Consider the following 55164-nt stretch of genomic DNA (forward strand, 5'->3'; position numbering starts at 1 on the left):
AGAAATGAATATAACTTTGCACCACCTGAAGGCAAACAGCTAAGTTCCAGCCAAAATATGCCTGTCTGGATTGATATTCCACCGGCGACACGTGAAGAGTTGATTGCTGCTGCCGAAAAAGAACGCCAGAAACTACTGGTCCATGCTGACGCTGTTATGCTGGACTGGCGAACAGAACTGATGCTCGGTGAAATCAGCGACGCCAACAGGGCTAAACTGTCGGCGTGGTTGGCTTATAAAAATGAGGTTAAGTCGTGGGATATCAAAACCGATCCTGAGAATGTTAACTGGCCTGTTCCCCCGGTGGTGTAGGCCATTTAATATCGGGTGCGCTGGTTGTCTTTACCGCGTCCAGCGCATCCAGATAATCCAGCCACAGATTGTACTGCGCCAGTTCGTCACCTTTCAGCCGACCAATTGCCGCCTTACCGGGCCACTGCTTGCTGTTCATGAATTCGTTTGCGGCATCAATGCGTCGTTGTTTCTCACGCTCAGCGTCAGCAATAAGCTCGTCCTGAGTAGGTGCAGGAATGTCGATCCATACAGGGCGACCATTTTCTGTGCCAAGTTGCTTACCTGCTGGCGGATTTTGCTTCCAGTAAAGCTCGCTTTCTTCATCAGAGAGCAACACGGCATCAGCAGGCCATGTATCATCGTCGTAAGTACCGTCTTCTTTCCATTGAGCCGGAATGAATGCCGGTATGGATGCTGAAAAATATATGTTCATATTATCTTCCGAATGCCAGAACTGATGGGGTGGCTGCATTAGTCGGGTGAGTGTTAAACACTTTCACGGAACCTGAGCCAACAAGCGCATTAAACGTTGACTGAAGACCTGAATCCCCGGAATAAAACGCTACTGCAAATAATCCCCCATTGGGGAATGCAGTCGGCAGAGTAATATTCCCCGACGAATTAGCCGGAATTTGCACCGCAGAGCGTCCCCACTGAATAATCAGACCGCCAGGCTCATCAGGGATACGGATATAATCGCTGGTTGTAAATTCCCGCTTTGGCAGAAAAGCTGTCAACGCTGCGGATATTGCAGATGCCACTATCGTGTTATTTGGAACATTAGAATCACCAGTGCCAACCTCAGCACGCGATGCTGATTTAAGCTCAAGTGAAGCAATGACAAAATTCAGAATGCTCCCCGTTACAACCTCCGCTAATCCGCTGCCGGTGTTCCTGGTGGCTGAATCCCCCAAATTCAGGCTTTTCCTGAATGTTGCCGGGTCGCGGATATCTTTACCATCCATATTGATCTGCAATGCGCCAGCCGCCAGTCTTACCGTTTCCTCCAAATGAAGGTTTTAGAGAATGATCATTTATCGCTCAGATGGCATGCTTACGGCCTTTTGCAGGAAGGAAACTCATGCTTATTGGGTATGTGAGGGTGTCAACAAATGACCAGAACACTGCACTTCAGCGAAACGCGCTCGAGAGTGCAGGATGTGAGCTGATTTTTGAAGACAAGATCAGCGGTAAGGTGTCCGACAGACCAGGGTTAAAAAAGGTGCTCCGGACGCTATCTGAAGGCGATACGCTGGTGGTATGGAAACTGGATCGGCTCGGGCGAAGCATGCGACATCTTGTTGGGTTAGTGGAGGAACTGCGGGAGAAAGGTGTTAACTTCCGGAGCCTGACGGATAGCATCGATACGAGTACGCCTATGGGGCGCTTCTTCTTTCATGTAATGGGCGCGCTGGCCGAAATGGAAAGGGAGCTTATTGTCGAACGCACCCGGGCAGGTTTAGAAGCTGCACGCGCGGAAGGTCGCATTGGTGGGCGTAGACCAAAACTAACGGATGAGCAGTGGGCGCAGGCAGGGAGACTGATCGCGGCAGGTGAAACGCGCCAACGTGTGGCAATAATTTACGATGTAGGAGTTTCAACACTCTACCGAAAATTTCCTGCGAGATGTTGAAAAGGTGCCACCGCGTCGTCGTATGCAAGAACGGGCGGCGGCCGACTGGCTAACACTCGATAGTGTGAGTATGGAATGATTGCCAGTCGCGACGGATTGTACTTCTCCGGTATTACGAATCAATGTGTTTAATCTGAAGTAAGCCACATATCAGCCTCTTCGAATATCTCCTGCACCGCACTGTTTATCTGCTCTTTCTCATGCTTGCTGTCATCAGTGTTGATTGCCGACAATATCATCATCGGTTTAACCCGAACATCAGCATCGGGGAAGATCTGGTGACTCTCTCTGACTTATTTCCTTGTTTCGCAAACTATCTACTGTTGGTTAACCCTCGACTTGGATATTTTCTCTTCTATCCATTTTTCCACTTCCGTTGATGCCCACCTAACGTTACCACCAATGTTGATCGATTTAGGGAACTCTCCTGCATTCATCCATTTGTAAATGGTTGTTTTTTTGAAACCTACTGCACAACAAACTTGTTTTAGGTCCATAAGATATATGTTCAATTAATGCTTCCTGATTTGATTTTGCAATGGTGGTGAGTGTGGAAAAATTAACTTTAACCAGAAAGGAAGCTGCAGCGATACTCGGTATTTCAACGGCGACTGTAACGCAATGGGTTTTGGAGGGTAGACTCAAAGCCTACCGGGTCAGTGACCGACCAAAATCACCATACCTATTTACGAAAGAAGATTGTCAGGCTGCTTTGTTAGCTGTGGAGGTTGAACCCACTAAACTGAAGGCCAAAGAGCAAAAAAAAGAGAATGGAGTTACATTTAAACGCCACCAGAAAGAAGTAAATAAAAAACTGCGTAAGATGCTTAACATGCCTGAAAAAGAATAAAGAAAACCCGGCGCAGTGGCCGGGTTTGGTTATCATCTTCAGCAGTTCGGATAAGAGCGGAAGTGCTGACGAACATTTTCGAGTTCACCGAAACGTACGCGGCAGTAACTGCGCACATAAACTGGCTTGTCGTGTTCGTAGATGAAGTCATCGCGATTAACATCATGAGCCATAGTTGTTCTCCTGTTTTTGTATACAGCCTGTTTACCCGCACAGGTTGTAGTTTGTTGGGAGAACCGCTATCCTTGGGTTACTGTTGTGCAAGGTGTAGCGGTAGGTAATCCTCCATACGCTTCGGAAATATTTCCAGTATTTCCGCCCCAAAAGCCCCGTTTCCAGCGGGGCTTTATTCTTTTGTGCTGCCATCAATCATCGCGAAAGATTCCACAATCAGACTGATTCGCTTGGCTTCATCTTTGGTCAGGTCGCGAGGCAGGTTACCAATAGTAACGATAAGGTCACCGCGCAATGGAATCGGCAGTTCGAATGTTTTAACGCCAGCCTGTTCTTCAGCTACCAGTTTCTTCTTAGGTGCCACCTTTTTACGCTCCTTTTTCTGATTACTATCAACCCCTGATGTATCTATCTCACCATTCTGGTAGGAGATAAATTTATCAATGGCACTTTGCATGCGGCTTTTGTATGCCTGTAAAGTTGAGTCAGATGGCTTCGTTTCTGCTGCGGCAGCGTATGTTTCAGCAATGTGAGCAATACTATAATCGCGAATATCGGTATTGATGGCGTCTGGACCAAGTACGGTGAGGAGGCGAAGAGACGAATCGCGGAGGTTGCGAGCTGTAGCGTCGTTGACAATGTTCAGCTCAGGAAGCTTTTGCAACCAGTCTTGGAATTCAGAAATCTGAAAATTTTTGGAATGCATAAAACACCTCTTATGTACCTTATGAGGTGATAATAGACACAATCAAAAAGCTAATCAAGTGGAATTTGACTGATCTTTTTAACTTGATTGTGTTCGATTGGGTAACTTGATTACCTAATGGGTAATTTCAAGTGTTCACTTTCTTGATGTTAATCATGTAAAAGATACATACCAACTGCTTCAACCACTTCTTACCCAATACAGTTCAATTTTTTCAGAACATTTATGCAGTCATCACTATTCAAGTCATTCATCTGCATCTGCTTAACTTTCAGGTCTGTATTAGGGAAAATCTGGAGCAATCACTTCGTCAGTTCGGCCATGATGAAATCTGTGACACTAGCTATGGACAGTTCAGTTTTTGGGGGCTTTTTAATACAGGTTTATTGCGTAAATGCCCTGCAATACTGATGATGCCTGATGTTGGCTAAAATCAGTTATGGGGCATGGATGGGGCAAAAGTGGTCTGTGAAGTTCGTTAAAGTTCATTAACTATGATTTTCATCGATCTCGCTCATCCCTTGTTTTATGCGCTCCTGGACGATCTTTATCGATTTTAAAAACTATGAGTTCATATTATGAAAATGTAGCAAAAAGGGTGTTTGTGCCTGAAAAGATGAACATTCTGCGTAGCGCGATTTACGCAACAGGAATAGACTGAAGCCGAGACTCTATTAAAGATGCTAAAGGTTTTTTTATGACACAACAGCCACAAGCCAAATACCGTCACGACTATCGTGCGCCGGATTACCAGATTACTGATATTGACTTGACCTTTGACCTGGATGCTGAAAAAACCGTGGTCACCGCAGTGAGCCAGGCTGTCCGTCATGGCGCGTCCGATGTGCCCCTGCGCCTGAATGGCGAAGATCTGACCCTGGTGTCGATCCACGTGAACGACGAGCCGTGGACAGAGTATAAAGAAGAAGAGGGCGCTCTGGTCATTAGTCAGTTGCCGGAACGTTTTACGCTGCGTATCGTGAATGAAATTAGCCCAGCGGCCAATACCGCGCTGGAAGGGCTGTACAAGTCTGGCGAAGCGCTGTGCACCCAGTGTGAAGCGGAAGGGTTCCGCCATATTACCTGGTATCTGGACAGGCCTGATGTCCTGGCGCGTTTTACCACCAAAATTATCGCCGATAAAACCCAATATCCGTTCCTGCTCTCTAACGGCAACCGTGTGGCGCAGGGCGAACTGGAAAATGGTCGTCACTGGGTACAGTGGCAAGATCCGTTCCCGAAACCGTGCTATCTGTTTGCGTTGGTAGCCGGTGATTTCGACGTTCTGCGCGATACCTTTATCACCCGTTCCGGGCGTGAAGTGGCGCTGGAACTGTACGTCGATCGCGGCAACCTTGACCGCGCGCCGTGGGCGATGACCTCGCTGAAAAACTCCATGAAATGGGATGAAGAGCGCTTTGGCCTCGAGTATGACCTCGACATCTATATGATTGTCGCTGTGGATTTCTTCAACATGGGCGCGATGGAGAATAAAGGTCTGAACATCTTTAACTCCAAATATGTGCTGGCACGTACCGATACCGCCACCGACAAAGACTACCTCGATATTGAGCGCGTTATCGGTCATGAGTATTTTCACAACTGGACCGGCAACCGTGTGACCTGCCGTGACTGGTTCCAGTTGAGCCTGAAAGAAGGCTTAACCGTGTTCCGCGATCAAGAGTTCAGTTCCGATCTCGGCTCACGCGCGGTAAACCGCATCAGCAATGTGCGCACCATGCGTGGTCTGCAGTTTGCTGAAGATGCCAGCCCGATGGCGCATCCTATCCGTCCGGATATGGTCATTGAAATGAACAACTTCTATACCCTGACCGTGTACGAAAAGGGCGCTGAAGTCATTCGTATGATCCACACCCTGCTCGGTGAGGCTAACTTCCAGAAAGGGATGCAACTGTACTTTGAGCGTCATGACGGAAGTGCTGCAACTTGTGATGATTTCGTGCAGGCGATGGAAGATGCTTCTAACGTTGATCTCTCCCATTTCCGCCGCTGGTACAGTCAGTCCGGTACGCCGATTCTGACCGTGCGTGATGACTACAATCCGTCAACTGAGCAGTACACGCTGACGATCAGCCAGCGCACGCCGGCCACGCCGGATCAGGCCGAAAAACAGCCGCTGCATATTCCTTTCGCCCTCGAGTTGTATGACAACGAAGGGAAAGTGATCCCGCTACAAAAAGGCGGGCACCCGGTGAATTCTGTACTCAACGTCACCCAGGCAGAGCAGACGTTTGTCTTTGATAACGTCTACTTCCAGCCGGTTCCGGCGCTGCTGTGCGAATTCTCCGCGCCGGTAAAACTGGAATACAAATGGAGCGATCAGCAGCTGACCTTCCTGATGCGTCATGCTCGTAACGATTTCTCTCGTTGGGACGCGGCGCAAAGCCTGCTGGCGACCTATATTAAGCTTAACGTTGCCCGTCATCAGCAGGGACAACCGCTGTCGCTGCCGGTACACGTGGCTGATGCATTCCGCGCAATTTTACTGGATGAGAAAATCGATCCGGCGCTGGCGGCAGAGATCCTGACGCTGCCTACAGTAAATGAAATAGCCGAACTGTTCGATATCATAGATCCGGTGGCGATAACCGAAGTACGCGAAGCGTTAACCCGCACGCTGGCGGCCGAGCTGGCAGATGAATTCCTCGCCATCTATAACGCTAATCATCTTGATGAGTACCGCGTTGAGCATGCCGATATTGGCAAGCGTACGCTGCGTAACGCCTGCCTGCGTTTCCTGGCCTTTGGCGAAACCCATCTGGCTGACACGTTGGTAAGCAAGCAGTATCGTGAAGCGAACAATATGACCGATGCGCTGGCGGCGCTATCCGCGGCAGTGGCGGCGCAGCTGCCTTGTCGCGACGCGCTAATGCAGGAGTATGACGATAAGTGGCACCATGACGGTCTGGTGATGGACAAATGGTTTATCCTGCAATCCACCAGCCCGGCGAAAAACGTGCTGGAAACGGTACGCGGCCTGCTGAAGCATCGCTCTTTCAGTATGAGTAACCCGAACCGAATTCGTTCGCTGATCGGTGCCTTTGCGGGTAGCAACCCGGCGGCATTCCATGCGGAAGATGGTAGTGGATATCAGTTCCTGGTCGACATGTTGACTGAGCTTAATAGCCGTAACCCGCAGGTGGCGTCACGTCTGATTGAGCCGCTAATTCGCTTAAAACGTTACGATGCAAAACGTCAGGCGAAAATGCGTGCGGCGCTGGAACAGCTGAAAGGTCTGGAAAATCTTTCCGGCGACCTGTTCGAGAAGATTGACAAAGCGTTAGCCTGAAACGTTGACCTGTAGTTTAGTAGGCCGGATAAGGCGGTAACGCCGCCATCCGGCAAAAGGCCCGGTAAGCGCTACCGGGCCTGGTTTTCTGAGCGGTTATCCATGTCGAAGGATCGGTTGTTCCGTCTCGCCGCGTTTCATAACCCGGTTCAACACTTCCGCTTCCAGATCGGCTAACCGTACCGATCCCAAACGGCGGGGGCGCTGAATATCCACCGTAAGATCCAGTCCGATTTTTCCGTCCTCAATCAGCAACACGCGATCGGCCATTGCCACCGCTTCACTGACGTCATGAGTGACCAGCAGTACGGTAAAGCCGTGCTCTTGCCATAAAGAGACGATCAGATCCTGCATTTCAAGGCGGGTTAGGGCATCCAGAGCGCCGAGGGGTTCATCCAGCAGCAGCAAACCGGGGCGATGAATTAATGCCCGTGCCAGGGCGACACGCTGTTTTTGTCCACCGGACAGCGCAGCCGGCCATTCGTGAGCACGACTCTCCAGCCCAACGGCGGCCAGCGCATCTCGGGCCGCATCGCGCCACTGACCTTTCAGACCCAGGCCCACATTATCGATAACCGTCTTCCATGGCAGCAGACGCGCATCCTGGAACATCATACGTGTATCATCCTGAATTTCCGCCAGTGGGGTGGTTCCGGCAAGTAATGCGCCTGAGGTGGGCGATTCCAGCCCTGCCAGCAGACGCAGCAATGTACTTTTACCACCGCCGCTGCGGCCAACCACAGCAACAAACTGTCCGGCCGGAATATGCAAATCTAATTGATTGAGCACTGTATTGGCAGCGTATTGTTTTGTCACGGCGCTCAGCAACAGCGGTGTACCCTGATTCAGGCGAGCGGTATTCATACGGTAGCCTCCTTTACATGGTAAGCCGGATGCCAGCGTAGCCAGACTCGCTCCAGCAATTGGGCGCTGACGTCGGCAAGTTTGCCGAGCAGGGCGTAGAGAATAATGGCCACCACGACCACATCGGTTTGCAGAAATTCGCGGGCGTTCATCGCCAGGTAACCAATACCGGCATTGGCAGAAATGGTTTCCGCCACAATCAGCGTCAGCCACATCAGCCCGAGAGCAAAACGCACGCCGACCATAATCGAGGGCAGGGCGCCGGGGAGGATCACATGAACAAACAGTGAAAAGCCGGATAATCCATAGCTGCGCGCCATTTCTACCAGCCCACGATCGATACTACGGATCCCATGCCAGGTGTTGATGTAAATTGGGAACAGCGTGCCCAACGCCACGAGAAAGATCTTGGCGGGTTCATCAATGCCGAACCACAAAATCACCAGCGGGATCAGCGCCAGATGCGGTACGTTACGCAGCATCTGCACCGAGGTATCCAGCAGGCGTTCTCCCCAACGCGAAAGACCGCTGATAAGTCCCAGTGTCAGGCCAATCGATCCACCGATGGAGAATCCGATCAGCGCGCGCCAGGAACTGATGGCCAGATGCTGCCAAAGCTCGCCGCTGGCGGAAAGCGTCCAGAAAGCTTCGATAACACCTTCCGGAGAGGGCAGAATGCGAGTGGACAGCCAGCCCATTGAAGATGCGAACTGCCAGAGCGCCACCAAACCTACCGGCAAAAACCAGGGCGCGAGGCGTAATAACCACCTGTTTTTCGGCGTTGCCATTAGCCGCTCCTTAGCTTTGCGCGACTTTGCGCGGGATAAATTCGTTTGCCACCGCTTCGCCTTGTTGGTGCAGACGCTGTGGCTGCGGAATTTCTGGTATAGCAACATCCAGATGCGGGAACAGCAGCTCGCCAACCTTGTATGCCTCTTCCAGATGTGGGTATCCGGACAACACAAAGCTGTCGATTCCCAGCGCGGCATACTCATTGATACGCGCCGCGACAGTCGGACCATCTCCGACCAGCGCGGTACCCGCACCACCGCGTACCAGTCCAACGCCTGCCCACAGGTTCGGACTAATTTCCAGTTTGTCGCGTTTACCATTGTGCAGTGCAGCCATTCGCTGCTGACCAACCGAATCCGTTCTTGAGAAGGCGGCCTGGGCTTTGGCAATGGTGTCGTCATCAAGGTGGGCTATCAGACGATCCGCTGCCTGCCACGCCTCGTGGGTTGTCTCCCGTACGATCACATGCAGACGAATACCAAAGCGGATCTTGCGCCCGAGCGCCGCTGCTTTGGCCCGCACCTGTTCAATCTTCGCTTTCACCTGTTCCGGCGGCTCGCCCCAGGTCAGATAAAGATCAACCTGCTCGGCAGCAAGGTCTTGTGCGACATCAGACGAGCCGCCGAAATAAAGTGGTGGCCGGGGTTGTTGAACGGGAGGGAAAAGCAGCTTCGCGCCGCGGACATGAATATGTTTGCCGTTGAAATCCACCGTTTCACCTTGCAGCAAGCGCCGCCAGACCTGAGTAAATTCAGCAGAGGCTTCATATCGTTCTGTGTGATCGAGGAACACGCCGTCACCTGCCAGCTCCTGTGGATCGCTGCCGGTCACCAGGTTAAATAACGCCCGGCCATTTGAGAGTCTGTCGAGCGTCGCAGCCTGACGTGCGGCAACCGTTGGCGAGGTGACGCTTGGGCGCAGCGCGACCAGAAACTTTAATCTCTGGGTGACCGGGATCATCGAAGCGGCGACCAGCCAGGCATCTTCGCAAGAGCGACCGGTTGGGATCAGGACGCCGGTAAATCCAAGACGATCGGCCGTTTGCGCGATTTGTTGCAGATAACTGTGATCGACCGGGCGCGAACCTTCTTCCGTTCCAAGATAATGACCGTCACCGTGGGTGGGTAAAAACCAGAACATATTCAGACTCATAATTTTTCTCCTGCCTGCTGAGTGGGTTGCCAGATACGCTGGCGAATATCGATTTTTTTCGGCACCAAACGGTTGTCATAAAACAGATCGGCGGTTTGTTGTTGCAGGGCAGCAACAGAGGCGTTGACTGGCACAATGGTGGTTGGCGGACGGTGATCCAGATAAGACGCAATCACCGGTTCAGGCAGCCCCATGGTTTTGGCCAGCAGGGTAATGCTTTGCTGGCGCTGGTTGAGCGTTAACGCATCGGCCTGGCTAAAGGTATCCAGTACGCCAAGTACAAAAGCGCCGTTTTTCTCGGCATAAGGACGGGCGGCGAGATAAAACGAACCGGTTTGCTTGAGGTCTGAGCCGTCCTTCAGTACGCGTACATCACCTTGCAGTAACGCGGCGGAATAATAGGGATCCCAGATAGCCCACGCATCCACGTTTCCTTGCTGAAAGGCCGCTCGCGCATCGGCGGGAGTCAGATACGTTGGTTGAATATCGGTAAATTTCAGTCCGGCCTGTTGCAGCGCCCGGAGCAGTAAATTGTGGGCGCTGGAGCCTTTCTGGAAGGCGACTTTATGTCCTTTAAGCTGCGCGACGCTCTGGATCGGGCTATTTTTTGGCACCAGAATCACTTCGGCTTTCGGTTTGGGCGGCTCGACGCCCACGTAAACCAGATCGGCCCCGGCTGCCTGGGCGAAAATCGGCGGAATGTCACCGGTACTGCCGAGATCGATACTGCCGATATTGAGTGCTTCCAGCATTTGCGGTCCAGCCGGGAATTCGACCCACGAGATTTTAGTCTGCGGATAGCGTTTCTCGAGTAGCTGATGGCTTTTGGCCAGCACCATACTGACGCTTCCTTTCTGGTAACCAATACGCAGAGCATCGGGGGCCGATTCTGCGGCATGCCCCAGCGTTGACAGCGACAACAACCCGGTCAGTGCCAGCCATGACGTGTGACGCCTGAGAAAATCAAGCATGAGCGGCACCTCGCAGGGTGTTCAGTTGAGGAAGTTGGACATCGCGACGATGCAACGCCAGCCAGAAGGTATCGAGCGCACTGTCCAGACGCTGCTGAAGATTGGGCGTAAACTGAGGTTTATGCTGATAATCAATCACCTGTGAATCATCGGCAAACACACCGTGCAGGATCTCCTGGGCCTTTAATGCGCTCAGTACCGGTTTCAGCGCGTAATCGACGGCAAGTAAATGCGCCACGCTGCCGCCGGTCGCCAACGGCAAAACCACTTTCCCTTCCAGCGCCCGCTCGGGGAGTAGGTCGAGCAGGGTTTTCAGGGCGCCAGAGTAAGCGGCTTTATAGACTGGTGTTGCGACAATCAGCCCGTCTGCATCCTGCAATTGTTCGATAAATGTGTTCAGCGCCGGACTGTCGAAACGAGCATAGATTAGGTCTTCCGGGGCAAAATTGTGCAGGTTCCAGTGAAAGATTTCGACATCCTGACCGTGAAGTTTTTCTCGGGCATATTCCAGTAACGCACTGGATCGAGAGGGAAAGCGAGGGCTCCCCGCCAGAGTGATGACGCGCATAATTTCATTCTCCCCTTATAACTAATTGTTTGCTTTTGGTTAACATTGATAACAATTTGAGCAGTCTGGCAGAGAGATTTTGTTTATCGAAATGATTTATACGGGATAGAAAAGTTGGAAATTGAATAAAAAGGCAGAGGCGAGGAAAACGATTGCTATTTATTGCCGCAGGTCAATTCCCTTTTTGCTCGCGATCGCACATAATACGCCCCCGGTTTGCACACCGGGAATCCAGGAGAGTTCATGTACTACCCCTTCGTTCGTAAAGCCCTTTTTCAGCTCGATCCAGAGCGCGCTCATGAATTGACATTCCAGCAATTACGTCGCATTACCGGCACACCGCTTGAAGCGCTTGTACGCCAGAAAGTACCGGCAAAACCGGTTACCTGTATGGGGTTGACGTTTAAAAATCCGCTCGGGCTTGCTGCCGGACTGGATAAAGACGGGGAGTGCATTGATGCGCTCGGCGCGATGGGATTTGGTTCCATTGAGATTGGTACCGTGACGCCACGCCCTCAGCCGGGTAACGATAAACCGCGTCTATTCCGTCTGGTCGATGCAGAAGGTTTGATCAACCGCATGGGGTTTAATAACCACGGGGTTGATAACCTGGTTGAGAACGTTAAAAAATCGCATTTCGACGGTATTCTGGGGATTAATATTGGTAAGAACAAAGATACCCCAGTAGAGAACGGCAAAGATGACTATCTGATTTGTATGGAAAAAGTCTATGCTTATGCTGGTTATATCGCGATTAATATCTCTTCGCCGAATACGCCGGGATTACGTACGCTACAATACGGCGAGGCGCTGGACGATCTCCTGACGGCAATTAAAAATAAGCAAAACGATCTGCAGGCGATCCACCATAAATATGTTCCGGTGGCGGTAAAGATCGCGCCGGATCTTTCTGTGGAAGAACTGATCCAGGTCGCCGATAGTTTAGTTCGTCATAATATTGATGGCGTAATTGCGACTAACACCACCCTCGATCGTTCTCTTGTTCAGGGAATGAAAAATTGCGATCAAATGGGTGGTCTGAGCGGTCGACCGTTGCAATTAAAAAGTACAGAAATTATTCGCCAGTTGTCTCAGGAATTAAAAGGTCAGCTGCCGATTATTGGTGTTGGTGGTATCGACTCGGTGATTGCTGCACGTGAGAAAATAGCTGCTGGTGCAACCCTCGTACAGATTTATTCGGGCTTTATTTTTAAAGGTCCGCCGTTGATAAAAGAAATCGTCAGCAATATCTGAATGCTACCTTAATCACAAACCAGGGCTTTATTTCTAGCCCTGGTTGTTTTATATTCCTTTACTGTTGCTTATTTAAACATTCTGAGCTTTTATTATTAGGGCAATAAACGAAGCGGCAAAAGGATACTGTCGTAACGGTGATGATTAAGGAAAGGAGAGAAACTGATGCGAATTAAACCCGACGATAACTGGCGCTGGTATTATGATGAAGAGCACGATCGTATGATGCTCGATTTAGCCAATGGCATGTTATTCCGTTCGCGTTTTGCTCGTAAAATGCTCACTCCTGATGCATTTTCTCCGTCAGGTTTTTGTGTTGATGACGCCGCGCTTTATTTTTCCTTTGAAGAAAAATGTCGCTACCTGGATTTAGCCAAAGAACAAAAAGCGGAACTGGTGCTTAATGCGCTGGTGGCGATTCGTTATCTCAAACCGCAAATGCCAAAAAGCTGGCACTTTGTCGCACACGGTATTAACTGGTCGCCGGTCGTGGGTGACGCAGCCTGTGTTGATTTAAGCGATACCGATGAACAGGTAAACCTGTTAGTGGTTGAGCCGGGTGAAAACGCCGCGCTTTGCCTGCTTGCGCAACCTGGCGTGGTTATCGCCGGGCGTACGATGCAGCTTGGCGATGCGATTAAAATAATGAATGACAGACTGAAACCGCAGGCCGTTGTTGACAGTTTCAGCCTTGAGCAGGCGGTTTAGCTCTCCAGCCTGATTGCCGTTTTGGGAACACAGCTACAGCACAGAATCGTTCCGTCGTCCCCCATCGCTGATTTCTTCAACGGGCTAACTTCGCCTTCTACCAGTCGAATTCGACAGCATCCGCAAATGCCTGCCCGGCATGAATAGGGAACCCGGATACCCTGGTTTTCCAACTGCTCAAGCAATACCTGTTGATTATTTCCGCGAAAGGTCTGTCCCTGCCAGTCAATAAGCACCGTGGCATCAGGTTGTTGTTCGGGTGTAGTTTCGTCTGATTCAGCCGCGCCGTACGCTCTGGCGGGGCCGGTTGCCAAAATTTCTACCTCATCGCCGACGCGAATAACGCCACTGTTACGCGCGATAAGATTCTGACCGAAATCGACATCGCCGTTATCTACCGCAGTACGGAAGGTTTGCAATGTGGCAAGCGGTTCACCGGATGGGTGTTTCTGGCCTTTTTCCGGGCTAACTGTCGTGAAAATACAGCGGCTACAGGGTTTTGCTACATCAAAAATGACGTCGCCAATACGAATCACTTTCCAGGTATCTTCTTCCCAGGCACCAGCTCCCGAAACCACTATATTGGGGCGAAACTGTTCCATTTTGACGCTTGCCGGACAGCGCTGTTGCAGATCGCGCAGGGATGCTTCGTTGGCCAGCAGATAAGGATAACCATCAGCGAAGGATAAAGGAACATCAACATGGCGTTTTACACGGCGCGTCAGCTGCGGGCCGACCCAGCGTAACTGCACTTCACGGGAGAAAAAGCCGCTAAGCCACTGGTTGATAGCCGCTGGCGCAATACGCGCGGTAAAATGGTTTCCCCATACTTCTGTTGGCGCATCCTGGGGAGCGAAGTCGGCAAATCGCACGAGCGCGCTGCTGCCATCTGGAGCTGTAAGATGCAGTCCATCGTGGAATGGGGAAGGCGTAAAACGGACCATTTGTGGGAACTGGCGGGCGGTTATGAACGTTCCGTCAGGTTCAGTGATCATAAATATGCGATCAAAGGCGAGACCGCTAATATCTGCCAGGGCATGCGTAAGCCCAATGCCGCGCATTGATTTAACCGGATGAATAAAAAGTCGGGTTAACGTGACCACTGTACAGCCCCTCGAATGAAAATAAGCCTTCAACTTTATGACATACAGCCCATATTAGCTATAATGCGCAGCAATTTTCTTGGAGTAAAAGTGACATTATGAATTCTCTGTTTGCCAGTACGGCCCGCGGGCTGGAAGAGCTGTTAAAAACTGAACTGGAAAACCTCGGCGCGCTGGAGTGTCAGGTCGTTCAGGGTGGGGTCCATTTTAAGGGCGACACGCGGCTTGTTTACCAGAGCCTGATGTGGAGCCGCCTGGCCTCGCGCATTATCCTGCCGATGGGAGAGTGCAAGGTCTACAGCGATCTTGATCTGTACCTCGGCGTTCAGGCAATCGACTGGACAGAGATATTTAACCCTGGTGCTACGTTTGCCGTCCATTTTAGCGGACTGAACGAGACCATTCGTAACAGCCAGTACGGCGCGCTGAAGGTCAAGGATGCGATTGTCGATGCCTTTACCCGCAAAAATATGCCGCGTCCGAATGTGGATCGTGAATCTCCGGATCTGCGCATCAACGTCTGGTTGAACAAAGATACTGCCAGCATTGCGCTCGATCTAAGCGGTGACGGTTTGCATCAGCGTGGCTATCGCGATCGCGCGGGTCAGGCACCGATTAAAGAGACGCTGGCCGCCGCTATTGTTATGCGTTCTGGCTGGCAGCCGGGAACCCCGTTACTCGATCCGATGTGTGGTTCCGGTACGCTGCTGATTGAAGCGGCAATGTGGGCGACCGATCGCGCGCCGGGTCTGCACCGTGGATACTGGGGCTTCAGCGGTTGGGCGCAACACGACGAAGCCGTCTGGCAAGAAGTTAAAGCCGAAGCGCAGGTGCGTGCGCGTAAGGGACTGGCTGACTATACCTCGCATTTTTATGGATCCGATAGCGATGCGCGCGTGATTGAAAAAGCGCGTAGTAATGCTCGCCGCGCCGGTATCGCCGATCTGATGACGTTTGACGTGAAAGATGTCGCCAAACTGAGCAATCCGCTGCCGAAAGGACCGTATGGGACAGTTATCAGTAACCCGCCTTACGGCGAACGTCTGGATAGCGAACCGGCGCTGATTGCCCTGCACAGCCTGCTGGGCCGTACGATGAAAAACCAGTTTGGCGGCTGGAATTTGTCGCTGTTCAGCGCTTCGCCGGATCTGCTCAGCAGCCTGCAATTACGTGCCGACAAGCAGTTCAAAGCGAAAAACGGTCCACTGGATTGTGTGCAGAAGAATTATCATGTTGCAGAGACCACTGCGGACAGCAAGCCTGCCACGGTAGCGGAAGATTATGCCAACCGCCTGCGCAAGAATATTAAGAAGCTGGAAAAATGGGCGCGTCAGGAAGGCATTGAATGCTATCGCCTGTATGACGCTGACCTGCCGGAATACAACGTTGCAGTAGATCGTTACGGTGATTGGGTCGTGGTTCAGGAATACGCACCGCCGAAGACGGTCGATGCGCAAAAAGCACGTCAACGCTTGTTCGACATCATTGCCGCCACGCTGTCAGTATTGGAAATCGCGCCAAACAAACTGGTGCTGAAAACCCGTGAGCGTCAGAAAGGCAAGAATCAGTATCAGAAGATGAATGAGAAGGGGGAATTCATTGAGGTAAGCGAGTACAACGCGCGCCTGTGGGTGAACCTGACTGACTACCTTGATACGGGTTTATTCCTCGATCACCGTATTGCGCGCCGCATGTTGGGGCAGATGAGTAAAGGTAAGGACTTCCTCAACCTGTTTTCCTACACCGGTAGCGCCAGCGTACATGCAGGATTGGGCGGCGCGCGTAGCACCACGACGGTCGATATGTCGCGTACCTATCTGGAATGGGCGGAACGTAACCTGCGTCTGAACGGCCTGAGCGGTCGCGCTCACCGTTTAATTCAGGCTGATTGCCTGGGCTGGCTGCGTGATGCGAATGAACAGTTTGATCTGATTTTCATCGATCCGCCGACGTTCTCTAACTCAAAACGTATGGAAGATTCGTTTGATGTGCAGCGCGATCATCTGGCGCTGATGAAAGATCTGAAACGTCTGCTGCGTAAAGACGGCACGATCATGTTCTCCAACAACAAACGTGGGTTCCGTATGGATCTCGACGGTTTGGCTGAACTGGGATTGAAAGCACAAGAAATTACCCAAAAAACGCTTTCCCAGGACTTTGCCCGTAACCGTCAGATCCACAATTGCTGGCTGATTACCGCAGCCTGAAAGGATAAATAAATGTCATTGATCAGTATGCATGGTGCATGGCTGTCGTTCAGCGATGCACCCCTTCTTGATAATGCGGAACTGCATATCGAGGATAACGAACGCGTCTGTCTGGTAGGCCGTAACGGCGCGGGTAAATCGACGCTGATGAAGATCCTGAACCGTGAACAGGGTCTTGACGACGGGCGTATTATTTATGAGCAGGATCTGGTTGTGGCGCGTCTGCAACAGGATCCGCCGCGTAATGTTGAGGGCAGCGTGTATGATTTCGTTGCCGAGGGTATCGAAGAGCAGGCCGAATATCTCAAGCGTTATCACGATATTTCGCGTCTGGTGATGACTGATCCGAGCGACAGGAATCTGAATGAGATGGCGCGGGTTCAGGAAATGCTCGATCATCACAATCTGTGGCAGCTCGAAAGTCGTATTAATGAAGTACTGGAGCAGTTGGGGCTGGATCCAAACGCCGCACTTTCTTCGCTTTCAGGCGGTTGGCTGCGTAAAGCTGCGCTGGGCCGCGCGTTAGTGAGCAATCCGCGTGTACTGCTGCTGGATGAACCAACGAACCACCTGGATATTGAAACTATCGACTGGCTGGAAGGGTTCCTGAAATCCTTCAATGGGACAATCATCTTCATTTCCCACGACCGTTCATTTATACGCAATATGGCGACGCGTATCGTCGACCTCGATCGTGGCAAGCTGGTGACTTATCCGGGGAATTACGATCAGTATCTGCTGGAGAAAGAAGAAGCGCTGCGCGTAGAAGAGTTACAAAATGCAGAGTTTGACCGCAAGCTGGCGCAGGAAGAGGTCTGGATCCGTCAGGGGATCAAAGCGCGCCGTACCCGCAACGAAGGCCGCGTGCGCGCACTGAAAGCCATGCGTCGCGAGCGTGGCGAACGCCGCGAAGTGATGGGCACGGCGAAGATGCAGGTCGAAGAGGCGAGCCGTTCAGGCAAGATTGTTTTCGAAATGGAGAACGTGGATTACCAGGTTGATGGAAAGCAGCTGGTAAAAGATTTCTCCGCACAGGTACAACGTAGCGACAAAATTGCGCTAATCGGACCGAACGGCTGCGGCAAAACAACGCTGCTGAAGCTGATGTTAGGCCAGCTTCAGGCTGACAGTGGACGCATTCACGTCGGCACCAAGCTGGAAGTGGCCTATTTCGATCAGCACCGCGCCGAACTGGATCCAGATAAAACCGTGATGGATAACCTGGCTGAAGGTAAGCAAGAGGTGATGGTTAACGGTAAACCTCGCCATGTGCTGGGTTATCTGCAGGACTTCCTGTTCCATCCGAAACGCGCGATGACGCCAGTGCGAGCGCTCTCTGGTGGGGAACGAAATCGCCTGCTGTTGGCGCGTCTTTTTCTGAAACCCAGCAATCTTTTGATTCTCGATGAACCAACGAACGATCTTGACGTCGAAACGCTGGAACTGCTTGAAGAACTAATTGATAGCTATCAGGGGACTGTACTGCTGGTAAGCCACGACCGTCAGTTTGTGGATAATACTGTAACTGAATGCTGGATCTTCGAAGGCGGCGGTAAAATTGGTCGTTATGTCGGTGGTTATCATGACGCGCGCAGCCAGCAATCTCAGTATGTGGCGTTTAAACAACCGGTCGCGAAAAAAACAGAGGAAGCTGTTGCTCCTAAAGCAGAAATTGTCAAACGTGGCACGAGCAAACTAAGCTATAAACTGCAGCGCGAACTGGAGCAGCTCCCCGCTCAGCTTGAAGAACTGGAAGCTAAACTGGAAAGGCTACAAGCGCAGGTTGCTGACGCCGCTTTTTTCAGTCAGCCACATGAGCAAACACAGCAGGTATTAGCTAATCTGAACGAAGCGGAACAAGAACTTGAGCAAGCCTTTGAGCGCTGGGAGTATCTTGAGTCTTTGAAGAACGGCGCATAATTTAAAGGAGCACATATGTGCGAACATCACCATGCCGCGAAGCATATTTTGTGCTCGCAGTGTGACATGCTGGTGGCGTTACCTCGCCTTGAGCATGGTCAAAAAGCGGCATGTCCACGATGTGGCACTACGTTAACGGTTGAGTGGGACGCGCCGCGACAGCGTCCTACCGCCTATGTATTAGCAGCATTATTCATGCTGCTTCTGTCAAACCTCTTCCCCTTTGTGAATATGAACGTCGCAGGGGTGAGCAGCGAAGTGACGTTGCTGGAGATCCCCAGCGTTCTCTTTTCTGAAGACTACGCCAGTCTCGGCACCTTCTTTTTATTATTCGTGCAGTTGGTCCCCGCGTTTTGCCTGCTGACTATCTTGCTGCTGGTGAATCGGGTGCAGATGCCCGCCAGACTTAAGGCGGGTCTTGCACGCGTCCTGTTCCAGTTAAAAAGCTGGGGGATGGCGGAAATCTTCCTCGCTGGCGTGCTGGTCAGCTTTGTTAAGCTTATGGCTTACGGCGATATTGGCGTGGGCAGCAGCTTTATTCCGTGGTGCTTCTTTTGCGTTTTGCAACTGCGCGCATTCCAGTGCGTTGACCGTCGCTGGCTGTGGGATGATATTGCGCCAATGCCAGTGATTAAGCAGGAGTTAAAACCAGGCGTGCCCGGCATTCGACAGGGACTGCGTTCCTGCTCTTGCTGCACCGCGATTCTTCCCGCTGATGAACGGGTGTGTCCGCGCTGCCAGACGAAAGGATATGTGCGGCGTAAAAACAGTCTGCAATGGACGTTGGCATTACTGTTCACGTCGATCATGCTTTATCTTCCTGCCAATATTTTGCCGATTATGATTACCGATCTGCTCGGGTCAAAGCTGCCATCAACGATACTTGAGGGGGTGGTTTTAATCTGGAGCGAAGGCTCTTATCCGGTGGCTGCGGTTATTTTTATCGCCAGTATTATGGTGCCGACGTTGAAAATGATCGCCATTGCCTGGCTATGTTGGGATGCCAAAGGGCACGGCAAACGCGACAGCGAACGTATGCACCTGATTTATGAAGTTGTGGAATTTGTCGGTCGCTGGTCAATGATCGACGTCTTTGTGATTGCGGTACTCTCTGCGCTGGTACGCATGGGAGGGTTAATGAACATTTATCCTGCAATGGGTGCTTTGATGTTTGCTTTAGTCGTCATTATGACAATGTTTTCTGCGATGACATTTGATCCGCGTCTGTCGTGGGACCGTGAACCAGAACCAGGCCATGAGGAGTCCTGACAGCATGGAATCTAAAAGTGGGGAAGCCAAAGTGCAAAAGGTAAAAAACTGGTCGCCCGTGTGGATATTCCCTATCGTCACTGCACTCATTGGCGCGTGGGTACTGTTTTATCACTACAGTCATCAGGGGCCACAGGTCACGCTGATTACCACCAATGCCGAAGGTATTGAAGGGGGCAAAACGACGATTAAGAGCCGCAGCGTGGATGTCGGTATCGTCGAGAGCGCAACCCTGACTGATGATTTGACCCATGTGGAGATTAAAGCGCGTCTTAACTCCGGAATGGAAAAGCTGCTGCATAAAGATTCTGTCTTTTGGGTGGTGAAGCCGCAGGTTGGACGTGAAGGTATCAGTGGGCTCGGCACGTTATTGTCCGGGGCTTATATTGAACTGCAGCCCGGCAATAAAGGCAGTAAGCTGGAAAATTACCAACTGCTGGATTCACCGCCGCTGGCTCCGCCAGATGCAAAAGGGATCCGTGTGATTCTGGACAGTAAAAAAGCCGGTCAGTTGAGCCCAGGCGATCCGGTGCTTTTCCGCGGCTATCGTGTGGGCTCGGTTGAAACCAGCACGTTTGATGCGCAAAAGCGTACGATCAGCTATCAGCTTTTCATCAATGCGCCTAACGATCGTCTGGTGACCAGCAATGTACGTTTCTGGAAAGACAGCGGGATCGCCGTAGATCTTACCTCAGCAGGTATGCGCGTAGAAATGGGATCGCTCTCCACGCTGTTTGGCGGTGGTGTAAGTTTTGATGTGCCCGAAGGACTGGAACAAGGTCAACCGGTTGAGCAGCAGGCCTCATTTAACCTCTATGACGATCAAAAAAGTATTCAGGATTCCCTGTATACCGATCATATTGATTACCTGATGTTCTTTAAAGATTCGATTCGTGGCCTACAGCCTGGTGCACCGCTGGAATTCCGTGGCATCCGCTTGGGTACGGTGAGTAAAGTACCTTTCTTCTCACCGAATATGCGTCAGGTATTTAACAATGATTACCGTATTCCGGTGCTGGTGCGTATTGAACCAGAACGTCTGAAGGCACAGCTGGGAGAAGATACCGATGTTGGCGCTCATTTGGAGCAACTGCTTAAACGCGGATTACGAGGATCGCTCAAAACCGGGAACCTGGTGACCGGCGCGCTGTATGTCGATCTCGACTTCTACCCGAAAGAGCCGCCGATTACCGGTGTACGCGAATTCAATGGTTATCAAATTATTCCGACCGTGAGCGGTGGTCTGGCGCAGATCCAACAGCGTCTGATGGAAGCGTTGGATAAGATTAACAATCTGCCGCTGAACCCGATGATTGAGCAGGCAACCAATACGCTGTCGGAAAGCCAACGCACGATGAAACATCTGCAAACCACGCTGGATAACATGAACAAGATCACGTCCAGCCAGTCGATGCAGGATCTGCCGGCGGATATGCAGAACACGCTACGTGAACTGAATCGTAGTATGCAGGGCTTCCAGCCTGGTTCCGCGGCCTACAACAAGATGGTGGCGGATATGCAGCGTCTTGATCAGGTACTGCGTGAACTGCAACCGGTACTGAAAACGTTGAACGATAAGAGTAATGCGCTGGTATTTGAAGCGAAGGACAAAAAAGATCCAGAGCCGAAGAGGGCGAAACAATGAAAAAGTGGCTAGTGGTGATGATGGCGGTCTGGCTGACGTCATGCAGCTCCAGCGGAGAAAATAAAAGCTATTATCAGCTCCCTATCGCACAAGGCGGAGTGCAGAGCTCCGCCAATCAGGGAAACCGTCTGCTGTGGGTTGAACAGATTGCGGTACCTGATTATCTGGCCGGTAATGGGGTGGTTTACCAGACCAGCGATGTGAAATATGTGATAGCCAATAATAATCTCTGGGCCAGCCCATTAGATCAGCAATTGCGCAATACACTGGTTGCGAACCTCAGTATGCAGTTGCCTGGCTGGGTTGTCGCTTCACAGCCGCTGGGAAGCACTCAGGATACGCTGAACGTTACCGTAACCGGCTTCCACGGTCGGTACGATGGTAAGGTTATTGTGAGCGGTGAATGGTTGCTGAATCATCAGGGACAACTGATCAAACGCCCGTTCCACATCGAAGCTGTACAGACTAAAGACGGCTACGATGAGATGGTGAAGGTTCTTGCCAACGCCTGGAGTCAGGAAGCAACGGCCATTGCTCAAGAGCTGAAACGCATCCCTTAAGCTTAAATAATTGTAAATTATGCCGCCCCTGGTTCATTGCCCGGGGCGGTTTTTTTTATTTTTTTAGCCGTGAAGATAGCTGTTCTGACTGACTATTTTTGTACAAATGATTTAGAGGCTAGCTCACAAATATGACACTGGCGTGAATTTTGCGCATTGACGAGCCTGATGTTTAGGGGTATTCGTTTAGTGTGATTGCACACTTAGTAATCACTGTTTTCTTTTCCACCAGACCCAAAAATGAGGGAAACGAGGCATGAAGAGACAAAAACGAGATCGCCTGGAACGGGCACATCAACGTGGATATCAGGCCGGCATTGCCGGACGCTCAAAAGAAATGTGTCCCTATCAGACGCTGAATCAGAGGTCATACTGGCTGGGAGGCTGGCGAGAAGCCATGGGGGATAGGGTTTTAATGGCCTGATTCTGTCTCTTTAGATAAAAGAAACCTCCGCAGAGCGGAGGTTTCGCCTTTTTGCACACCAGATAAAACGAAGAAACGTTAATGTCTGGCTGCTTCCCAGCTCTGGATTAGAACGCGGAAGTGTCCTGGAAAAGACCCACTTTCAGATCGTTTGCGGTATAGATCAGTCGACCATCAACCAGCACTTCACCATCTGCCAGGCCCATGATCAGGCGACGGTTAACGATGCGTTTGAAGTGAATGCGGTAAGTGACTTTCTTCGCGGTCGGCAGAACCTGGCCGGTGAATTTGACTTCGCCTACGCCCAGCGCACGGCCTTTACCTTCGCCGCCCAGCCAGCCGAGATAGAATCCAACCAGTTGCCACATGGCGTCGAGACCCAGGCAGCCCGGCATCACCGGATCGCCGATAAAGTGACAACCGAAGAACCACAGGTCCGGGTTGATATCCAGTTCAGCTTCAACATAACCTTTGTCAAAGTTGCCACCGGTTTCGGTCATCTTGATGACACGGTCCATCATCAGCATGCTTGGTGCTGGCAGTTGTGGCCCTTTAGCGCCAAACAGCTCACCGCGACCAGAGGCAAGAAGGTCTTCTTTCGTATAGGATTCGCGTTTATCTACCATGTTCTCTGTAAGCCTTATTTTATTGAAGCACGCAGGATAGCTAACACGTGTACGCTGAACAAGTCCGATCAGTTCGGAATAATCCAGTTCAGCCAACGTAGCGGCCATGGAAAACGGTGACGACCTTCCTGTTGCGTTGCCGTGGCAATACGCTCCTGAATGGTTTGCATCAGCGTTGTCTGGCCTTCGCCATCCCACACCAGATTTAACAACAGTGGCAGCGCATCGGTCACGTCGTCCACCGCCCAGATAGTGAATTTTTCTTCTTCTATGGCCTGTAGCAGCGCAGGCTGCAGGCTGAGGTGTCTGACGTTAGCCGAAGGAATGATAACGCCCTGCGTGCCCGTCAGCTCACGCTGCTGGCAGATGGTGAAGAAACCTTCAATTTTCTCATTCAGACCACCGACAGGTTGTGCCCGACCAAACTGATCGACAGAACCGGTAATGGCGATACTTTGATTTACAGGAACGTCGGCGAGAGCGCTAATCAATGCGCACAGTTCTGCCATAGACGCGCTGTCACCGTCCACCTCACTGTAAGATTGCTCAAAGGTCAGTGAGGCAGAGAAGGGGATTTGTTGCTCCAGCTGGAGTTCCGACATCAGGAACGCCTGCATAATCATCATACCCTTGGCATGAATATTTCCGCCAAGCTCGGCTTTGCGTTCAATATCCGTAAACTCGCCGTCGCCAATATGCACGACGCAACTGATACGAGAAGGCTCGCCAAATGCGCGTGGGTGGCCTGGAAACTCAATCACCGACAAGGCGTTGATCTGGCCAATACGCTCGCCTTCTGTCTCGATAAGGATCTGCTCTTGCAGAATTTCATCCTGCATGCGTTCAGCCAGGAATCCCTCACGCCATTCGCGCTGAGCCAGCATCAGGCTGAACTGTTCAGCATTACAGGTTTCGCCCTCGCATAACGGAGCCACCTCTTTGAACTGTCGGGTGATCCACAGCGGGTTAAGCGGCAATGTATCCTGTTCACCGGTATAGCGAACGGCTTCACGGATCAGAACCTGCCAGGCATCGGGAGCGGGGTAAGGCAAATTATTGCGCATGGCAGTATGCGTGACCCATTGACACCACTGTGTCATGGTTTCGGCATCGACTATCTGCAGGTTGTCTTCAAATTCGCTGTAAATGGCCTGCTCAGCCAGTTCTGGCTCCATGTCCTGAAAATCCGCCAGTGATTCGCGTTCACCGACTAAAATCACTTTCAGTTTAAGCGGCATAGGCGGAACGGAAACGGGTAATGGGCGAGACTCATCAAAAGCCACCCAATCAAAACGCTCGTGGCTGACAATGGCTTTCAGGCGCATCCACAACAGGGGTTGGGCCAACAGCGTGCGCAATGAGATAACCAGCACACCCCCATTGGCCAGATGTACCAGACCTGGCTGCAGCGTAATTTCGCCATTGAACTGACGCAGACAGCCAAACAGTTGTTCGGCTTCGGCCCAGTCAGCGCTGACCACCTGCGTCAACGTCGCAAAATTGTCTTCCGCTTTCTCAGCTGTACGATAACGAATAGTGTGACCGGAGATGTCGTAATGACCGCCAGTCAGGCTTCCTGCATCCGTGTGCAAGGGACGTGCAGCCTTTGCAATAAGGTTGAGATACTCAAGCTCTTCCGGTGCTTTTACCAACATGAACGAGGATGTTGTCCAGTGCTGAAGAAGCTGCTCTAGCGCGAATTGTAAACGTGGCTGAGTATCACTAAGTAAGGTGTCGGTATCGTCAGTGACGTGCGGCTGTGCAAATACTTCCTGATAACTGTCGGTATCAGGAACCAGATCACGCCATGCAAGTTTCGTAATGGTCAAAGTTGATGTTTTTTAGTCTGTTGTAAAAAACGAGATTATACCGTAACCCTCACCACTAAACACCTGGAAAGCGCCGCGAAACGCTTGTGATGACGCGCGGCAGTTCACAGGCTGGATATTCTTTTCTTCAGATGCCGAAAAAGCTGATATTCTGATAAGAGTTACACGGTAACATTGAGATCGCAATGAAATATCAACAACTTGAAAACCTTGAAAGCGGCTGGAAATGGAAGTATCTGGTGAAGAAGCATCGTGAGGGGGAATTAATCACCCGTTACGTCGAGGCCAGCGCTGCCAAAGAAGCCGTTGATTTATTGCTAACCCTCGAAAATGAACCGGTGCGGGTCAATAGCTGGATTGAAGAACACATGAATCCTGCGCTGCTTAATCGTATGAAACAAACCATACGTGCCAGGCGCAAGCGGCACTTTAATGCTGAGCATCAGCATACCCGGAAGAAATCCATCGATCTGGAATTTATGGTCTGGCAGCGTCTGGCAGGTCTTGCGCAGCGGCGCGGAAAAACGCTTTCTGAAACTATTGTGCAGCTGATTGAAGACGCAGAGCATAAAGAGAAGTACGCGAACAAAATGTCGACATTGAAACAGGATTTACAGGCGTTGCTGGGGAAAGAGTAGCGGTCGGCTGGTTTAATGCGTGGCTTACTTTGGATGAAAACAGATGAAAAAAAACCCCGCATAGCGGGGTTTTTTATAAGACGATAACTTAAGCCTGAGGCTGAGTTACAACGTCTTTGATGCCTTTAACTTCGATCTCAACACGACGATCCGGAGCCAGGCAGTCGATCAGTGCAGCGCGAGCTTTCACGTTGTCACAGGTGTTGCCAGTAACTGGGTTGGATTCACCCATGCCACGTGCAGAGATTTTGTCAGAAGGAATACCTTTAGAGATCAGGTAATCAACAACGGACTGAGCACGTTTCTCGGACAGACCCTGGTTGTAAGCGTCAGAACCGATGCGGTCAGTGAAGCCCAGAACCACTACGGAGCCGTCTTTCGGATCCAGGTTGCTCAGCTGGCTGTACATCTGGTCCAGAGCCTGCTGGCCTTCTGGTTTCAGAGTTGCTTTGTTGAAGTTGAACAGAACGTCAGACTTCAGAGTGAAGTGCTTGGTCTGTACTTCTGGAGCCGGAGCCGGAGCAACAACTACTGGAGCTGCTTCTTCCTGCTGGCCAAAACGGTAAGAAACACCAACGCTCAACAGACCGTTATCCGGACGACCGCCAACGGTGTTCGCGTCACCGATGTTGTTGGTCCACTGGTATTCCAGACGGGTAGCGATTTCAGGAGTAATTGCATACTCTACGCCACCAGCGAATACTGGGGATACACCAGTGTCGTGGTCTTTGAAGCCGCTGCTGCTTTTAGCGTCTGCACGCCAAACCATACCACCCAGACGAGTATAAACGTCCAGATCGTCAGTGATTGGGTAACCCAGTTTAGCGGTCAACTGAACGCCCTGAGCTTTGAAAGCGCCATTTTGATTGGTAGTGTCGGCAGTGCCTTTGTACGGCATACGACCTAACCAGTCATAACCCATTTCGAAACCAACGTACGGGTTAACCTGATAACCACCGAACGCACCGGCACCCAGTTGGCTTTCGTGGGTAGGCCCGGTGTTATTGATCTGGTTGTTGCCAATATCATGGTACTGAGACCAGCCCATTTTAGCACCAGCGTACCAGGTGTTATCTTTCGGAGCGGCCTGCGCCACGGTAGCGAAACCAGCCAGTGCCACTGCAATTGCGATAGCTGTCTTTTTCATTTTTTGCGCCTCGTTATCATCCAAAATTCGCCATGAATATCTCCGAAGAGAGATAACACGGTTAAATCCTTCACCCGGGGACCAGTTCAATAGTTACTCTACCGATATCTGCGGCTTACGCCGAGCACCCCTGGCGATGTAAAGTCTACAACGTAGTTGAAAACTTACAAGTGTGAAGTCCGTCAGGCATATGAAAAAAAAAGGCTTGTATACACAATATTTAACATTTATAGCTGAATAAATGTACTGAGGATATCCTGAAAACCGCTTCTGACAGGCGTTCAGACGAAAAACACATTACAGCTCAAAGGCAAATTGAGAGATGAAAAAAAATTCCAGGATAAATCCTAATTTTACTCAATGATACAAATTCGAGTGAATTTTTAGCCCGGAATGCTGTCTCCCCGCAAATGTCTGAGCGCGAACCGGACGCATGATAAATCCCATCGCATTACCTTCATCAGCCGCTTTGACAAGTTCGGCATGTTCATCTTCCGTTAATTCTTCCGCCAGCCAGCCAATGACAACACTGTAATTACCCGTGCGTAGTGCACGAATCATCGATTCCAGCGTATTGCAGGGGGAGAGCTGACTAATTTGCATGACTTTCGTCAATGGAAGTCCAGCTGACTGCACCCACTCCCGGCTTAATTTTTGCTGAGGCGTCAGCCACAGCTGCCAGCGAGATTGTTGCCCCAACTGTTGCAGCAGGGGAAGCAGCAGCAGTTGTGTCATCATGGGCTGGTCCTCGCGATAGACCACTTCACTGATAAGCCCAGCGGTTGCGTTCTCTGATGAAACGCGCGCAATGTTGCTTGATGTGGAAGAGAACGACGAAGAACGATTTGCATAGCCTGAAGTGTACATAATCAATCCAGCCCTGTGAGTTACTGTATGAATATACAGTAACTCTGCCTTCAACAAAGATCAACCTTATTTTCGGAAACAGGTTCGCAATTTTTAGTCGTCGTCATGGGAAAAATAAAATTCATCTTGCCCCATACGCATAAGTTGCCTATTTTCGTCATTAACGGATCCGCTACTGAAAATCATTTGCTTACGTTATGATTTAAAAAGGATTTTTATGAAAGAGCTTTCTTATGCAAGGATCTATAAATCGCAGGAATATCTGGCTTCTCTGGGGACAATTCACTATCGCTCACTGTTTGGTGGCTACAGTCTGACGGTTGGCGATACGGTCTTTGCCATGGTCGCTAATGGTGAGCTGTATCTTCGAGCCTGTGAGCAGAGCGCCCAGTATTGTGTACAAAATTCTCCTGTCTGGCTGACATTTATTAAGCGCGGACGTCCTCTTGTACTTAATTATTACCAGGTGAACGATGCTCTGTGGCAAAACCAGCAGCAGCTGGTGTCGTTATCGCGATATTCGTTGGATGCAGCGGTTAAGGAGAAACAAAGTCGCTTTGCCCAGCATCGTCTGCGGGAATTGCCGAATATGACGTTTCATCTGGAGACTCTGTTGAATGAAGCTGGAATTAAAGATGAGGGGACCATGCGATCGTTGGGAGCACAAATGTGCTGGCTGAAACTTAGGCAAAATAATCCGGCTCTGACGGTAAAAGTACTCTATGCCCTTGAAGGCGCGGTAGGGGGGATACATGAAGCCGCGCTCCCGGCGACGCGTCGCCAGGAGCTGGTGGAGTGGGTAAGTTCTCTTACGCCGGAACCGGGGTATTAGAAGGTAATATGGCAATTTGCTGCTGTAATCGCCGGATCTCCGGGAGCAGAGCAATCAATAACCCAACTTGCTGAACGACCAGAGGCTCTTTACTATCCGGGCGTGGTTCCAGGTGCTGAATTCGCTGCTTCAGCCCTTCTAACGCCTGGTATACGCGTTGCTCGTCAGCGGGTTGATGGTGAAGGGCATCATCAACATAGCAAACAGCGTCATCCAGCAATGCCAAAACGTCTGGATTGGTCAGCTGTTCGCGATGTGCGCCCAGCGCAGAAATATAGCTGGTAAACGTATGGTTGAGACACAGTAAACGGAACGCCGTTTCGCGCGTTTGGGCCGTGACATCAGGCTCGCTCGACATGTTTGACACCACGGAGGCGAGTTCAGCATCACGGTTATGCGCGTCACGGCGAGCGATACGGTAGGCCAGACGATTATCACGACCCTGATGATATTGTTCGAGAATTGCATCAAGGTAGCGGCAGTTAGCGTCAGTCGCCCGTTCAATTACCCGTGGTAGGTTACGAAAACGCCAGTCTGGCCAGATGAAACTGACAGCAGCCCAGGCGATAGCACAGCCAATTAGCGTATCGATGACACGCGGCAGCGCAACCTCAAAGCCTTCGCCGAGCAGGTTAAAGCACAGTAACACCAGCAGCGTGATAAACATGGTGGCGTGAGCATACTGGACGTTGCGAAAGGCAAAAAACAGTACACCAGTGATCACCAGGAGTATCAATTGCCCTTCGAGAGAGGGCACAAACCACAGGATCGGTAAACCAATGGCAATCCCAACCAACGTGCCGATAATCCTGAGCGCCAGGCGATGTCGGGTGGCGTTGTAGTTTGGCTGACAGACAAACAGGCTGGTCAGCAAGATCCAGTATCCGTGATTCATGCCGGTTATCTGGATAATGGCATAACCAACACAGAGCACTAACGACATGCGAACGGCATGGCGAAATAGAGCAGACTCAGGGGTGAAATTACGGCTCAGACGTAACCAGATATCACTGAATCCATGGGGACTGTCATCGGCAAGCTGATTTTCAGACTCATTGCGCGAGAGTACCTGAGCCTGTTCAGACTCTATGGTAGCAAGCTGCGCGTCGATTGCCCGTAGGTTTGACAGTAAAAAACCCAGCGTATTGAGCAGGTCGGCAGGTTCACCACTGGCACGCATGCGCTCAAGTGCGGCATCTATATGGGTGAAGGCGCGCTCAAAGTGCGGATCGTGCTGGTAAGGCGTGCGCAATAAAATACAGCGAGATAATTGTGAACAGGCTTGCCCTTGCATCGACATCAACCGCTGGAAACGGAACATCACATCGCTGTGACGGAAATGATCGCGTAGCGTTTGATACTGAATGTGTGAAGAGCTTGCGCGTTCATGAATATCCTGCGCCACAAAATAGTAATGTAGCGTGCGACGTGTTCCCCGTTGTCCACGGTCACCGCGCAGGCGGGTCAGCAGCGACACTTTAGTCTGATTCAGCGTTGCCATCAGTTGGCCATTCGCGAGAGCTAAATCATACAACGGTGCCTGGCTTTCATCTTCTATGTCGGGGTCAAAAAGACGCGATTTCAGTTCCAGGTAGTGCGCTAACTGTTCGTAGCTGCGTGCCAGATTGTCCTGTAAGGGGCGGATGGGGAACAGAAGATGTCCGGTGAGCGTCAGCAGGTTATACCAGATAGCGCCAGCGAGCAGCAGGATGGGTTGTTGATACCACTGATCGTAAAGCGAGGTGCCCAGCATCGTGTAAATGGCGATCAGCAATGCACCAAAAGCAATAGTTGCATAGCGCTGGCCTAGTCCCCCCAGCAGAATAAAGCCGCTGGTGGAAAGCGTTAAACCAATAGCAAACAGCCATGGCCATGGGAAGAGCAGTTCAACGGAGGCTGAGGCAATAAAAAAGCACACCAGTGTGATGATTAAATTGCGCAGTCGGCCTGCGAGACGATCGTCCAGATCGGTAAGTGCGGCAGCGACCATACCTAGCGTGAGTGGGATAGTCAGCTTGACGTCACCCAGCCACCAGGGTAGCGCCGTTGTGCCGCATAGCGCGATAAAAATCCGCACGTAGTACAGCCATGTGCTGTTCCAGGTATAGCGTTTGAGCAGAGGACTTAACATAAAGGCCATCGGTCCTGATTATTCAAAACGACGACGTGCATTGGCTTCACGCGCTGCACGGGCAACTTCTACTGAAACCACCCGGCGACCCACCGGCCAGAGCGCAATGGCAGCGATTTTAAAGTTCGCAATGCCAACCGGAATACCAATAATCGTTATGCACTGGGCAATACCAGAGATAATGTGCATCAGGCACAACCACCAGCCGAAGAAAATCAGCCAGAAAATATTGAGCACGGTGCCGCCGGTATTTAACAGGACGCTTTTACCGGCCGGATTCAGTTCATCGACATGAATCGCTTCGTTACCATAGGGAAACAGCGAAAGTCGGGTTATCTCCCAGCATGAACGGGTCAAGGGTAAAGTAAAAATAAGCACGACACTGACCAGTGTTGCCAGTAACCAGGCCAGGGTGGTGGCGAACCCCCCAAGCACAAAATTTAAAATATTCAGAACAGTACGCATAAACCCTCGGTTAACTCTGGTTTTCTGTGAATTCGGCAATTGTAACGTTTTTTTGGGCTGGAGCACGTTTTCTCTGGCGGTTACACTGATAAGCAAACCTCTTCGTGTGGATCCGCTTGAGTCTTATGGAACTGAAAGCAACTTCTCTTGGAAAACGTCTGGCACAACACCCTTACGATCGGGCCGTTATTCTCAATGCCGGGATTAAAGTTTCTGGCGATCGTCACGAGTATCTTATTCCCTTCAATCAGTTACTGGCTATTCATTGCAAACGCGGCCTGGTATGGGGCGAGCTGGAGTTTGTACTCCCGGATGAGAAGGTGGTTCGTCTTCACGGTACAGAGTGGGCGGAAACCCAGCGCTTCCATCATCATTTGAATGCGCTCTGGCAACAGTGGAGCCAGGAAATGAGTGACGTTGCTGCGGGGGTTTTACAGCAGCAATTGGATGCGATAGAAGCGCGTACTAGTGAAAGTAAATGGCTGACGCGCGAACAAACGTCAGGGCTGCAGCAGCAGATTCGCCGTGCCTATGCCGCGTTACCGCTCCCGGTTAATCGGCTGGAGGAATTTGAAAATTGCCGGGGGGCGTTACGTCAATGCCAGGCATGGTTGAAAGACATTGAAGCCTGCCGCTTACAGCACAATCAGGCGTACACCGATGCAATGCTGGAAGAGTATGCCGAGTTTTTCCAGCATATTGAATCTTCGCCGTTGAACCCTGCTCAGGCGCGCGCGGTGGTGAATGGTGAGCAATCATTGTTGGTACTTGCAGGTGCTGGAAGCGGTAAAACATCTGTGTTGGTTGCCCGGGCTGGTTGGTTGCTTGCACGAGGAGAAGCTGCACCAGAACAAATCCTGTTGCTGGCGTTTGGACGCAAAGCAGCCCAGGAGATGGATGACCGCATCCGTGAGCGTCTGCATACGGATGAGGTCACCGCACGGACGTTCCATTCACTCGCGTTGCACATTATTTCGCAAGGTAGCAAAAAAGTTCCAACGGTGAGCAAGCTTGAAAATGATGCTATCGCGCGCAACAAACTCTTTATAACAACCTGGCGTCAGCAGTGCAGTGAGAAAAAGGCTCAGGCTAAAGGTTGGCGACAATGGTTAGAAGAAGAAATGCAGTGGTCTGTACCCGAAGGTAACTTCTGGGATGACGAAAAATTACAGCGCCGTCTGGCTTCCCGGTTGGATCGCTGGGTTAGTTTGATGCGTATGCATGGCGGAGCACAGGCGGAGATGATTGCTAATGCTCCGGAGGAGATCCGTGATCTGTTCAGTAAACGCATAAAGCTAATGGCGCCGCTGCTCAAGGCCTGGAAGAGTGCCCTGAAGGATGAGAATGCCGTCGATTTCTCCGGGTTGATCCATCAGGCTATTGTCATTCTGGAGAAGGGGCGGTTTATCAGTCCGTGGAAACATATTCTGGTCGATGAATTTCAGGATATTTCCCCTCAGCGCGCCGCCCTGTTAGCCGCCTTGCGTAAGCAAAACTCGCAGACCACGCTGTTTGCCGTGGGAGATGACTGGCAGGCCATTTATCGGTTCAGCGGAGCACAGCTTTCTCTGACAACCGCATTCCAGCAAAATTTTGGTGAGGGCGATAGCTGTAATCTGGATACGACTTACCGTTTTAATAGCCGTATTGGCGAAGTCGCAAACCAGTTTATCCAACAAAACCCACACCAGCTCACAAAACCGCTGAACAGTCTGGCGACCGGTGATAAAAAAGCCGTCACGTTGCTCGACGAAAGCCAGTTAGATCTGTTGCTGGATAAGCTGTCGGGTTTTGTAAAAGCCGAAGAGAGAATTCTGGTGCTGGCGCGATACCATCATCTCAAACCTGCCAGCCTGGACAAAGCGGCCACCCGCTGGCCCAAGCTGCAGTTGGATTTTATGACTATTCATGCCAGCAAAGGGCAGCAGGCGGATTACGTCATTGTTATGGGGCTTCATGAAGGGAATGACGGTTTCCCGGCTCCGGCCCGCGAGTCGATTATGGAGGAGGCGTTACTCCCGGCTGTTGAAGATTTTCCTGATGCAGAAGAGAGACGGTTGCTGTATGTGGCGCTAACGCGTGCGCGGCATCGGGTATGGCTACTGTTTAGCAAAGACGCGCCATCATGCTTTGTTGATGAGCTTAAGCAATTAGACGTTCCGGTGACCCGGAAACCCTGAAAAGCAGGCGGCAGTTGCCGCCTGCTTAGCGTTTATTTGAGGCGTTCTGCAAGATAACGGGCGTAATCCGGGATCAGGATATCTGTTGCGTCGTTGAAGTTTGGCGACTGGATAATAAAATCAGCCGTTGACACGTTGGTGGCGACTGGAATGTTCCAGACCGTGGCCAGGCGTAGCAGGGCTTTGACATCAGGATCGTGGGGAACGGCGTTGAGCGGATCCCAGAAGAAAATCAGCACATCAATTTTCCCTTCTGAAATCAGCGCACCCACCTGCTGGTCACCCCCCATTGGGCCGCTCAGCATGGCGTTGACGTCCATTCCTGTCGCGCGTTGAATTAAGTTTCCTGTTGTTCCTGTTGCATACAGAACGTGTTTTTCCAGTAATGGCTGGTGGCGTTCAACCCAGCTCATCAACATCTTTTTGCAGTGATCGTGTGCGACCAACGCAATATGTTTCTGCGCTGGCAATGTGCGAGTCGTTAATTCCATAGTACAGCTCCCAAGTTAACCTTGTTACAGAGTACTGGAAGCACTTGACGCTGCAAGAGAAAGACAAAAAAAATGCGTATACGAACATAAATGTCACGATGGGGGTTGTTTCTCCGCCCATTGTAAGAAGTTACTTCGCGTTTGTGCGTCAGCCTGTTGAAACCAATATTTTAAGCGCTGCTCGGTCAGTGTTTGCGACTGAGGCGGCACGCGATCCAGTTCAGACACTCCGGAAAGCAGCGAACTGTCATCGGCCATCATCGTGGCAAATTGTGGTAAAGAAGCATGCTTAGCCGCTTTGTTATAGCGCTCTGTTTCCATTTCATAATCTACGATTTTTGCGGTGGACGTGATTGACAGAATATCCAGCTTAACCGGTATAGGCATGGAGTCCCCATCCAGCAGTTCTACGCGCGGGGCATCATCAAAATGCGTTGCATCCCGCTCGTTGCTCAGGCGTGGGAGGTGGAAATTAACCTGACTGACGAGTTGGGTATCAAAGCTGATGACCAACGGAGGCGAAATATACAGACGTTCTTCGTGGCTGGACAGGCGAATGGTTTTTTCTACGCGAAACACGAGCTGGTGCCGACCATTTTCCAGCTCAATACTGTCGGCACCACGCAGTAATGAGCTGGAGACTTTTTTTCCGTCCAGTACCAGAAGGTCAATATCATTGGACAGACGTAAAGAGGTAGCAAAAACGGTTGCCGGCAAACATAGGGCAATCAAGGCTGTCACAATGCCGGCTTTCATAGGTTTCTCCTGTCCAGAAAATATCTCTATAAGATGTATCTAAATTTTTCGATAATCATGTTTACTAACATATAGACATATTTTTGAGTTTAGCTCTCATGCGCCAGTATGGGATGAATGGTTGCAAAGTCAGGTTTGTCGTACACTTTGCTAAACAGCCTGGAGGAAAACGATGAAAGAGACCGATATTGCTGGCATTTTGACAACGACCCGTACGATTGCGCTGGTGGGGGCAAGCGATAAACCCGATCGTCCAAGCTATCGGGTGATGAAATATTTACTCGATCAGGGCTATCACGTTATTCCTGTTTCACCGAAGGTTGCCGGAAAAACGCTGCTGGGGCAGCAGGGTTATGCGACGCTGGCAGATGTACCAGAGAAAGTGGATATGGTAGATGTCTTCCGTAATTCTGAAGCGGCGTGGGGTGTTGCTCAGGAGGCAATTGCCATCGGAGCGAAGACGCTATGGATGCAGCTCGGCGTGATTAACGAGCAGGCAGCCGTGCTGGCTCGCGATGCAGGGATGACGGTGGTGATGGATCGCTGCCCGGCGATTGAGATCCCGCGGTTGGGACTGGCGAAGTAAGGCTGATCTGTAGCCGAACAAAACGCACAGGCCCGATTAGCGAATCGCCATCGGGCCTGTGTTAGCATCAATTGCGCAGGCGCGGGGCCTGAAGCTGTTTTCGAATTGTTCGCGCCAGTTCATCCATCGACGGTTGTTCCGGATGTTCTTCCTGTAGCTCACTACTCAGCTGTGCTTCGGCCAGATACGTATGCACTGGCAGACCATTATCGTCTTCCATCACCACGTGATACCAGGGAGCGGCGCGAAGTTCGTCGTTAACCGCCAACTCATCGGCTGACGGTTGATCAAGCGAATATTCCGGGTCGATATCCACGACCACTCCGAGGTAACCTAACAGGGAATGGCGGACCTGCTGGCCGATACCGAATTTGCTGGCAATCATAGTCACCTCCCGGGAAATAGATACCCTTTATGTAAGGGTAATATTCCACTTTTCAAGTTACATGATGCGACAGGCAAACCCTTTCAGATACAGCCCTTCCGGGTAGGTAGCGATCACCGGGTGATCGGCGGCCTGACGGAACTGCTCTATAAATTGTACATCACGACCAGCATCTATTGCGGCATCAGCGATGATTTTCTGAAATAAATCGGTGGTCATTAGCCCTGAGCAGGAGAAAGTCAGCAGCACACCGCCAGGATTGAGCAACTGAATAGCCAGCATATTGATGTCCTTATAGCCGCGGCAGGCACCCATCAACTGGCTTTTGTTTTCGACAAATTTCGGCGGATCCATCACGATGACGTCGAATTTCTCACCACGATCGCGATAAGCACGCAGAAGTTTGAACACATCATCACGCACGAACTCAGCTTTACTCAGATCCAGCTTGTTCAGTTCCACGTTCTGGCGGGCAATATCGAGCGCTTCCTGAGAGGTGTCAACGCTGACGACCTGACGGCATCCGCCCATTAATGCTGAGACCGCAAAGCCGCCGGTATAAGAGAAACAGTTCAGTACACGCTGATTTTCCACATAACGACGCGTGGCCAGGCGGCTGTCGCGTTGATCGAGGTAATAGCCGGTTTTGTGACCATGCTGAATATCAACCAGCAGCTTCATTCCGTGCTCTTCAATCGGCAGCAGGGCTGGCGGAAGCTCACCCGTTACTGGCCCTTGAGTCAGCTCCATACCTTCTTTTTTACGTACGGCCACATCGCTACGGTCATAAATGGCGCAGTCCGGGAAAACAATTTGCAGAGCGCTAATCAGCGCGGCGCGTTGGTATTCAGCCCCCGCACTGAGCAACTGCAACACCAGGAAGTTGCCGAAGCGGTCAATGGTGATGCCCGGAAGGCCATCGGATTCTCCGGCGATCAGACGGTAACTGTCCAGACCGTCTTTTTTCGCCAGCCAGTCACGCCATGTTTGCGCTTGTTGTAGACGACGGGTGAAGAAATCAATATCGATGGACTCAGACTTGTCGAAAGTCCAGACGCGTGCACGGATCTGCGACGCGGGTGAGTACGCGCCGCGTGCTAACCATTTACCCTGATGGTCAACAATATCGATGGTTTCACCGAGGTTGGCTTTACCTTCCATACGTGCGACAGCACCGGAAAATACCCACGGATGGCGGCGCAGTAATGATTTTTCGCGCCCTTTGGCTAACACTAAACGAGGATAATGTGGAATTGTAGATTCAGTCATGCGGAGCAACCTCTCACAAACAGTGACGCGGGCTGGAGTAAAGTACCAACCTGAAACCATTAAAATAAAATGGCGCGTAGAGTAGCACAGATGGTGAGGTCAATCATCAGGGTATGGCGTTGAGCGTTTCGGCACAAAACTCAATCACAGAGGCACAGTTTCTTTTATGCCCACCGTTTACATTGCTATTTCTTAATCAGAAAAAGGAAATGCAATGAAAGCTGTCTACTTTCTGGCTACCGCCGCCATTGTTGCGTTGAGTTTTAATACCTCTGCCGCCTCGACGTTTCGCCTCAACAGCACCGACATACCCGCTAACCTGAAGTTAACGCAAAAACAGGTGTTTAAGGGATTTGGCTGCAGTGGCGACAATATCTCCCCGCAACTGAGCTGGAAAAATCCGCCAGTTGATGCCAAAAGTTTTGCCATTACGCTGTTTGATCCTGATGCGCCAACGGGAAGCGGCTGGTGGCACTGGACCGTCGTAAATATTCCTGCTCAGATCCACACTCTTCCTGGCGGGGCCAGCATGGATAAGTTACCCGCTGGAGCAGTTCAGGGACGCAATGATTTCGGTTATGCTGGATTCGGTGGCGCCTGTCCACCGCCGGGCGATAAACCTCATCGCTATCAGTTTACCGTGTGGGCGTTAAATACAGACGAGTTGCCAATTGACAGTAACGCCAGCGGTGCCCTAGTCGGTTTTATGCTGAACAGCCACGTGATTGCTAAAGCTGAATTAACCGCCACTTACGCAAGAAAATAAAGAGGATACTCTGGTGCAGGATGTACATTTTCGCCATAACAACCTTACCACCGCTGAGGTGCGTTCCGGCCATCTGCACCACTTGCATCGGGTTAAACTGTTTTCTGCTGCTATTTGCCATATTACGCAGGGAAGTAAGGTCATTATTCAGGATGAAAATCGTCTGGTTGCAGGACCGGGTGAGCTGATTATCATCCCGGCGAATACGCCTCTGGAGATTATTAATCAGCCGGAACAGGGAGCATTTCGCTCGGATTTGTTGTTGCTATCGACGAGCATCATTACCGCGTTTAAAAATAACTGGGTCGAGGATTTCCCTCCGGCAAAATTGACGTCGCTATGTACGCCAATGAGCAACGGACTGGCTTTTATGTGGGAAAGCCTGCTGGATGCAGTACGCCAGGACTTACCTGCAAAATTGCAGGAGCATCAGGCGATGGGATTATTGCTGGCGCTACTGCATGATGGTATGGCAGGGCCTCTGCTTATCGAGCGACGGTTTAATCTTACTGAACAGGTGCGACAACTAATTATGTTATCCCCTGCTAAGCTATGGACAGCTCAGGAGATTGCTGGTCACCTGTCTATCAGTACCTCGACGTTACGCAGACGATTACAGATGGAATCGCAGAGTTACCGGCAGATAGTCGAGGAGGTGCGAATGTCCTGTGCGCTCTCTCAACTACAGTCGACCACGCTGCCGATTGGCGAAATAGCGTTACGCTGTGGCTATCTGTCAGGTTCACGATTTACTGCAAGATTTCGCCAGCATTACGGATGTCTGCCGAAACAGGTGCGATGAGGCCTCGGTACCTGTTCCTTCATATACGTTAATAAGGAGAACCGCAATGTCGAAAGTCTGCATAATCGCCTGGGTCTATGGCCGGGTTCAGGGGGTAGGATTTCGCTACACCACCCAGCATGAAGCACAACGGCTGGGGTTGACCGGCTACGCGAAGAATATGGATGACGGCAGCGTAGAGGTTGTCGCCTGTGGTGAAAGCGACCGGGTAGAACAACTGATGAAGTGGTTGAAAGCCGGGGGGCCGAGCAGCGCCAGGGTTGACCGGGTTCTTAGTGAACCACATCGTCCTGGCGACGAGCTAAAGGGATTTAGTATCCGCTATTAAATACATTTCACCGGTTTCGGCAGGCCGGCAATTTTAGTCGCCTGCTTGGCCGGACCTTTCGGGAACAGGCGGTAGAGATAACGGCTGTTGCCTTTCTCTTCGCCAAACTTGTTGGCCATTGCTTTTACCAGCATGCGGATAGCGGGGGAGGTATTAAACTCCAGATAAAACTCGCGGACAAAACGCACCACTTCCCAGTGTTCCGCGGAGAGCGTAATGCCTTCGTTTTCGGCGATTCTCTCCGCCAGCGCCTCGCTCCACAGCGTGGTATCTTTCAGATAGCCTTCGCTATCGGTACTAATTTCTTTACCTTCAAAGATCAACATAATTCGTCACTGCGTTAGTCAAACTGGCGGCAGTTTACCAAAAAAGAAAGCCCCGCATAAGCGGGGCTGGAGAATGCGTGTGGACATCTTAATCGCGGCTGGCGAAGCCCAGAATACTCAGCAGGCTGACGAAGATGTTGTACAGCGAAACATACAGGCTAACGGTGGCACGAATATAGTTGGTTTCACCGCCGCGGATGATATTGCTGGTTTCAAACAGGATTGCGCCTGAAGAAATCAGAATGAACACCGCGCTGATTGCCAGATGTAATGCTGGCAGTTGCAGGAAGATATTGGCAACCATACCAATCAACACCACTACAACACCCGCCATCAGCATACCGCCGAGGAAGGACATATCTTTACGCGTGGTCAGCACATAGGCTGAGCAGCTGAAGAAGACCAGCGCCGTACCGCCCAGCGCCATGGCGATAACATCACCCATGCCTGCGGACAGGTATGTATTCAGCATCGGTCCCAAGATGTAGCCCAGGAAGCCAGTGAAGGCAAACGCTGACAAAATACCAACCGGTTTATCTGCCGTTTTATAGGTCAGGAACATCAGACCATACATACCCACCAGCGTCAGGATAAGCCCCGGAGAAGGTAACATCAGTACGGTACTGGCGGTCGCAGTGATCGCTGAAAACGCCAGCGTCAGGCTGAGCAGGAAATAGGTATTGCGCAGCACCTTATGCGTGCTGAGTAGCGATGTACGCTCGCGCGAAGAACTAATAATACGATCCATGAGTCACTCTCTTATGACAGATGTAATTAATGATGGAGGATAATGAAATCAAGGGGAATGACACAGCGGTTTTACCCATCTTTACGCATTTTAGCCCGCCAGACTTAAGCATATTATTTCAACAAAAGTTCCCGAATTAGATGTTAGCACTGTATGTGCAAAAATGTCAGATCGCTATCTACCAGGTAACTGAAAAATATTGCGTTATTCCTGAATCTCTCTGACAGTGACATCGGTGTCTACATAAAACAGAGCAATAAGGTAAAGGGAATGATTCAACATAAATCGAAGATATTGACGTTTACGCTGTTGGCTGTCTGTTTGATGTCTATAAACGGCGCGGCGAGGGCGGCAAATGTTCCCGCAGGAACACTACTGGCAGAAAAACAGGAACTGGTCAGAAACAACGGCAGTGAGCCGGCATCTCTGGATCCGCATAAAGTTGAAAGCAACGTTGAGTTTAATTTAATCAGCGATATGTTCGACGGTCTGGTTACTGTCAAGCAGGATGGGTCTATCGAACCCCGTCTAGCCTCGTCCTGGGAGAATAAAGGCAACACTGTCTGGACCTTCCATTTACGCCCGGGCATAACCTGGTCAGATGGATCTGCTATTACCGCACAGGATGTCGTCTGGAGCTGGCAGCGTCTGGTTTCGCCGCAAACGGCTTCACCTTATGCTTCGTATCTGGGCAACATGCACGTTGCGAACGCGGTTGATATTGCCCAAGGGAAAAAAGATCCCGCTACGCTGGGAGTTAAAGCCCTGGATGATACCACGCTGGAAATTACCCTGACGCAACCGACGGCGGCGTTTCTGGCGATGCTGGCGCATCCATCTCTGGTCCCGCTGGATAAAGTGTTGATAGGTCGTTTTGGCGATAAGTGGACCCGGCCAGAGCATTTTGTCAGCAGCGGGCCGTACAAATTATCGCAGTGGGTGGTTAATGAGCGCATCGTTGCCGAGCGTAACCCACATTACTGGGACGATCGGCATACGGTTATTAATAAAGTTACTTATTTGCCTATTAGCTCAGAGTCTGCTGACGTAAATCGCTATAAGGCCGGTGAAATCGACATTGTGTATAGCGTACCGGTTAATCAGTTCGCGCAACTGAAAAAAACAATGGGGGATGAACTGCATGTCTCGCCTCAGCTTTCAACGTATTACTATCAGTTCAATACAACCCGCGCGCCGTTTAATGATCCGCGCGTGCGCCGGGCGCTGAATATGGCGTTGGATAAAGACATCATTGCGCAAAAGGTGATGGGGCAGGGGCAGCGAGCAGCGTGGGTTATCAGCCAGCCGGAAATAGGTGGGGTGAAACTGCATGCGCCGGAGTATGCGTCATGGCCGCTCGAAAAACGTATTGCTGAAGCCAAAAAACTGCTGGCTGAAGCCGGTTTTGGTCCTGAGCATCCGCTTAGCTTGAACCTGCTCTACAACACCTTCGAAACGCACCAGCGTATTGCGATTGCCGCATCGTCGATGTGGAAGAAAAACCTTGGCGTCGAGGCGAAGCTGCAAAACCAGGAATGGAAAACCATGCTGGACACTATGCACACCGGTAATTTTGACGTCGTGCGCTATGCGTGGATAGCCGACTATGATGATGCCTCAAGTTTCCTCAATATCTTCCGGACCGGTGATAGCGAGAACACCACTAAGTACAGTAACCCCGCCTTTGATGAAGCGATGCGTAATGCGGCGAAAGCAAGTTCACTGGAAGAACGCGGCAAATACTATCAGCAGGCTGAAGACCTTTTAGGTGAGGATGTGCCCGCGATTCCGGTTTACCACTATGTCCGCACGCATCTGGTGAAGCCGTGGGTGGGGGGATTTGCGCCGGATAACCGGGGAAATTACTACACCAAAGATATGTACATCAAAAAACATTAAGTGCTATAGCTGGTATTCGTGCTGAATAAATGGTCAATCTGTTGTTATTTCAGTCGATTAACAACATTTTGGCTATTTTTCAGGCAAACGAACACATTGGTGCTTTACAGGTCCGTTCGGGATGTTTATAGTGCGCCTCATTGGAAGCGTGGCCGAGCGGTTGAAGGCACCGGTCTTGAAAACCGGCGACCCGAAAGGGTTCTAGAGTTCGAATCTCTACGCTTCCGCCAAACATGAAAAGGGGTTACCGAAAGGTAACCCCTTTTTGCTTTTGAGAAAGATTTAAAACAGGGTGTCGTGAATGTCGGTGGTGCCGAAGCGCATTACATGCTCTATATTTGGCAAGTAAACTGAATAACGTAAGCAGCCATCATATTTTCCAGCCCAGCCTGAGTGAGCTATGGTAATCCCTGATATCACTTGAAATGACTGGTGTAGAAACTTCTTCAAAAACAAAGCCCTCCACATTTAGGTGTGAGGGCTTGTAATCGTTAATTGTTAAATTTACCTAAGTAGACGATAGCGGTGTTATCTGAGATGAATAATGAATAATATTCATTAGATGATACAGGTTTAATTCCTTTGTTAATCATATCTGCAAATTGATTTTTGCTTTCATTCACATCAGTATAACCATGTCGTGTTTGTGTTAATCCTTTATTGATCAATTGAAAGGACGCTAAGAATTCAGTGGCTGGGAAAACGAAGTAACCTATGAGCGGTTTGCTCTCTACTATTAGCTTTGCTCTTTCATTTATATTTAATTGACCGACAGTACCAATAGATACGATGTTTTTATGATTGGCAATATCTTGCGCAATCATGTTAAAAACAAAATCTTCGTATTCTTGTTGTGATTTCATTGTGTTGCTTAGTTGAGCACTAAAAGCAAGTGAAGCAATAACCGGTATCAATGCTGCATATTTAAAGCGTGGAGCAAAATGCATAATGGGTATAGCAATTATAACCAATATGACTGAAAATGATACTAAGGTACGGGGGAGTACCGGTGCATCCTGAAGTAATATAGTTGGCCCCATAAGAGATATAATGAATATTAAAAAAGACAATCCACTATACAAAATAAAGGATACTATACTCCCTGTGTTTGTGCGATAAGAAATGAGCATAAACACCAGGCTAATTAGTATCGGAATAGCAAAGTAAATGTAAACAGGGTGGTAAAAATATGAAAGGGTTATTGCTTTTAAAGAGGTTAATGTTCCGATTAGGTGCTCAAATCCTCCCTTATCCAAAGATATTAACTCTGAGCGCGAGTTGTGTTTTGGAGAGAAGAAAATCATGTAGATAAGATAAAATGAGATAAATAAAATTGTTTTTTTAAATAAAAATATTACCGATTCTTTGATATGTGTCTGTTTTTTTATTGCGATAATTATTACGTCAACAGCCAGCAAACCGATGAAAATATTTGCACACGGTTGATACAATGTTAAGGATAATACACCCGCTATCAACTTTATTGCTATCTCTAGTGTCAAGTTTTTATTTTGGTATGTATATGCCACTACAGCCACGAAAAAGGAAATAGACATTCCCAGGCTATCGTATCTATAAGCGATATTTTGCAGGATAAATGGGTTGAATATTAAAAGTGCGGCAACTATTTTAGCGTTAGGCACATCTGATTTAATCAAATGTTTACTAAGTGCAAGTGAAGATGCTCCTAAGAGAATGCAGGACGCGATCATGGTATAAGGAAATAAATCTAGATTGTAGTGGCCACTTGCAGAAAAAATTCTTGCTATAACATCCGCAAAAGGTCGACCTAAACCTCGCCAGCCGTAGTTTCCAGTGATCGATCTGTCTAAATCATCTCTATAATATATTCCAGCTTGAATTAGAGGGTAAATAAATAGGAGAGCCAGTCCTGAATAAATAAAAAATAATTTTTTATCGAATTTAGAAAACATGTTAAATCCCATCTTGTTTTTTAACTATGTAGCGCGGTCTTTGTTTGGTTTCAATATATATTCTACCTATGTACTCCCCGAGTACACCGATTCCAATTAACTGAATACCGCCCAGGAAAAGAATTGAAACAATAATAGATGGATATCCCGCTACCGGATTTCCCCAAAATATTTTGTCTATAATCATCCATGCGCCGAATAAGAAGGATAAAGTGGCGACAAAAAAACCAATGTAAGTCCAAATTCGGAGTGGGAACGTTGAAAAACTGGTAATACCTTCGAGTGCGAGATTCCACAATTTCCAGCCATTAAACTTTGATTTACCGGCTATGCGGCCTGCTCGAGTGTACTCCACTACGTCAGTACGACCTCCCACCCAGCTAAGAACACCCTTCATAAAGAGATTACGTTCCGGCATGAGTTTGATATTTTCTACGACATCGCGGGACATGAGTCTGAAGTCACCAACGTTCTCTTCGATCTTCGGGTCGCTTATTTTATTGTGCAATTTATAGAACCATTCAGCGGTTTTTCGCTTAAGTTTGCCATCTGTAGAACGGTCCGCACGCTTTGCCAGTACAATATCTGCACCCGATAACCATTTATTTATCATCAATGGAATTGTTTCAATTGGATCCTGTAGGTCGACATCGATTGGGATAACGGCTTCGCCAGTGGAACATTCCAGGCCTGCAAATATGGCGGCTTCTTTTCCAAAATTACGTGTGAATGAAACGGGAACAACGAGCGAATCAGATAAGGCAAGGGCATTAATAATTGATTCTGTAGCATCTTTGCTACCGTCGTTGATAAACACAATTTCAACATCGTACTTTTTTAGTTCTTCGTATCCTCGCACCGTCTTGTAGAAAATAGGTATTGTATCTTCTTCATTGAAGACTGGCACTATCAGAGAAATTTTCATTTCGGATCCCTAAAAACAACAAATTTAGAGTATACAAACCCACATACTAAGCTGATTGAGGAGAACTCAATCAGCGTTATGAGTGGGGAAATGTTAAAGCGATCGGAAATCTGACCGGAGATGAAACTCAACAACCCCATAAAACCAACAAACAGTATGTATCCTCTGCTGGTGGCTTTTGCATTGAAGGTGAATTTTGCGTTAGCAAAAAATGAAAATGTTACTGCGCATAAGAATGCCACTACATTGCTCACAGCTTGGTCATTTTTCATGATGTACACCATGATGCCGAACACGGCCCAATGCAATGCCGTGTTTACGATTCCGACGGAAATGTAGCGAGAAAGTAGTTTTATCATGATTAAAAACGCTGAACAGGAAGAAAGGGAGTTTAACATTGATGTAAAACCAGATCGACATGTTGACGCCAGTCAGCGCAGTAAGCAGAGTCATTTGGGGATGATTAAGGGGCTGTGAATGCCACAGCCACGTTATCTGTAAGAATAGGTTGCCGAAAGCCCCCGCTTTTTGCTTTATACTTTTGGCGCAAGTCAGCTGATATAAGGAGATTATGATGATAAAAGTTGGCACCTTGCTGGCGCTAAGCATTCTGTCATTGTCGGCGTACGCAGCAACGACTGGGCTAAACAGTCCAGCGCCGGGCGTATTGTGCGATAAAACCATCTGTGCCGATGAACACGGTTTGTCGGTGGCGTTGACCACGAAATATCTTGGCAAGCAGCAGGCCGAAAAACTGGCAGCTGCCGGACAGTTCGATACCTCGGCTTTTACATTTCGCGGTGGCCTGTTTTGTGACACCAACGAACGTTTGTGTCGGGATGACCGCTATTTCGGCACCGACGGTAAGCGCAGCGGTAAAATAAACACCCATTACACCATGTTACTGTTCGGAAGGGTCGACAAGCCCTGACAATCTCTGACGTGTCCCCAGCCTGTATTGCGGGGGCACTACAACACTAACTCTCAAAAATGAGAGGCCGATCCTCTGAGCAGGACTTTTGTCCTCAATCACCTCACAAACGTCTGGTTACAATCCCTGCATATCTTCAATACCCATAATTCAGGAATTGTTATGACTGCACATATTAATGCCAGGCCAGGTGATTTCGCGCCAACCGTTATTATGCCGGGCGATCCGCTCCGTGCTAAATTTATTGCCGAAAATTATCTAATGGATTACCGCGAAGTCACCAATGTACGTAATATGCTGGGTTATACCGGTTTATATTTTGGGCAACCTGTTTCGGTGATGGGACATGGAATGGGCATTCCTTCAATGACGCTTTATGCCCATGAACTGGTACATGATTTTGATGTGCAAAGAATTATTCGCGTCGGCAGTTTAGGCGCAACACAACATCATGTCAAAATGCGCGATATTATCCTGGCCGTCGCCGCCGGAACGGATTCAGTCACAAATTTAAAACGTAGCGCAGGCTATGCGATGGCAACATCCGCCTATTTCCCATTATTGCAGCAGGCGTGGACGCTGGCACAGAAAGCCGGTATTGATATTAAAGTGGGCAATGTTTTTAGCGGCGATCTTTATTACGACCCTGACGAAAATTTAATACCGGCATTGGAAAAATTCGGTGTGCTGGGTGTAGATATGGAAGTAGCAGGCTTATACGCTTTAGCGCATCAGTTTAATATTGAAGCGCTGGCTATTTTAACTGTCTCCGATCATTGCCTGACCGGAGAAGAAACAACCGCAGAAGAACGACAATTGACCTTTAACAACATGATTGAGTTGGCGCTAAATACTGCTGTTACCGCTTAGTTCCGGCTTTTAATTGAACCAATCAGAGATGGCATTATATGAAGAATAAAATAGCACTTACGCTGATTAGTTTTCTGGCAAATTTTATTATGGCAGGGTTTGCCAGTCAGTTCGGTATGCTAATCGAACCGATTGCAGTACGCTACGGCGCCGATGTGAATACCGTTGCTTCGATATTTTCGTTGCTCAATGGTGGAGCATTAGCCGGCACTATCGCCGCCTTTTTCCTGATTGAGAAAATCGGTGTGAAGCGTATGACGCTCATTATCTATTCGATAGTGTTCCTTTGCGCTCTGGTAATGCATTTAAGCCCTGGCTTATGGCCTGTGATGGTCGCCATGACCCTGGTGGGTTTTTGCGGTGGAATCGGTCTGTGCGTGGCGGGAACGATTGTGGTATCGGTCTGGCAGGATCGTATTCAAAGTACGATGCTGGTGGTGCAGGACGCCACTTTCAACGTTGCGGGCGTGGTTTTTCCGCTGATCACGACCTTCGCCCTGACGCACAATATGTCGTGGAGTTACAGCTATCTGAGCGTAGGTATGGTGGCCTTACTCACGCTGGGCGTTGTGGCGCTCACCCGCTTTACTGCCTGCGAGACGGCGCCCACGGCAGATCGGACAGATAAGGTAAAATCGGAGTGGAATCCAGGGATCATCAGCGGAGGCATTGGCCTGTTCTTAGGTATGCTGGCGCTGTACACCTTCCTGACCTGGGCACCATTATTTGTGAAGAACAAATTTGGCATTCCCTTTGAAGAAGCAGGAAATATTATTACGCAATACTGGGGCGCTGCGCTGGTCGGGGCATTAGTATCAACCGTCATTGTTTCTCGGGTGAAGATACATTATTTCTTGCTAAGTATTATTCTGCTGGCTAGCATCATTACCACAATTATCGTCACGAAGGATAATATCTCTGGGCTTGATTATCTGGCATACAGTTACGGGTTTGTCTGTGCTGCGCTGTATAACTCATTTATTGCCTATGGTGTTTCTTTCGTGAAGCGTGCGAGCAGTCAGAACGTTTCTTATATTTTAATTAGCGGCAGTGCCGGGGCCATGTTTAGTCCGGCGATCAGCGCGCTCATGGAAAAAACAATGGGATTGCAGAAAATTATGTACGCGATACCGGTGTTGTATTTAATTATCTTTGTCATGTTGATGGTGACATTAAAACTCAAACGTAATTAAAAGCACTGATAACACTTACCTCTTTAATTAAATAGCCAGTCGCCACACCATTTATATGGTGGGGCGATACTCAACCTTACTCAAAGGAATTGAAAAATGCTGAAGAACAATAAGTTAATGATTAAAAAAACAATCCTGGGTGCAGTAGTGGCAATGAGCTGTATGCAAGCATTCGCGGCTGACTATACTGATGGCAACATCCGTAAAAATGATTTTAACTGGATGCAGATGAACTTAATGCAAAGTGTGGACGCGAAAGTGCCATATGGTATTCGCAATGACACCTATCTGGAACTGGAGTTTGGTGCACGCTCTGGCATTATCGATCTGTACGGTTATGTGGATTTCTTTGATATTTTGGATCGCGAACAGGACGATCGTCATGGGGGGGATAACTTCTTTGCCAAGATATCTCCGCGTTTTTCCCTGGACGCCATTTTTAATAAAGATTTATCCGTTGGGCCGTTTAACGAATTCTATATTGCAACGGTAAATAACATTGGCGATCGGGAATTATTTGAACATTACGTTGGCCTGGGTACAGATGTGAAGGTCCCGTGGTTTGGTCTGGTGGGAATGAACATCTATGCGCACTATGTTCGTGAAAACTACGGTGCGGATAACGAAGGAAAGTGGGATGGCTATATGTTCTCGACTAACTGGTCGACGCCATTCTATACCTTTGCCAACGGCAGTTATCTGAACTATCAGGGGTACTTTGACTACCAGTTCGCCGCGAATAAGATTGCTAATCAACCGTTATACAGCAATAACGCAATTGAATGGTATAACGGTATCTACTGGCATTCAGAGCATTATGCAGTCGGTTATGGCCTGAAGTATTTCCGTAACATGGCATTGATGGAAAACCACGGCGGAGCAGGGCGTACCACCGGGCTCGGTCACTATTTCAGCCTCACCTATAAGTTCTGATTGCGCCGAAATGACACACCAATGTTCTGTTAACGAGAGTTGGTGTGTCAGTCAATGATGTCATTGCCGAGAAATTTACGCAGCCCATCCAGATCCTTAATTTCCAGTCCTTGCTTCGTTCGCGTTACCAGCCCGGCATCCGTCAGCGCTTTAACCGCCCGCCGATAGACCCGGTCGGTTGTGCCGAATCGCTCAGCTTCCTGGTATTTTTTATGGAAACCATCCATCGGCTGCTTGTTCTGATGCTGGCGATACAGGTCATACGCCACGTTATGTACGATAGGGTAGAGCATCCGGTGCAGGAAGATTTCCAGCATATCCTGATAATCAATCGCCATTGCACTGGCAAAAAATATCGCCAGTCTGGGGTGCTGATTCAGCGCTTCTTCCAGACGGTCACAGCTGCACACCGCTACGGTCAATGGTTCTTCCGCGACGATATCTAGCTGGCAGTGATACCCGGTAAAAAACTCCATTTCACCAAAAAGCTGCTCGTCGCATTCCATGGCGCCCAACTGGAATCGGCGGCCATTCTCCGCGCTGTAACGCAGCGAAATTCTTCCGGATTGCACCATGATCAGTCGATCGACAACCTGTCCCTGGCGGTATAGATACTCATCTTCCTTGATAATCTGCGTTTCAGAGAGCAGTTCCTGAAATATCTTCTCAATCAAGGCATCATCCTGCTGCCAGATGTTGTGAAAACGACCTTTCGTGAGGGGTTTAAGCTGCATGACTCAACGTCTTATTGTTTAAGATAATTCTTATCTCAGACTGTATGCCATCTGCTGGGCAATGTCATTAAGAGCGCGGGGCGGATAATAAAAGGACCAGCACTATGCTGGTCCTGACACACTACGGATGGCTGATAAAGCGAGACAGGCGCTGGCGCAGCAGGCGGTTTTCCTGGCGTAACTGAGCGTTCTCCTCCAGCAACGTCAGCGCAACGGCAATCCCTGGCCAGTCAAGTTCCAGCTCCTGACGCAGACGCACCGCGCGACGCATTACTGTCAGCGCATGATCATCAAACGTCTTGTCTTCATGGGGTTCTATCACCCCTAAGCCGACAATCTCATGCAGTTCTTCTTCTGATACACCGGTGTACAGACAAAATTCGGTAATGGTAAAAGTGACGGTAATGTTAGCCATTATGCTTTCCCCCACTCTTTGCGCGGATCAAAGGTCTTTTGTGCATCCGCCAGTTGTTGCCACAGGGCGGCACTGGCGTCGTCAGGTTTCGGTGGCATGACGATCTTGAACACCGCATACAAATCGCCGGTATGTTTTTTACTTACCAGACCCTTGCCCTTAATGCGGAGTCGCTGGCCGGCCTGACTGCCTGCAGGAATGGTCAGCAGGATGCTCTCTTTCAGCGTCGGAACGGTTACTTTCGCACCCAGCGCAGCTTCCCACGGCGCGAGGGGAACGACAACTTCCAGATCCTGATTAACGATATCGAACAGCGGATGCGGTGCAATATGAATCACCAGCCACAAATCACCGTTCGGCCCACCGTTTTCGCCGGGGGTGCCCTGGCCTTTCAGACGGATACGCTGACCGTTACCGACGCCAGCCGGAATTTTCACATTCAGCGTTTTAGGAATTTCTCGTTCTACCATGCCAAACGCATTATAGACTGGCAGGTTGTAACTGATAGTGCGGCTATGTTCAGTAAGCGTTTCTTCGAGGAATACGGCAACTTCAATTTCGATATCGTGCCCGCGGCTGGCAGGACGCTGGCGCGACTGGTGCGCACGCTGGCCAAAAATGGAGGAGAAGATATCGTCGAAATCTTCGGCGCTGTAGCTTTGATTCTCTCCTTGCTGGAATTGACGGCTGAACTGTGGGTCGTTGCGGTGCTGCCACAGCTGGTCGTACTCGGCGCGTCGCTGCTCATCACTCAATACTTCCCAGGCTTCTGCAACCTCTTTAAACCGGGCCTCCGCGTCAGTCTCTTTGCTGACATCTGGATGATATTTACGGGCGAGTCGACGATAGGCGGTCTTGATTGTCTTGAGATCGTCTGTCGGTTTCACGCCCATAATGGCGTAATAATCCTTTAATTCCATAGCGTTCTCTCGTGTAAATCAACACTTGCAGAAGGTGAAACCTGACAACAGGTATCACCGCTACTTTTAGGGTAATCCTGATAACGGCGTATGCCAACCGGGAAGGGAGGATATTGCGATAAACGATGCAGGCATTGCACCACCAACAGCGCAGTTGAGGTTACGTCATCTGTTGTGTGGTGCGAAAAATGAGATTAGCTAAACATCAGGATTTGCTTATCAGGAAGCGGACCGTATCAGCATAGTTTTGCACGAATGCATTAAGGTCATCTGACTTCAGTCCTTTTGGATTGATCATATATTTTCCGTTGATAAAAATGGCGGGCACACCGGTTAAATCAACTGCCTTCGCCATTTCTTGCTGCTTAGCGGTCAGTGATTTCACGGCAAAGCTATTCCATGCCGCATCATAATCACTGGCGCTGACGCCCGCGCTGATAAATACGTTACGAATATCCTCCGCTGTTTTAACGGTTTGTTTTTTCTGAACGGCATCAAAAAGCAACGGCTTAACTTTATCTTGTACGTTCAACAGCATGGCGACGGACCAGGCGTGGGTCATGTCTTGCCCCAGCGGACCTAAAAAGTCGACGTGGTATTCGGTGAGTTTGACATCTGCAGGCAATACTTTTTTCACGTTATCAGTGATTTCAAAAACTTCATCGTACTGATAACAGGAAGGGCAATAGAATGAGAAAAACTTCAGTGCGGCTGGAGCGGAAGCGACAGGTTTTTCCAGTGAGATATACTCTTTGCCGTCGGTAAATGATGCTGCCTGAGCGCTAACTGTAAAAAGTAACCCAATCAGGGGTAATAAATATCTTTTCATTTCCATATACTCTAAATAACATTTAATAAACAAATTATCTGCTAATGAATACGTTATTCATTGCGTCTGAATATAATAAGGTAATTCTCTGGAAATGCGCTGACCCTTACTTTCATTTACGCATCAGTACGTGGTGGGCATTATTTGTGTACTGTCATGGAAATATCTACATGCACTCTTCGTAAATAGTGAATGATAACTTGCGTGATATTTTCAGGCGTACTTTTAGCAATGTTATAGTGTAATAAAAAAAGACGAAAATATGATTAATTATCATTTCGTTTTTAAAGCGTGAATTGCAGGTTGTTGCGTTAAGTTCTGCAAATAACTCCGTAGATTTTCTTTTTCTTGTCGCGCGTGAATGTATAGGGTAAGTGTCAGAGATGAGCAACCCAAATGGATATCGCTATGATCGACCACCTGGATCACCTGGTACTAACCACCAATCATGAAGAGGCTTGCGTTCGTTTCTATGTCGAGCTTTTAGGCATGAGGCTGGAAACCTTCGCGCAAGGTCGGAAAGCCTTTGTCTTTGGCAATCAGAAAATCAATCTCCACATTCGGGGAAAAGAGTTTGAACCCAAAGCCTACGCGCCAACGCCGGGGGCGCTGGATTTATGTTTTATCACCACGCGTACGCTGGAAGAGGTGATGGAGACGTTTCAAACCCACGGGGTCGAGATTATTGAAGGGCCCGTTGCACGTACCGGTGCGACAGGACCTATTCGCTCGGTGTATGTCAGGGATCCCGATCTCAATCTGATTGAAATCGCGGTATATCCAGCAGATGGCAGGATATAACTTTACAGCGTAAAGGTTGCCAAAACCTGGCGAGTGGTTAAGATAACTCGCATCAATGAGTGAGGGTATAATGGCGAAACGTCAACGGATGGGATGGTGGTTCCTCTGTCTGGCATGTGTTGTGGTGATGGTTTGCACCGCACAACGCATGGCGGGCCTGCACGCGTTGCAGATGGACACCGCCGTTACAAGCGTTGTCGCCAGCGCACAAGTGCAGACCGATGAGGCCTCACCCGTTACCCCTTGTGAACTGAGTGCGAAATCATTACTGGCTGCGCCACCAGTACTGTTTGAAGGTGCTATTCTGGTGCTGTGCCTGCTGCTGTCGTTGCTGGCGCCAGTGCGGGCGTTTCGTCTACCTTTTTTCCCACCGCGAGCCATCTCGCCGCCCACTCTCCGGGTGCATCTCCGATTTTGCGTCTTCCGTGAATGACAGAACAGCCGTTGCTGACTGTTAGATAATTATTCACGGAGAAAAACTATGATGACTGTTTTCAGGCAGGCACTGCTCTGTCTGTTATTGCTATGGCTGCCCGTATCCTGGGCGGCTGAACCCGGCTGGCTGCGTTCACCCGATAACGATCACGCCAGCGTGCGGTTACGCGCTGATACGTCCGCTGGCGGTGAAACCCGTCTGCTGCTGGATGTCAAACTGGAGGACGGCTGGAAAACCTACTGGCGTTCTCCGGGCGAGGGGGGCGTTGCGCCTGCTATCGCCTGGAAAGGGGAAATGCCCGCGGTCGACTGGTTCTGGCCAACCCCTGCTCGTTTTGAGGTCGCCAATATCACTACCCAAGGGTATCACGATAAGGTGACGTTCCCGATGGTGGTGCGCGGCAGATCGCCCGCCACGCTTAGCGGCGTTTTGACGCTATCCACCTGTAGCAACGTTTGCCTGTTGACGGATTTTCCTTTTTCCGTGATGCCCACAGCCCAGGACCCGACTTTTGCACATGACTATGCTCAGGCGATGGGACAGATCCCACTTGCCAGCGGCCTGACCGATGCTCTGAGCGCTGGCGCACGGGCGGGAGAGTTAGTCGTCGAGGCTCGCCGTGCGGGAGGCTGGACTGAACCAGGGCTGTATCTGGATGCTGTTGATGATGCGGATTTTGGCATGCCGCAAATTCATGTTGAGGGGGAGACGTTACGCGCTACGGTACCTGTACATGACGGTTGGGGAGAAGGCGCGCCGGATCTGCGTGGTAAGTCAGTCACGCTGGTGCTGGCCGATAACGGTGTTGCCCAGGAGAGTCGTCTTGCGATTGGCGAAGCCCCGGTTGTTGAGAACGCCTCACTCCCACTGTGGCAAGTGGTGCTCATGGCACTGCTGGGTGGTTTGATCCTCAATCTGATGCCTTGTGTGTTACCGGTTCTGGGCATGAAGCTGGGCTCTATTTTGCTGGTCGAGGAAAAAAGTCGTCGCCAGATCCGTCGTCAGTTCCTCGCATCGGTAGCCGGAATACTGGTCTCGTTTATGGCTCTGGCGCTATTGATGACGGTGCTGCGTTTAACCAATCAGGCCCTTGGCTGGGGGATCCAGTTTCAGAATCCGTGGTTCATTGGTGTCATGGTGCTAGTGATGCTGACGTTCAGCGCCAGCCTGTTCGGGTGGTTTGAATTCCGACTCCCTTCTGCGATGACCACCACGCTGGCGACTCACGGCGGCAACGGACTGTCGGGACATTTCTGGCAAGGTGCATTTGCGACACTGCTTGCCACGCCGTGCAGTGCCCCGTTTCTGGGAACGGCGGTGGCGGTAGCATTGACCGCTTCGCTGCCGACGTTGTGGGGATTGTTTATCGCACTTGGGCTGGGGATGAGCTTACCGTGGCTGCTGGTGGTCCTGCGTCCCGGTCTGGCGCTGCGTTTGCCGCGGCCAGGGCGGTGGATGAATATTTTGCGACGTCTGCTTGGCGTGATGATGCTGGGTTCGGCTATTTGGCTTGCGACGTTGCTGCTCCCACACTTAGGGTTTAGCGGACAAAGTAGCGCTAAAGAAAGCGTGAACTGGCAACCGCTAAGCGAGCAGGCGATTGAGGATGCGCTGGCGCAACATAAGCGCGTGTTCATTGACGTCACAGCCGACTGGTGCATCACCTGTAAGGTAAACAAATACAACGTGTTGCATAAAGAAGACGTACAGGCCGCATTGCAACAGCCGGATGTGGTGGCGCTGCGCGGCGACTGGACACTCCCTTCTGAAGCTATTACCGAATTTCTAAAAAAACGCGGCCAGGTTGCTGTGCCGTATAACCAAATTTATGGCCCCGGTCTGCCGGATGGCAAGGCGTTACCCACGTTGTTAACCCGCGATGCGGTACTGCAAACGTTGAATGATGCCAAAGGAGTAACCCCATGAAAATGATGATTGTTCTGCTGTTAACCCTGTTTTCTGCCGTCAGTATCGCGAAAGAGCCTGCGCCGTTTACCCCGGAACAGGAAAAGCAAATTGAAGCATTAATTCAGGAAGCCTTGTTTAACGATCCCAACAGCCCGCGGATTGGCGCGAAGCAGGCGAAACTGACCCTGATAAACTTCACCGATTACAACTGCCCATACTGCAAGCAGTTGGATCCAATGCTGGAAAAAATTGTGCAGAAATACCCTGACGTGGCGGTAGTGATTAAACCGCTGCCGTTTAAAGGTGAAAGTTCGGAACTGGCGGCGCGGACCGTACTGACGACATGGCATGAGCATCCGCAACAGTCCCTGGCATTACATGAAAAATTGATGCAGAAGAAGGGCTACCATACCGACGTCAGTATCAAACAGGCGCAGGAAAAAGCGGGGGCCAGTCCGGTGACGCTGGACGCCCAAAGTGCTGAAACGCTGAGCACTAACCTGCAACTGGCGCGACTGGTGGGGGTGCAGGGAACCCCGGCAACGATTATTGGTGATGAACTTATTCCCGGCGCGGTACCGTGGGAAACCCTTGAGGAAGTGGTAAAAGAAAAACTGGCGGCGGCCAATGCTCAGTAAACTGCGCCGCTGGTTGCGCGAAGGGCTGATCTTACTGGCGCTGTTGGCGGGGGCAATGCTGCTGATGGATGCCTGGCGCGCGCCGCAGCTCCCTGCCTCCTTTGACAGCACGCCTTTACAAACACTGGATGGTGAAACCGTTACGCTGGCGGCGCTCAGCAAAGACGAGCCGGTGTTGCTTTATTTCTGGGCGAGCTGGTGCGGCGTATGCCGCTTCACGAC

Annotated in this window: 59 protein-coding genes, 1 tRNA gene and 1 pseudogene (1 of these 61 only partly in view); 30 read left to right on the forward strand and 31 right to left on the reverse strand. The window is 50.1% G+C overall.

The features are described 5' to 3' along the window. A partial coding sequence (locus OGY33_RS18380; RefSeq protein ID WP_286572098.1) for a tail fiber assembly protein occupies positions 1 to 312 on the forward strand: 312 nt, incomplete at its 5' end. Here the strand turns inward: OGY33_RS18380 and OGY33_RS18385 are convergent. Together OGY33_RS18385 and OGY33_RS18390 are read right to left on the reverse strand one after the other, a co-directional pair. Next, on the reverse strand, positions 284 to 727 hold the full coding sequence (locus OGY33_RS18385; protein ID WP_191238659.1) for a tail fiber assembly protein: 444 nt from the start codon (positions 725 to 727) through the stop codon (positions 284 to 286). The genes OGY33_RS18380 and OGY33_RS18385 overlap by 29 nt on opposite strands. Position 728: 1 nt before the next feature. Continuing rightward, positions 729 to 1259, reverse strand: coding sequence for a gp53-like domain-containing protein (locus tag OGY33_RS18390; RefSeq protein WP_191238658.1), 531 nt, complete (start codon positions 1257 to 1259; stop codon positions 729 to 731). A gap of 116 nt (positions 1260 to 1375) precedes the next feature. On the opposite strand from OGY33_RS18390, the gene OGY33_RS18395 reads away from it, so the two are divergent. Then, positions 1376 to 1927 (forward strand): recombinase family protein, encoded by a 552-nt coding sequence (locus OGY33_RS18395; RefSeq protein ID WP_191238657.1) that lies wholly within the window; start codon positions 1376 to 1378, stop codon positions 1925 to 1927. Between the two features lie 128 nt (positions 1928 to 2055). On the opposite strand, the pseudogene OGY33_RS18400 reads toward OGY33_RS18395, so the two are convergent. Together OGY33_RS18400 and OGY33_RS18405 are read right to left on the reverse strand one after the other, a co-directional pair. After that, positions 2056 to 2208, reverse strand: a pseudogene (locus OGY33_RS18400) (DinI-like family protein); the annotation flags it as partial. A 36-nt stretch (positions 2209 to 2244) separates the two neighbouring features. Continuing rightward, positions 2245 to 2424, reverse strand: a complete 180-nt coding sequence (locus tag OGY33_RS18405) for a helix-turn-helix transcriptional regulator (RefSeq protein WP_241424492.1) — start codon at positions 2422 to 2424, stop codon at positions 2245 to 2247. 53 nt (positions 2425 to 2477) lie between these two features. Here OGY33_RS18405 and OGY33_RS18410 point away from each other — a divergent pair, with 53 nt between their 5' ends. Further along, positions 2478 to 2777 (forward strand): helix-turn-helix domain-containing protein, encoded by a 300-nt coding sequence (locus tag OGY33_RS18410; RefSeq protein ID WP_241424443.1) that lies wholly within the window; start codon positions 2478 to 2480, stop codon positions 2775 to 2777. A 38-nt stretch (positions 2778 to 2815) separates the two neighbouring features. Here the strand turns inward: OGY33_RS18410 and OGY33_RS18415 are convergent, their stop codons facing one another. Both OGY33_RS18415 and OGY33_RS18420 read right to left on the reverse strand, forming a co-directional pair. Continuing rightward, positions 2816 to 2950 (reverse strand): hypothetical protein, encoded by a 135-nt coding sequence (locus OGY33_RS18415; RefSeq protein ID WP_262411183.1) that lies wholly within the window; start codon positions 2948 to 2950, stop codon positions 2816 to 2818. 173 nt (positions 2951 to 3123) lie between these two features. Further along, on the reverse strand, positions 3124 to 3657 hold the full coding sequence (locus OGY33_RS18420) for a hypothetical protein (protein ID WP_223123743.1): 534 nt from the start codon (positions 3655 to 3657) through the stop codon (positions 3124 to 3126). Positions 3658 to 4354: 697 nt separating this feature from the next. Here OGY33_RS18420 and pepN point away from each other — a divergent pair. Then, entirely contained in the window at positions 4355 to 6967 is a 2613-nt protein-coding gene (gene pepN, locus OGY33_RS18425; RefSeq protein ID WP_191238653.1) for an aminopeptidase N, read from the forward strand. Positions 6968 to 7063: 96 nt separating this feature from the next. Here pepN and ssuB read toward each other — a convergent pair whose 3' ends face one another. From ssuB to ssuE, 5 genes are read right to left on the reverse strand one after another with little or no spacing between them, the layout of a single operon-like run. Then, on the reverse strand, positions 7064 to 7831 hold the full coding sequence (gene ssuB, locus OGY33_RS18430; RefSeq protein WP_032942896.1) for an aliphatic sulfonates ABC transporter ATP-binding protein: 768 nt from the start codon (positions 7829 to 7831) through the stop codon (positions 7064 to 7066). Then, positions 7828 to 8619 (reverse strand): aliphatic sulfonate ABC transporter permease SsuC, encoded by a 792-nt coding sequence (ssuC, locus tag OGY33_RS18435; protein WP_191238652.1) that lies wholly within the window; start codon positions 8617 to 8619, stop codon positions 7828 to 7830. Before ssuC ends, ssuB begins: the two co-directional genes overlap by 4 nt. Before the next feature lie 10 nt (positions 8620 to 8629). Next, positions 8630 to 9775 carry an FMNH2-dependent alkanesulfonate monooxygenase gene (gene ssuD, locus OGY33_RS18440; RefSeq protein WP_149607843.1) on the reverse strand — a complete coding sequence of 382 codons (1146 nt, stop codon included), beginning with the start codon at positions 9773 to 9775 and terminating at the stop codon, positions 8630 to 8632. After that, positions 9772 to 10746, reverse strand: coding sequence for a sulfonate ABC transporter substrate-binding protein (locus OGY33_RS18445; RefSeq protein WP_032942899.1), 975 nt, complete (start codon positions 10744 to 10746; stop codon positions 9772 to 9774). The genes ssuD and OGY33_RS18445 overlap by 4 nt, the downstream gene beginning before the upstream one ends. After that, on the reverse strand, positions 10739 to 11314 hold the full coding sequence (gene ssuE / locus OGY33_RS18450) for an NADPH-dependent FMN reductase (protein ID WP_032942900.1): 576 nt from the start codon (positions 11312 to 11314) through the stop codon (positions 10739 to 10741). The genes OGY33_RS18445 and ssuE overlap by 8 nt, the downstream gene beginning before the upstream one ends. A gap of 243 nt (positions 11315 to 11557) precedes the next feature. On the opposite strand from ssuE, the gene pyrD reads away from it, so the two are divergent. After that, positions 11558 to 12568: a quinone-dependent dihydroorotate dehydrogenase gene (gene pyrD, locus OGY33_RS18455; RefSeq protein WP_003831973.1), complete on the forward strand. Its 1011-nt coding sequence runs from the start codon at positions 11558 to 11560 to the stop codon at positions 12566 to 12568. Positions 12569 to 12733: 165 nt separating this feature from the next. Then, complete coding sequence (gene zapC / locus OGY33_RS18460; protein WP_003035852.1) at positions 12734 to 13276, forward strand: cell division protein ZapC; 543 nt, start codon at positions 12734 to 12736, stop codon at positions 13274 to 13276. On the opposite strand, the gene OGY33_RS18465 is transcribed toward zapC, so the two are convergent. Next, on the reverse strand, positions 13273 to 14379 hold the full coding sequence (locus tag OGY33_RS18465) for a YcbX family protein (protein WP_032942901.1): 1107 nt from the start codon (positions 14377 to 14379) through the stop codon (positions 13273 to 13275). The two genes, zapC and OGY33_RS18465, sit on opposite strands and share 4 nt — an antisense overlap. A 98-nt stretch (positions 14380 to 14477) precedes the next feature. Between OGY33_RS18465 and rlmKL the strand changes: the two genes are divergently transcribed. The 6 genes from rlmKL (at position 14478) to rmf (ending at position 22404) form a co-directional block, all read left to right on the forward strand. Further along, positions 14478 to 16586 carry a bifunctional 23S rRNA (guanine(2069)-N(7))-methyltransferase RlmK/23S rRNA (guanine(2445)-N(2))-methyltransferase RlmL gene (gene rlmKL, locus OGY33_RS18470; RefSeq protein WP_003831977.1) on the forward strand — a complete coding sequence of 703 codons (2109 nt, stop codon included), beginning with the start codon at positions 14478 to 14480 and terminating at the stop codon, positions 16584 to 16586. 12 nt (positions 16587 to 16598) lie between these two features. Then, positions 16599 to 18506, forward strand: a complete 1908-nt coding sequence (locus OGY33_RS18475) for an ABC transporter ATP-binding protein (RefSeq protein WP_008784281.1) — start codon at positions 16599 to 16601, stop codon at positions 18504 to 18506. Between the two features lie 15 nt (positions 18507 to 18521). Beyond that, entirely contained in the window at positions 18522 to 19775 is a 1254-nt protein-coding gene (pqiA, locus tag OGY33_RS18480; RefSeq protein WP_032942902.1) for a membrane integrity-associated transporter subunit PqiA, read from the forward strand. 4 nt (positions 19776 to 19779) lie between these two features. Next, positions 19780 to 21420, forward strand: coding sequence for an intermembrane transport protein PqiB (pqiB, locus tag OGY33_RS18485; RefSeq protein WP_020996511.1), 1641 nt, complete (start codon positions 19780 to 19782; stop codon positions 21418 to 21420). Beyond that, the gene (gene pqiC, locus OGY33_RS18490; RefSeq protein WP_071444985.1) at positions 21417 to 21980 is read left to right on the forward strand and encodes a membrane integrity-associated transporter subunit PqiC; all 564 of its coding nucleotides are present in this window, start codon (positions 21417 to 21419) and stop codon (positions 21978 to 21980) included. The genes pqiB and pqiC overlap by 4 nt, the downstream gene beginning before the upstream one ends. Positions 21981 to 22236: 256 nt before the next feature. Beyond that, on the forward strand, positions 22237 to 22404 hold the full coding sequence (rmf, locus tag OGY33_RS18495; RefSeq protein ID WP_003035871.1) for a ribosome modulation factor: 168 nt from the start codon (positions 22237 to 22239) through the stop codon (positions 22402 to 22404). 107 nt (positions 22405 to 22511) lie between these two features. Here the strand turns inward: rmf and fabA are convergent, their stop codons facing one another. Together fabA and OGY33_RS18505 are read right to left on the reverse strand one after the other, a co-directional pair. Continuing rightward, a complete protein-coding gene (gene fabA / locus OGY33_RS18500) occupies positions 22512 to 23030 on the reverse strand; it encodes a bifunctional 3-hydroxydecanoyl-ACP dehydratase/trans-2-decenoyl-ACP isomerase (protein ID WP_003035875.1) in 519 nt (172 codons plus the stop codon). A gap of 68 nt (positions 23031 to 23098) precedes the next feature. Next, a complete protein-coding gene (locus OGY33_RS18505; protein ID WP_111465810.1) occupies positions 23099 to 24859 on the reverse strand; it encodes an AAA family ATPase in 1761 nt (586 codons plus the stop codon). A 185-nt stretch (positions 24860 to 25044) separates the two neighbouring features. Between OGY33_RS18505 and matP the strand changes: the two genes are divergently transcribed. Then, the gene (gene matP / locus OGY33_RS18510) at positions 25045 to 25497 is read left to right on the forward strand and encodes a macrodomain Ter protein MatP (RefSeq protein WP_032942905.1); all 453 of its coding nucleotides are present in this window, start codon (positions 25045 to 25047) and stop codon (positions 25495 to 25497) included. Positions 25498 to 25585: 88 nt separating this feature from the next. On the opposite strand, the gene ompA is transcribed toward matP, so the two are convergent. Then, positions 25586 to 26644 (reverse strand): porin OmpA, encoded by a 1059-nt coding sequence (gene ompA / locus OGY33_RS18515; RefSeq protein WP_079934917.1) that lies wholly within the window; start codon positions 26642 to 26644, stop codon positions 25586 to 25588. A 357-nt stretch (positions 26645 to 27001) separates the two neighbouring features. Then, entirely contained in the window at positions 27002 to 27511 is a 510-nt protein-coding gene (gene sulA / locus OGY33_RS18520) for an SOS-induced cell division inhibitor SulA (protein ID WP_149607839.1), read from the reverse strand. Positions 27512 to 27728: 217 nt separating this feature from the next. On the opposite strand from sulA, the gene OGY33_RS18525 reads away from it, so the two are divergent. Then, the gene (locus OGY33_RS18525; protein WP_003831996.1) at positions 27729 to 28343 is read left to right on the forward strand and encodes a TfoX/Sxy family DNA transformation protein; all 615 of its coding nucleotides are present in this window, start codon (positions 27729 to 27731) and stop codon (positions 28341 to 28343) included. On the opposite strand, the gene yccS is transcribed toward OGY33_RS18525, so the two are convergent. Together yccS and OGY33_RS18535 are read right to left on the reverse strand one after the other, a co-directional pair. Further along, positions 28321 to 30474, reverse strand: a complete 2154-nt coding sequence (yccS, locus tag OGY33_RS18530) for a YccS family putative transporter (protein WP_149607838.1) — start codon at positions 30472 to 30474, stop codon at positions 28321 to 28323. The genes OGY33_RS18525 and yccS overlap by 23 nt on opposite strands. Before the next feature lie 18 nt (positions 30475 to 30492). Further along, positions 30493 to 30939: a YccF domain-containing protein gene (locus tag OGY33_RS18535; RefSeq protein WP_003831998.1), complete on the reverse strand. Its 447-nt coding sequence runs from the start codon at positions 30937 to 30939 to the stop codon at positions 30493 to 30495. Positions 30940 to 31064: 125 nt separating this feature from the next. Between OGY33_RS18535 and helD the strand changes: the two genes are divergently transcribed. Further along, positions 31065 to 33119, forward strand: coding sequence for a DNA helicase IV (helD, locus tag OGY33_RS18540; protein WP_048214504.1), 2055 nt, complete (start codon positions 31065 to 31067; stop codon positions 33117 to 33119). 32 nt (positions 33120 to 33151) lie between these two features. Here helD and mgsA read toward each other — a convergent pair whose 3' ends face one another. Together mgsA and csgI are read right to left on the reverse strand one after the other, a co-directional pair. Continuing rightward, complete coding sequence (mgsA, locus tag OGY33_RS18545; protein ID WP_003035897.1) at positions 33152 to 33610, reverse strand: methylglyoxal synthase; 459 nt, start codon at positions 33608 to 33610, stop codon at positions 33152 to 33154. Positions 33611 to 33703: 93 nt separating this feature from the next. Further along, complete coding sequence (gene csgI, locus OGY33_RS18550; protein WP_008784291.1) at positions 33704 to 34366, reverse strand: curli synthesis inhibitor; 663 nt, start codon at positions 34364 to 34366, stop codon at positions 33704 to 33706. A gap of 172 nt (positions 34367 to 34538) precedes the next feature. Between csgI and OGY33_RS18555 the strand changes: the two genes are divergently transcribed. Continuing rightward, positions 34539 to 34952, forward strand: a complete 414-nt coding sequence (locus OGY33_RS18555; RefSeq protein WP_032942909.1) for a CoA-binding protein — start codon at positions 34539 to 34541, stop codon at positions 34950 to 34952. Positions 34953 to 35019: 67 nt separating this feature from the next. On the opposite strand, the gene hspQ is transcribed toward OGY33_RS18555, so the two are convergent. Continuing rightward, positions 35020 to 35337 (reverse strand): heat shock protein HspQ, encoded by a 318-nt coding sequence (gene hspQ, locus OGY33_RS18560; RefSeq protein ID WP_003035905.1) that lies wholly within the window; start codon positions 35335 to 35337, stop codon positions 35020 to 35022. Positions 35338 to 35394: 57 nt separating this feature from the next. Further along, positions 35395 to 36606: a 23S rRNA (cytosine(1962)-C(5))-methyltransferase RlmI gene (gene rlmI / locus OGY33_RS18565; RefSeq protein ID WP_048227015.1), complete on the reverse strand. Its 1212-nt coding sequence runs from the start codon at positions 36604 to 36606 to the stop codon at positions 35395 to 35397. A 214-nt stretch (positions 36607 to 36820) separates the two neighbouring features. Between rlmI and OGY33_RS18570 the strand changes: the two genes are divergently transcribed. The 3 genes from OGY33_RS18570 to yccX are packed head-to-tail and all read left to right on the forward strand — an operon-like array spanning position 36821 to position 38502. Beyond that, entirely contained in the window at positions 36821 to 37372 is a 552-nt protein-coding gene (locus OGY33_RS18570) for a YbhB/YbcL family Raf kinase inhibitor-like protein (protein ID WP_191238651.1), read from the forward strand. Positions 37373 to 37385: 13 nt separating this feature from the next. Beyond that, the gene (locus OGY33_RS18575) at positions 37386 to 38174 is read left to right on the forward strand and encodes an AraC family transcriptional regulator (RefSeq protein WP_191238650.1); all 789 of its coding nucleotides are present in this window, start codon (positions 37386 to 37388) and stop codon (positions 38172 to 38174) included. A 46-nt stretch (positions 38175 to 38220) separates the two neighbouring features. Continuing rightward, entirely contained in the window at positions 38221 to 38502 is a 282-nt protein-coding gene (yccX, locus tag OGY33_RS18580; protein WP_020996508.1) for an acylphosphatase, read from the forward strand. Here yccX and tusE read toward each other — a convergent pair. Both tusE and yccA read right to left on the reverse strand, forming a co-directional pair. Beyond that, positions 38499 to 38828 carry a sulfurtransferase TusE gene (tusE, locus tag OGY33_RS18585; protein WP_008784296.1) on the reverse strand — a complete coding sequence of 110 codons (330 nt, stop codon included), beginning with the start codon at positions 38826 to 38828 and terminating at the stop codon, positions 38499 to 38501. The two genes, yccX and tusE, sit on opposite strands and share 4 nt — an antisense overlap. 88 nt (positions 38829 to 38916) lie before the next feature. Then, entirely contained in the window at positions 38917 to 39576 is a 660-nt protein-coding gene (gene yccA, locus OGY33_RS18590; protein ID WP_008784297.1) for an FtsH protease modulator YccA, read from the reverse strand. A 270-nt stretch (positions 39577 to 39846) separates the two neighbouring features. Between yccA and OGY33_RS18595 the strand changes: the two genes are divergently transcribed. Beyond that, positions 39847 to 41475, forward strand: a complete 1629-nt coding sequence (locus OGY33_RS18595) for an ABC transporter substrate-binding protein (protein ID WP_191238649.1) — start codon at positions 39847 to 39849, stop codon at positions 41473 to 41475. A 142-nt stretch (positions 41476 to 41617) separates the two neighbouring features. Next, positions 41618 to 41705 (forward strand) — tRNA-Ser (locus OGY33_RS18600). Positions 41706 to 41966: 261 nt separating this feature from the next. Here the strand turns inward: OGY33_RS18600 and OGY33_RS18605 are convergent. Genes OGY33_RS18605 through OGY33_RS18615 form a run of 3 tightly spaced genes read right to left on the reverse strand, consistent with a single transcriptional unit; the run spans position 41967 to position 44693 of the window. Next, on the reverse strand, positions 41967 to 43409 hold the full coding sequence (locus OGY33_RS18605) for a glucosyltransferase domain-containing protein (RefSeq protein WP_191238648.1): 1443 nt from the start codon (positions 43407 to 43409) through the stop codon (positions 41967 to 41969). A 1-nt stretch (position 43410) separates the two neighbouring features. Then, positions 43411 to 44334: a glycosyltransferase family 2 protein gene (locus OGY33_RS18610; RefSeq protein WP_048214496.1), complete on the reverse strand. Its 924-nt coding sequence runs from the start codon at positions 44332 to 44334 to the stop codon at positions 43411 to 43413. Next, a complete protein-coding gene (locus OGY33_RS18615; RefSeq protein WP_048214495.1) occupies positions 44331 to 44693 on the reverse strand; it encodes a GtrA family protein in 363 nt (120 codons plus the stop codon). The genes OGY33_RS18610 and OGY33_RS18615 overlap by 4 nt, the downstream gene beginning before the upstream one ends. Positions 44694 to 44905: 212 nt before the next feature. Here OGY33_RS18615 and OGY33_RS18620 point away from each other — a divergent pair, with 212 nt between their 5' ends. The 4 genes from OGY33_RS18620 (at position 44906) to OGY33_RS18635 (ending at position 48261) form a co-directional block, all read left to right on the forward strand. Next, complete coding sequence (locus OGY33_RS18620; protein ID WP_128317617.1) at positions 44906 to 45265, forward strand: YcgJ family protein; 360 nt, start codon at positions 44906 to 44908, stop codon at positions 45263 to 45265. Positions 45266 to 45427: 162 nt separating this feature from the next. Next, positions 45428 to 46135, forward strand: coding sequence for a purine-nucleoside phosphorylase (deoD, locus tag OGY33_RS18625; RefSeq protein WP_191238647.1), 708 nt, complete (start codon positions 45428 to 45430; stop codon positions 46133 to 46135). A gap of 38 nt (positions 46136 to 46173) precedes the next feature. Beyond that, on the forward strand, positions 46174 to 47328 hold the full coding sequence (gene tsgA / locus OGY33_RS18630) for an MFS transporter TsgA (RefSeq protein WP_032942923.1): 1155 nt from the start codon (positions 46174 to 46176) through the stop codon (positions 47326 to 47328). A 96-nt stretch (positions 47329 to 47424) separates the two neighbouring features. Further along, a complete protein-coding gene (locus tag OGY33_RS18635) occupies positions 47425 to 48261 on the forward strand; it encodes a nucleoside-specific channel-forming Tsx family protein (protein ID WP_008784309.1) in 837 nt (278 codons plus the stop codon). A gap of 47 nt (positions 48262 to 48308) precedes the next feature. Here the strand turns inward: OGY33_RS18635 and OGY33_RS18640 are convergent, their stop codons facing one another. From OGY33_RS18640 to dsbA, 4 genes are all read right to left on the reverse strand, one after another. Beyond that, entirely contained in the window at positions 48309 to 48995 is a 687-nt protein-coding gene (locus OGY33_RS18640) for a Crp/Fnr family transcriptional regulator (protein WP_191238646.1), read from the reverse strand. 121 nt (positions 48996 to 49116) lie between these two features. Then, the gene (gene cbpM, locus OGY33_RS18645; protein ID WP_191238645.1) at positions 49117 to 49410 is read right to left on the reverse strand and encodes a chaperone modulator CbpM; all 294 of its coding nucleotides are present in this window, start codon (positions 49408 to 49410) and stop codon (positions 49117 to 49119) included. Beyond that, a complete protein-coding gene (cbpA, locus tag OGY33_RS18650; protein WP_191238644.1) occupies positions 49410 to 50330 on the reverse strand; it encodes a curved DNA-binding protein in 921 nt (306 codons plus the stop codon). The genes cbpM and cbpA overlap by 1 nt, the downstream gene beginning before the upstream one ends. Positions 50331 to 50535: 205 nt before the next feature. Beyond that, on the reverse strand, positions 50536 to 51159 hold the full coding sequence (gene dsbA / locus OGY33_RS18655) for a thiol:disulfide interchange protein DsbA (protein ID WP_048227053.1): 624 nt from the start codon (positions 51157 to 51159) through the stop codon (positions 50536 to 50538). Between the two features lie 396 nt (positions 51160 to 51555). On the opposite strand from dsbA, the gene OGY33_RS18660 reads away from it, so the two are divergent. The 5 genes from OGY33_RS18660 to OGY33_RS18680 form a co-directional block, all read left to right on the forward strand. Then, positions 51556 to 51960 (forward strand): VOC family protein, encoded by a 405-nt coding sequence (locus OGY33_RS18660; RefSeq protein WP_191238643.1) that lies wholly within the window; start codon positions 51556 to 51558, stop codon positions 51958 to 51960. A gap of 70 nt (positions 51961 to 52030) precedes the next feature. Then, positions 52031 to 52393 (forward strand): hypothetical protein, encoded by a 363-nt coding sequence (locus OGY33_RS18665; RefSeq protein ID WP_008784315.1) that lies wholly within the window; start codon positions 52031 to 52033, stop codon positions 52391 to 52393. 48 nt (positions 52394 to 52441) lie between these two features. Further along, positions 52442 to 54322, forward strand: a complete 1881-nt coding sequence (locus tag OGY33_RS18670; RefSeq protein WP_191238642.1) for a protein-disulfide reductase DsbD family protein — start codon at positions 52442 to 52444, stop codon at positions 54320 to 54322. Further along, on the forward strand, positions 54319 to 54942 hold the full coding sequence (locus OGY33_RS18675; protein ID WP_008784317.1) for a DsbA family protein: 624 nt from the start codon (positions 54319 to 54321) through the stop codon (positions 54940 to 54942). The genes OGY33_RS18670 and OGY33_RS18675 overlap by 4 nt, the downstream gene beginning before the upstream one ends. After that, positions 54932 to 55164 carry the beginning of a protein disulfide oxidoreductase gene (locus OGY33_RS18680; RefSeq protein WP_048214488.1) on the forward strand. 274 nt of this gene lie beyond the right edge of the window, so only the first 233 of its 507 coding nucleotides appear in the window; its start codon is at positions 54932 to 54934; its stop codon lies beyond the right edge, outside the window. Before OGY33_RS18675 ends, OGY33_RS18680 begins: the two co-directional genes overlap by 11 nt.

Origin of the sequence: Citrobacter sp. Cpo032, assembly GCF_030332975.1 — a bacterium.
GTDB lineage: Bacteria > Pseudomonadota > Gammaproteobacteria > Enterobacterales > Enterobacteriaceae > Citrobacter > Citrobacter portucalensis.

What these genes read in the sequence shown, in the direction of transcription:
- pepN (WP_191238653.1), top strand. Translation starts at nt 4,355, where the DNA reads ATGACACAACAGCCACAAGCCAAATACCGTCACGACTATCGTGCGCCG.
- OGY33_RS18605 (WP_191238648.1), bottom strand. Translation starts at nt 43,409, where the DNA reads ATGTTTTCTAAATTCGATAAAAAATTATTTTTTATTTATTCAGGACTG.
- pqiB (WP_020996511.1), top strand. Translation starts at nt 19,780, where the DNA reads ATGGAATCTAAAAGTGGGGAAGCCAAAGTGCAAAAGGTAAAAAACTGG.
- yccS (WP_149607838.1), bottom strand. Translation starts at nt 30,474, where the DNA reads ATGTTAAGTCCTCTGCTCAAACGCTATACCTGGAACAGCACATGGCTG.
- OGY33_RS18570 (WP_191238651.1), top strand. Translation starts at nt 36,821, where the DNA reads ATGAAAGCTGTCTACTTTCTGGCTACCGCCGCCATTGTTGCGTTGAGT.
- OGY33_RS18405 (WP_241424492.1), bottom strand. Translation starts at nt 2,424, where the DNA reads ATGGACCTAAAACAAGTTTGTTGTGCAGTAGGTTTCAAAAAAACAACC.
- OGY33_RS18595 (WP_191238649.1), top strand. Translation starts at nt 39,847, where the DNA reads ATGATTCAACATAAATCGAAGATATTGACGTTTACGCTGTTGGCTGTC.
- OGY33_RS18385 (WP_191238659.1), bottom strand. Translation starts at nt 727, where the DNA reads ATGAACATATATTTTTCAGCATCCATACCGGCATTCATTCCGGCTCAA.
- ssuD (WP_149607843.1), bottom strand. Translation starts at nt 9,775, where the DNA reads ATGAGTCTGAATATGTTCTGGTTTTTACCCACCCACGGTGACGGTCAT.
- csgI (WP_008784291.1), bottom strand. Translation starts at nt 34,366, where the DNA reads ATGAAAGCCGGCATTGTGACAGCCTTGATTGCCCTATGTTTGCCGGCA.
- OGY33_RS18390 (WP_191238658.1), bottom strand. Translation starts at nt 1,259, where the DNA reads ATGGATGGTAAAGATATCCGCGACCCGGCAACATTCAGGAAAAGCCTG.
- yccA (WP_008784297.1), bottom strand. Translation starts at nt 39,576, where the DNA reads ATGGATCGTATTATTAGTTCTTCGCGCGAGCGTACATCGCTACTCAGC.
- OGY33_RS18415 (WP_262411183.1), bottom strand. Translation starts at nt 2,950, where the DNA reads ATGGCTCATGATGTTAATCGCGATGACTTCATCTACGAACACGACAAG.
- ssuE (WP_032942900.1), bottom strand. Translation starts at nt 11,314, where the DNA reads ATGCGCGTCATCACTCTGGCGGGGAGCCCTCGCTTTCCCTCTCGATCC.
- hspQ (WP_003035905.1), bottom strand. Translation starts at nt 35,337, where the DNA reads ATGATTGCCAGCAAATTCGGTATCGGCCAGCAGGTCCGCCATTCCCTG.
- ssuC (WP_191238652.1), bottom strand. Translation starts at nt 8,619, where the DNA reads ATGGCAACGCCGAAAAACAGGTGGTTATTACGCCTCGCGCCCTGGTTT.
- OGY33_RS18610 (WP_048214496.1), bottom strand. Translation starts at nt 44,334, where the DNA reads ATGAAAATTTCTCTGATAGTGCCAGTCTTCAATGAAGAAGATACAATA.
- ompA (WP_079934917.1), bottom strand. Translation starts at nt 26,644, where the DNA reads ATGAAAAAGACAGCTATCGCAATTGCAGTGGCACTGGCTGGTTTCGCT.
- pyrD (WP_003831973.1), top strand. Translation starts at nt 11,558, where the DNA reads ATGTACTACCCCTTCGTTCGTAAAGCCCTTTTTCAGCTCGATCCAGAG.
- deoD (WP_191238647.1), top strand. Translation starts at nt 45,428, where the DNA reads ATGACTGCACATATTAATGCCAGGCCAGGTGATTTCGCGCCAACCGTT.
- ssuB (WP_032942896.1), bottom strand. Translation starts at nt 7,831, where the DNA reads ATGAATACCGCTCGCCTGAATCAGGGTACACCGCTGTTGCTGAGCGCC.
- OGY33_RS18445 (WP_032942899.1), bottom strand. Translation starts at nt 10,746, where the DNA reads ATGCTTGATTTTCTCAGGCGTCACACGTCATGGCTGGCACTGACCGGG.
- mgsA (WP_003035897.1), bottom strand. Translation starts at nt 33,610, where the DNA reads ATGGAATTAACGACTCGCACATTGCCAGCGCAGAAACATATTGCGTTG.
- sulA (WP_149607839.1), bottom strand. Translation starts at nt 27,511, where the DNA reads ATGTACACTTCAGGCTATGCAAATCGTTCTTCGTCGTTCTCTTCCACA.
- OGY33_RS18640 (WP_191238646.1), bottom strand. Translation starts at nt 48,995, where the DNA reads ATGCAGCTTAAACCCCTCACGAAAGGTCGTTTTCACAACATCTGGCAG.
- OGY33_RS18395 (WP_191238657.1), top strand. Translation starts at nt 1,376, where the DNA reads ATGCTTATTGGGTATGTGAGGGTGTCAACAAATGACCAGAACACTGCA.
- fabA (WP_003035875.1), bottom strand. Translation starts at nt 23,030, where the DNA reads ATGGTAGATAAACGCGAATCCTATACGAAAGAAGACCTTCTTGCCTCT.
- OGY33_RS18635 (WP_008784309.1), top strand. Translation starts at nt 47,425, where the DNA reads ATGCTGAAGAACAATAAGTTAATGATTAAAAAAACAATCCTGGGTGCA.
- OGY33_RS18525 (WP_003831996.1), top strand. Translation starts at nt 27,729, where the DNA reads ATGAAAGAGCTTTCTTATGCAAGGATCTATAAATCGCAGGAATATCTG.
- OGY33_RS18660 (WP_191238643.1), top strand. Translation starts at nt 51,556, where the DNA reads ATGGATATCGCTATGATCGACCACCTGGATCACCTGGTACTAACCACC.
- OGY33_RS18555 (WP_032942909.1), top strand. Translation starts at nt 34,539, where the DNA reads ATGAAAGAGACCGATATTGCTGGCATTTTGACAACGACCCGTACGATT.
- OGY33_RS18475 (WP_008784281.1), top strand. Translation starts at nt 16,599, where the DNA reads ATGTCATTGATCAGTATGCATGGTGCATGGCTGTCGTTCAGCGATGCA.
- tsgA (WP_032942923.1), top strand. Translation starts at nt 46,174, where the DNA reads ATGAAGAATAAAATAGCACTTACGCTGATTAGTTTTCTGGCAAATTTT.
- OGY33_RS18615 (WP_048214495.1), bottom strand. Translation starts at nt 44,693, where the DNA reads ATGATAAAACTACTTTCTCGCTACATTTCCGTCGGAATCGTAAACACG.
- dsbA (WP_048227053.1), bottom strand. Translation starts at nt 51,159, where the DNA reads ATGAAAAGATATTTATTACCCCTGATTGGGTTACTTTTTACAGTTAGC.
- pqiA (WP_032942902.1), top strand. Translation starts at nt 18,522, where the DNA reads ATGTGCGAACATCACCATGCCGCGAAGCATATTTTGTGCTCGCAGTGT.
- tusE (WP_008784296.1), bottom strand. Translation starts at nt 38,828, where the DNA reads ATGTTGATCTTTGAAGGTAAAGAAATTAGTACCGATAGCGAAGGCTAT.
- OGY33_RS18420 (WP_223123743.1), bottom strand. Translation starts at nt 3,657, where the DNA reads ATGCATTCCAAAAATTTTCAGATTTCTGAATTCCAAGACTGGTTGCAA.
- OGY33_RS18675 (WP_008784317.1), top strand. Translation starts at nt 54,319, where the DNA reads ATGAAAATGATGATTGTTCTGCTGTTAACCCTGTTTTCTGCCGTCAGT.
- helD (WP_048214504.1), top strand. Translation starts at nt 31,065, where the DNA reads ATGGAACTGAAAGCAACTTCTCTTGGAAAACGTCTGGCACAACACCCT.
- OGY33_RS18620 (WP_128317617.1), top strand. Translation starts at nt 44,906, where the DNA reads ATGATGATAAAAGTTGGCACCTTGCTGGCGCTAAGCATTCTGTCATTG.
- yccX (WP_020996508.1), top strand. Translation starts at nt 38,221, where the DNA reads ATGTCGAAAGTCTGCATAATCGCCTGGGTCTATGGCCGGGTTCAGGGG.
- rlmKL (WP_003831977.1), top strand. Translation starts at nt 14,478, where the DNA reads ATGAATTCTCTGTTTGCCAGTACGGCCCGCGGGCTGGAAGAGCTGTTA.
- rmf (WP_003035871.1), top strand. Translation starts at nt 22,237, where the DNA reads ATGAAGAGACAAAAACGAGATCGCCTGGAACGGGCACATCAACGTGGA.
- cbpA (WP_191238644.1), bottom strand. Translation starts at nt 50,330, where the DNA reads ATGGAATTAAAGGATTATTACGCCATTATGGGCGTGAAACCGACAGAC.
- matP (WP_032942905.1), top strand. Translation starts at nt 25,045, where the DNA reads ATGAAATATCAACAACTTGAAAACCTTGAAAGCGGCTGGAAATGGAAG.
- OGY33_RS18665 (WP_008784315.1), top strand. Translation starts at nt 52,031, where the DNA reads ATGGCGAAACGTCAACGGATGGGATGGTGGTTCCTCTGTCTGGCATGT.
- rlmI (WP_048227015.1), bottom strand. Translation starts at nt 36,606, where the DNA reads ATGACTGAATCTACAATTCCACATTATCCTCGTTTAGTGTTAGCCAAA.
- zapC (WP_003035852.1), top strand. Translation starts at nt 12,734, where the DNA reads ATGCGAATTAAACCCGACGATAACTGGCGCTGGTATTATGATGAAGAG.
- pqiC (WP_071444985.1), top strand. Translation starts at nt 21,417, where the DNA reads ATGAAAAAGTGGCTAGTGGTGATGATGGCGGTCTGGCTGACGTCATGC.
- OGY33_RS18535 (WP_003831998.1), bottom strand. Translation starts at nt 30,939, where the DNA reads ATGCGTACTGTTCTGAATATTTTAAATTTTGTGCTTGGGGGGTTCGCC.
- OGY33_RS18670 (WP_191238642.1), top strand. Translation starts at nt 52,442, where the DNA reads ATGATGACTGTTTTCAGGCAGGCACTGCTCTGTCTGTTATTGCTATGG.
- cbpM (WP_191238645.1), bottom strand. Translation starts at nt 49,410, where the DNA reads ATGGCTAACATTACCGTCACTTTTACCATTACCGAATTTTGTCTGTAC.